At 70.7% G+C, this 54,368-nt stretch carries 60 protein-coding genes, 1 tRNA gene and 1 pseudogene (1 of these 62 running past the window's edge); 27 read left to right on the top strand and 35 right to left on the bottom strand.

What is annotated here, in order from left to right:
- Together ACIA5C_RS27260 and ACIA5C_RS27255 are read right to left on the bottom strand one after the other, a co-directional pair.
- Positions 1-1,043, bottom strand: partial view of a GAF domain-containing protein gene (locus ACIA5C_RS27260; RefSeq protein WP_396059404.1) — the 5' portion only. Its footprint begins 202 nt before the window's first position; only the first 1,043 of its 1,245 coding nucleotides appear in the window; it begins with the start codon at positions 1,041-1,043; its stop codon lies beyond the left edge, outside the window.
- Positions 1,044-1,161: 118 nt separating this feature from the next.
- Positions 1,162-3,639: a bifunctional polysaccharide deacetylase/glycosyltransferase family 2 protein gene (locus tag ACIA5C_RS27255; RefSeq protein ID WP_396059402.1), complete on the bottom strand. Its 2,478-nt coding sequence runs from the start codon at positions 3,637-3,639 to the stop codon at positions 1,162-1,164.
- Positions 3,640-3,666: 27 nt separating this feature from the next.
- Between ACIA5C_RS27255 and ACIA5C_RS27250 the strand changes: the two genes are divergently transcribed.
- Together ACIA5C_RS27250 and ACIA5C_RS27245 are read left to right on the top strand one after the other, a co-directional pair.
- Entirely contained in the window at positions 3,667-4,569 is a 903-nt protein-coding gene (locus tag ACIA5C_RS27250) for a hypothetical protein (protein WP_396059400.1), read from the top strand.
- A gap of 3 nt (positions 4,570-4,572) precedes the next feature.
- Complete coding sequence (locus ACIA5C_RS27245) at positions 4,573-4,746, top strand: hypothetical protein (protein ID WP_396059398.1); 174 nt, start codon at positions 4,573-4,575, stop codon at positions 4,744-4,746.
- 649 nt (positions 4,747-5,395) lie between these two features.
- Here ACIA5C_RS27245 and ACIA5C_RS27240 read toward each other — a convergent pair.
- Both ACIA5C_RS27240 and ACIA5C_RS27235 read right to left on the bottom strand, forming a co-directional pair.
- The gene (locus ACIA5C_RS27240) at positions 5,396-5,716 is read right to left on the bottom strand and encodes a hypothetical protein (RefSeq protein ID WP_396059396.1); all 321 of its coding nucleotides are present in this window, start codon (positions 5,714-5,716) and stop codon (positions 5,396-5,398) included.
- Between the two features lie 8 nt (positions 5,717-5,724).
- Complete coding sequence (locus tag ACIA5C_RS27235) at positions 5,725-6,051, bottom strand: hypothetical protein (RefSeq protein ID WP_396059394.1); 327 nt, start codon at positions 6,049-6,051, stop codon at positions 5,725-5,727.
- Between the two features lie 287 nt (positions 6,052-6,338).
- Between ACIA5C_RS27235 and ACIA5C_RS27230 the strand changes: the two genes are divergently transcribed.
- Complete coding sequence (locus ACIA5C_RS27230) at positions 6,339-6,494, top strand: hypothetical protein (protein ID WP_396059392.1); 156 nt, start codon at positions 6,339-6,341, stop codon at positions 6,492-6,494.
- A gap of 123 nt (positions 6,495-6,617) precedes the next feature.
- Here ACIA5C_RS27230 and ACIA5C_RS27225 read toward each other — a convergent pair.
- The 6 genes from ACIA5C_RS27225 to ACIA5C_RS27200 all read right to left on the bottom strand — a co-directional run bounded on the left by ACIA5C_RS27225 (position 6,618) and on the right by ACIA5C_RS27200 (position 12,538).
- A tRNA-Ala gene (locus ACIA5C_RS27225) sits at positions 6,618-6,691 on the bottom strand.
- A 57-nt stretch (positions 6,692-6,748) separates the two neighbouring features.
- The gene (locus ACIA5C_RS27220; protein WP_396059390.1) at positions 6,749-7,507 is read right to left on the bottom strand and encodes a hypothetical protein; all 759 of its coding nucleotides are present in this window, start codon (positions 7,505-7,507) and stop codon (positions 6,749-6,751) included.
- A 148-nt stretch (positions 7,508-7,655) separates the two neighbouring features.
- Complete coding sequence (locus ACIA5C_RS27215; protein ID WP_396059388.1) at positions 7,656-8,285, bottom strand: GNAT family N-acetyltransferase; 630 nt, start codon at positions 8,283-8,285, stop codon at positions 7,656-7,658.
- Positions 8,286-9,596 carry a gephyrin-like molybdotransferase Glp gene (gene glp, locus ACIA5C_RS27210; protein ID WP_396059386.1) on the bottom strand — a complete coding sequence of 437 codons (1,311 nt, stop codon included), beginning with the start codon at positions 9,594-9,596 and terminating at the stop codon, positions 8,286-8,288.
- Positions 9,593-10,507, bottom strand: a complete 915-nt coding sequence (locus ACIA5C_RS27205) for a UTP--glucose-1-phosphate uridylyltransferase (RefSeq protein ID WP_396059384.1) — start codon at positions 10,505-10,507, stop codon at positions 9,593-9,595. Before ACIA5C_RS27205 ends, glp begins: the two co-directional genes overlap by 4 nt.
- Before the next feature lie 48 nt (positions 10,508-10,555).
- Entirely contained in the window at positions 10,556-12,538 is a 1,983-nt protein-coding gene (locus ACIA5C_RS27200; RefSeq protein WP_396059382.1) for a diguanylate cyclase, read from the bottom strand.
- A gap of 81 nt (positions 12,539-12,619) precedes the next feature.
- On the opposite strand from ACIA5C_RS27200, the gene ACIA5C_RS27195 reads away from it, so the two are divergent.
- The 3 genes from ACIA5C_RS27195 to ACIA5C_RS27185 all read left to right on the top strand — a co-directional run bounded on the left by ACIA5C_RS27195 (position 12,620) and on the right by ACIA5C_RS27185 (position 14,675).
- On the top strand, positions 12,620-13,249 hold the full coding sequence (locus ACIA5C_RS27195; RefSeq protein WP_396059380.1) for a 5-formyltetrahydrofolate cyclo-ligase: 630 nt from the start codon (positions 12,620-12,622) through the stop codon (positions 13,247-13,249).
- 58 nt (positions 13,250-13,307) lie between these two features.
- Positions 13,308-13,673 (top strand): FmdB family zinc ribbon protein, encoded by a 366-nt coding sequence (locus ACIA5C_RS27190; protein WP_396059378.1) that lies wholly within the window; start codon positions 13,308-13,310, stop codon positions 13,671-13,673.
- Positions 13,674-14,420: 747 nt separating this feature from the next.
- Positions 14,421-14,675 carry a hypothetical protein gene (locus ACIA5C_RS27185; RefSeq protein ID WP_396059376.1) on the top strand — a complete coding sequence of 85 codons (255 nt, stop codon included), beginning with the start codon at positions 14,421-14,423 and terminating at the stop codon, positions 14,673-14,675.
- 25 nt (positions 14,676-14,700) lie between these two features.
- Here ACIA5C_RS27185 and ACIA5C_RS27180 read toward each other — a convergent pair whose 3' ends face one another.
- Positions 14,701-14,880: a hypothetical protein gene (locus tag ACIA5C_RS27180; RefSeq protein ID WP_396059374.1), complete on the bottom strand. Its 180-nt coding sequence runs from the start codon at positions 14,878-14,880 to the stop codon at positions 14,701-14,703.
- Between the two features lie 63 nt (positions 14,881-14,943).
- Here ACIA5C_RS27180 and ACIA5C_RS27175 point away from each other — a divergent pair, with 63 nt between their 5' ends.
- Complete coding sequence (locus ACIA5C_RS27175) at positions 14,944-15,270, top strand: translation initiation factor 2 (protein ID WP_396059372.1); 327 nt, start codon at positions 14,944-14,946, stop codon at positions 15,268-15,270.
- A 91-nt stretch (positions 15,271-15,361) separates the two neighbouring features.
- Here the strand turns inward: ACIA5C_RS27175 and ACIA5C_RS27170 are convergent, their stop codons facing one another.
- A complete protein-coding gene (locus ACIA5C_RS27170; RefSeq protein WP_396059370.1) occupies positions 15,362-15,829 on the bottom strand; it encodes a DUF2231 domain-containing protein in 468 nt (155 codons plus the stop codon).
- A 191-nt stretch (positions 15,830-16,020) separates the two neighbouring features.
- On the opposite strand from ACIA5C_RS27170, the gene ACIA5C_RS27165 reads away from it, so the two are divergent.
- Together ACIA5C_RS27165 and ACIA5C_RS27160 are read left to right on the top strand one after the other, a co-directional pair.
- Positions 16,021-16,446, top strand: coding sequence for a Fur family transcriptional regulator (locus ACIA5C_RS27165; protein WP_396059368.1), 426 nt, complete (start codon positions 16,021-16,023; stop codon positions 16,444-16,446).
- Between the two features lie 59 nt (positions 16,447-16,505).
- Positions 16,506-17,381, top strand: coding sequence for an oxygenase MpaB family protein (locus ACIA5C_RS27160; protein ID WP_396059366.1), 876 nt, complete (start codon positions 16,506-16,508; stop codon positions 17,379-17,381).
- Here ACIA5C_RS27160 and ACIA5C_RS27155 read toward each other — a convergent pair.
- The 7 genes from ACIA5C_RS27155 to ACIA5C_RS27125 form a co-directional block, all read right to left on the bottom strand.
- Positions 17,378-18,229 (bottom strand): RecB family exonuclease, encoded by an 852-nt coding sequence (locus ACIA5C_RS27155; protein ID WP_396059668.1) that lies wholly within the window; start codon positions 18,227-18,229, stop codon positions 17,378-17,380. The genes ACIA5C_RS27160 and ACIA5C_RS27155 overlap by 4 nt on opposite strands.
- Before the next feature lie 90 nt (positions 18,230-18,319).
- Positions 18,320-18,937, bottom strand: coding sequence for a MarC family protein (locus tag ACIA5C_RS27150; protein ID WP_396059364.1), 618 nt, complete (start codon positions 18,935-18,937; stop codon positions 18,320-18,322).
- A 51-nt stretch (positions 18,938-18,988) separates the two neighbouring features.
- The gene (locus ACIA5C_RS27145) at positions 18,989-19,849 is read right to left on the bottom strand and encodes a PHP domain-containing protein (protein WP_396059666.1); all 861 of its coding nucleotides are present in this window, start codon (positions 19,847-19,849) and stop codon (positions 18,989-18,991) included.
- 52 nt (positions 19,850-19,901) lie between these two features.
- Complete coding sequence (locus ACIA5C_RS27140; protein WP_396059362.1) at positions 19,902-20,735, bottom strand: PH domain-containing protein; 834 nt, start codon at positions 20,733-20,735, stop codon at positions 19,902-19,904.
- Positions 20,736-20,744: 9 nt separating this feature from the next.
- Positions 20,745-20,903 (bottom strand): hypothetical protein, encoded by a 159-nt coding sequence (locus ACIA5C_RS27135; protein WP_364097205.1) that lies wholly within the window; start codon positions 20,901-20,903, stop codon positions 20,745-20,747.
- Positions 20,904-21,031: 128 nt separating this feature from the next.
- Entirely contained in the window at positions 21,032-21,760 is a 729-nt protein-coding gene (locus ACIA5C_RS27130) for a DUF6758 family protein (protein ID WP_396059360.1), read from the bottom strand.
- 9 nt (positions 21,761-21,769) lie between these two features.
- Positions 21,770-22,402 (bottom strand): TrmH family RNA methyltransferase, encoded by a 633-nt coding sequence (locus ACIA5C_RS27125; RefSeq protein WP_396059358.1) that lies wholly within the window; start codon positions 22,400-22,402, stop codon positions 21,770-21,772.
- 433 nt (positions 22,403-22,835) lie between these two features.
- Between ACIA5C_RS27125 and trxA the strand changes: the two genes are divergently transcribed.
- The 4 genes from trxA (at position 22,836) to ACIA5C_RS27105 (ending at position 26,730) form a co-directional block, all read left to right on the top strand.
- A complete protein-coding gene (gene trxA / locus ACIA5C_RS27120; protein ID WP_396059356.1) occupies positions 22,836-23,198 on the top strand; it encodes a thioredoxin in 363 nt (120 codons plus the stop codon).
- Positions 23,199-23,337: 139 nt separating this feature from the next.
- Positions 23,338-25,254: an intein-containing Rv2578c family radical SAM protein gene (locus ACIA5C_RS27115; protein WP_396059354.1), complete on the top strand. Its 1,917-nt coding sequence runs from the start codon at positions 23,338-23,340 to the stop codon at positions 25,252-25,254.
- A gap of 48 nt (positions 25,255-25,302) precedes the next feature.
- Entirely contained in the window at positions 25,303-25,710 is a 408-nt protein-coding gene (locus tag ACIA5C_RS27110; RefSeq protein ID WP_396059352.1) for a CoA-binding protein, read from the top strand.
- A 66-nt stretch (positions 25,711-25,776) separates the two neighbouring features.
- Positions 25,777-26,730, top strand: coding sequence for a DUF4190 domain-containing protein (locus tag ACIA5C_RS27105; RefSeq protein WP_396059350.1), 954 nt, complete (start codon positions 25,777-25,779; stop codon positions 26,728-26,730).
- A 40-nt stretch (positions 26,731-26,770) separates the two neighbouring features.
- Here ACIA5C_RS27105 and ACIA5C_RS27100 read toward each other — a convergent pair whose 3' ends face one another.
- Positions 26,771-27,712: an SDR family NAD(P)-dependent oxidoreductase gene (locus tag ACIA5C_RS27100; RefSeq protein ID WP_396059348.1), complete on the bottom strand. Its 942-nt coding sequence runs from the start codon at positions 27,710-27,712 to the stop codon at positions 26,771-26,773.
- A gap of 619 nt (positions 27,713-28,331) precedes the next feature.
- On the opposite strand from ACIA5C_RS27100, the gene ACIA5C_RS27095 reads away from it, so the two are divergent.
- Complete coding sequence (locus ACIA5C_RS27095) at positions 28,332-28,712, top strand: DUF4190 domain-containing protein (RefSeq protein ID WP_396059346.1); 381 nt, start codon at positions 28,332-28,334, stop codon at positions 28,710-28,712.
- Here the strand turns inward: ACIA5C_RS27095 and ACIA5C_RS27090 are convergent.
- Both ACIA5C_RS27090 and ACIA5C_RS27085 read right to left on the bottom strand, forming a co-directional pair.
- Positions 28,709-29,305 carry a hypothetical protein gene (locus ACIA5C_RS27090; protein WP_396059344.1) on the bottom strand — a complete coding sequence of 199 codons (597 nt, stop codon included), beginning with the start codon at positions 29,303-29,305 and terminating at the stop codon, positions 28,709-28,711. The two genes, ACIA5C_RS27095 and ACIA5C_RS27090, sit on opposite strands and share 4 nt — an antisense overlap.
- A 33-nt stretch (positions 29,306-29,338) precedes the next feature.
- Positions 29,339-30,226, bottom strand: a complete 888-nt coding sequence (locus ACIA5C_RS27085; RefSeq protein ID WP_396059342.1) for a DMT family transporter — start codon at positions 30,224-30,226, stop codon at positions 29,339-29,341.
- A 135-nt stretch (positions 30,227-30,361) separates the two neighbouring features.
- Here ACIA5C_RS27085 and ACIA5C_RS27080 point away from each other — a divergent pair, with 135 nt between their 5' ends.
- Both ACIA5C_RS27080 and ACIA5C_RS27075 read left to right on the top strand, forming a co-directional pair.
- Positions 30,362-31,072, top strand: coding sequence for an HAD family hydrolase (locus ACIA5C_RS27080; RefSeq protein WP_396059340.1), 711 nt, complete (start codon positions 30,362-30,364; stop codon positions 31,070-31,072).
- A gap of 10 nt (positions 31,073-31,082) precedes the next feature.
- Positions 31,083-31,577 (top strand): hypothetical protein, encoded by a 495-nt coding sequence (locus ACIA5C_RS27075; RefSeq protein WP_396059338.1) that lies wholly within the window; start codon positions 31,083-31,085, stop codon positions 31,575-31,577.
- A 25-nt stretch (positions 31,578-31,602) separates the two neighbouring features.
- On the opposite strand, the gene ACIA5C_RS27070 is transcribed toward ACIA5C_RS27075, so the two are convergent.
- Positions 31,603-32,472, bottom strand: coding sequence for a PhzF family phenazine biosynthesis protein (locus ACIA5C_RS27070; protein ID WP_396059336.1), 870 nt, complete (start codon positions 32,470-32,472; stop codon positions 31,603-31,605).
- Between the two features lie 27 nt (positions 32,473-32,499).
- Here ACIA5C_RS27070 and ACIA5C_RS27065 point away from each other — a divergent pair, with 27 nt between their 5' ends.
- Genes ACIA5C_RS27065 through ACIA5C_RS27055 form a run of 3 tightly spaced genes read left to right on the top strand, consistent with a single transcriptional unit; the run spans position 32,500 to position 35,486 of the window.
- The gene (locus ACIA5C_RS27065; RefSeq protein WP_396059334.1) at positions 32,500-33,783 is read left to right on the top strand and encodes a magnesium transporter MgtE N-terminal domain-containing protein; all 1,284 of its coding nucleotides are present in this window, start codon (positions 32,500-32,502) and stop codon (positions 33,781-33,783) included.
- Complete coding sequence (locus tag ACIA5C_RS27060) at positions 33,780-34,313, top strand: DUF1003 domain-containing protein (RefSeq protein WP_396059332.1); 534 nt, start codon at positions 33,780-33,782, stop codon at positions 34,311-34,313. The genes ACIA5C_RS27065 and ACIA5C_RS27060 overlap by 4 nt, the downstream gene beginning before the upstream one ends.
- Before the next feature lie 21 nt (positions 34,314-34,334).
- Positions 34,335-35,486, top strand: a complete 1,152-nt coding sequence (locus tag ACIA5C_RS27055; RefSeq protein ID WP_396059330.1) for an Mrp/NBP35 family ATP-binding protein — start codon at positions 34,335-34,337, stop codon at positions 35,484-35,486.
- Between the two features lie 185 nt (positions 35,487-35,671).
- Here ACIA5C_RS27055 and ACIA5C_RS27050 read toward each other — a convergent pair whose 3' ends face one another.
- Both ACIA5C_RS27050 and ACIA5C_RS27045 read right to left on the bottom strand, forming a co-directional pair.
- The gene (locus tag ACIA5C_RS27050; RefSeq protein WP_396059328.1) at positions 35,672-36,097 is read right to left on the bottom strand and encodes a preprotein translocase subunit TatB; all 426 of its coding nucleotides are present in this window, start codon (positions 36,095-36,097) and stop codon (positions 35,672-35,674) included.
- Between the two features lie 69 nt (positions 36,098-36,166).
- Entirely contained in the window at positions 36,167-37,429 is a 1,263-nt protein-coding gene (locus tag ACIA5C_RS27045) for a S1C family serine protease (protein ID WP_396059326.1), read from the bottom strand.
- Between the two features lie 265 nt (positions 37,430-37,694).
- Here ACIA5C_RS27045 and ACIA5C_RS27040 point away from each other — a divergent pair, with 265 nt between their 5' ends.
- Complete coding sequence (locus tag ACIA5C_RS27040; RefSeq protein WP_396059664.1) at positions 37,695-38,303, top strand: O-methyltransferase; 609 nt, start codon at positions 37,695-37,697, stop codon at positions 38,301-38,303.
- Here ACIA5C_RS27040 and ACIA5C_RS27035 read toward each other — a convergent pair.
- Together ACIA5C_RS27035 and ACIA5C_RS27030 are read right to left on the bottom strand one after the other, a co-directional pair.
- Positions 38,280-39,704 (bottom strand): leucyl aminopeptidase family protein, encoded by a 1,425-nt coding sequence (locus tag ACIA5C_RS27035; protein WP_396059324.1) that lies wholly within the window; start codon positions 39,702-39,704, stop codon positions 38,280-38,282. The two genes, ACIA5C_RS27040 and ACIA5C_RS27035, sit on opposite strands and share 24 nt — an antisense overlap.
- A 77-nt stretch (positions 39,705-39,781) precedes the next feature.
- On the bottom strand, positions 39,782-39,949 hold the full coding sequence (locus ACIA5C_RS27030; protein WP_014447667.1) for a DUF3117 domain-containing protein: 168 nt from the start codon (positions 39,947-39,949) through the stop codon (positions 39,782-39,784).
- Between the two features lie 264 nt (positions 39,950-40,213).
- Here ACIA5C_RS27030 and ACIA5C_RS27025 point away from each other — a divergent pair, with 264 nt between their 5' ends.
- The 3 genes from ACIA5C_RS27025 (at position 40,214) to ACIA5C_RS27015 (ending at position 42,672) form a co-directional block, all read left to right on the top strand.
- On the top strand, positions 40,214-41,026 hold the full coding sequence (locus ACIA5C_RS27025) for a PaaX family transcriptional regulator C-terminal domain-containing protein (RefSeq protein WP_396059322.1): 813 nt from the start codon (positions 40,214-40,216) through the stop codon (positions 41,024-41,026).
- Entirely contained in the window at positions 41,023-41,811 is a 789-nt protein-coding gene (locus tag ACIA5C_RS27020) for an enoyl-CoA hydratase/isomerase family protein (protein WP_396059320.1), read from the top strand. Before ACIA5C_RS27025 ends, ACIA5C_RS27020 begins: the two co-directional genes overlap by 4 nt.
- An 81-nt stretch (positions 41,812-41,892) precedes the next feature.
- Complete coding sequence (locus tag ACIA5C_RS27015; RefSeq protein WP_396059318.1) at positions 41,893-42,672, top strand: S1 family peptidase; 780 nt, start codon at positions 41,893-41,895, stop codon at positions 42,670-42,672.
- A 9-nt stretch (positions 42,673-42,681) separates the two neighbouring features.
- On the opposite strand, the gene ACIA5C_RS27010 is transcribed toward ACIA5C_RS27015, so the two are convergent.
- The 5 genes from ACIA5C_RS27010 to ndhC form a co-directional block, all read right to left on the bottom strand.
- Complete coding sequence (locus tag ACIA5C_RS27010) at positions 42,682-43,224, bottom strand: hypothetical protein (RefSeq protein WP_396059316.1); 543 nt, start codon at positions 43,222-43,224, stop codon at positions 42,682-42,684.
- 1 nt (position 43,225) lies between these two features.
- Positions 43,226-43,828 (bottom strand): DNA-3-methyladenine glycosylase I, encoded by a 603-nt coding sequence (locus ACIA5C_RS27005; protein WP_396059314.1) that lies wholly within the window; start codon positions 43,826-43,828, stop codon positions 43,226-43,228.
- 33 nt (positions 43,829-43,861) lie between these two features.
- Positions 43,862-44,347 (bottom strand): SRPBCC family protein, encoded by a 486-nt coding sequence (locus ACIA5C_RS27000; RefSeq protein ID WP_396059312.1) that lies wholly within the window; start codon positions 44,345-44,347, stop codon positions 43,862-43,864.
- A complete protein-coding gene (locus tag ACIA5C_RS26995) occupies positions 44,344-44,910 on the bottom strand; it encodes a DivIVA domain-containing protein (protein WP_396059310.1) in 567 nt (188 codons plus the stop codon). Before ACIA5C_RS26995 ends, ACIA5C_RS27000 begins: the two co-directional genes overlap by 4 nt.
- A gap of 80 nt (positions 44,911-44,990) precedes the next feature.
- Positions 44,991-45,368 (bottom strand): NADH-quinone oxidoreductase subunit A, encoded by a 378-nt coding sequence (gene ndhC / locus ACIA5C_RS26990; protein ID WP_396059308.1) that lies wholly within the window; start codon positions 45,366-45,368, stop codon positions 44,991-44,993.
- A gap of 207 nt (positions 45,369-45,575) precedes the next feature.
- Here ndhC and ACIA5C_RS26985 point away from each other — a divergent pair, with 207 nt between their 5' ends.
- Together ACIA5C_RS26985 and ACIA5C_RS26980 are read left to right on the top strand one after the other, a co-directional pair.
- The gene (locus tag ACIA5C_RS26985) at positions 45,576-47,429 is read left to right on the top strand and encodes a 2-oxoacid:acceptor oxidoreductase subunit alpha (protein ID WP_396059306.1); all 1,854 of its coding nucleotides are present in this window, start codon (positions 45,576-45,578) and stop codon (positions 47,427-47,429) included.
- Positions 47,422-48,453, top strand: a complete 1,032-nt coding sequence (locus tag ACIA5C_RS26980; protein WP_396059304.1) for a 2-oxoacid:ferredoxin oxidoreductase subunit beta — start codon at positions 47,422-47,424, stop codon at positions 48,451-48,453. The genes ACIA5C_RS26985 and ACIA5C_RS26980 overlap by 8 nt, the downstream gene beginning before the upstream one ends.
- Here the strand turns inward: ACIA5C_RS26980 and ACIA5C_RS26975 are convergent.
- Positions 48,450-49,463: a potassium channel family protein gene (locus ACIA5C_RS26975; protein ID WP_396059302.1), complete on the bottom strand. Its 1,014-nt coding sequence runs from the start codon at positions 49,461-49,463 to the stop codon at positions 48,450-48,452. The genes ACIA5C_RS26980 and ACIA5C_RS26975 overlap by 4 nt on opposite strands.
- 165 nt (positions 49,464-49,628) lie before the next feature.
- Between ACIA5C_RS26975 and ACIA5C_RS26970 the strand changes: the two genes are divergently transcribed.
- Positions 49,629-50,147 carry a phospholipase gene (locus tag ACIA5C_RS26970; RefSeq protein ID WP_396059300.1) on the top strand — a complete coding sequence of 173 codons (519 nt, stop codon included), beginning with the start codon at positions 49,629-49,631 and terminating at the stop codon, positions 50,145-50,147.
- On the opposite strand, the gene ACIA5C_RS26965 is transcribed toward ACIA5C_RS26970, so the two are convergent.
- The gene (locus tag ACIA5C_RS26965; protein WP_396059298.1) at positions 50,116-53,052 is read right to left on the bottom strand and encodes an adenylate/guanylate cyclase domain-containing protein; all 2,937 of its coding nucleotides are present in this window, start codon (positions 53,050-53,052) and stop codon (positions 50,116-50,118) included. The genes ACIA5C_RS26970 and ACIA5C_RS26965 overlap by 32 nt on opposite strands.
- A 374-nt stretch (positions 53,053-53,426) precedes the next feature.
- Positions 53,427-53,633, bottom strand: a complete 207-nt coding sequence (locus ACIA5C_RS26960) for a zinc ribbon domain-containing protein (RefSeq protein WP_396059296.1) — start codon at positions 53,631-53,633, stop codon at positions 53,427-53,429.
- A gap of 125 nt (positions 53,634-53,758) precedes the next feature.
- Between ACIA5C_RS26960 and ACIA5C_RS26955 the strand changes: the two are divergent.
- Positions 53,759-54,368 (top strand): annotated as a pseudogene (locus tag ACIA5C_RS26955) (hypothetical protein); the annotation flags it as partial.

Here is a 54,368-nt window from a genome sequence, read left to right as displayed (position 1 = left end):
TGCGGGAAGAGTTCGGGGCGCAGCCCGTCGGGCATGTCCATGTCGTCGAGGCGGAGCGCGGGACCGGATTCGATCTCGGTGCCGACGCGTACCCGGCCGCCGGTCGGGGTGTATTTGACGGCGGCGAACAGCAGGTGGGTGAGCACCTGCTCGAGGCGTACGGGATCGGCGATGATCGGCAGGTTGGGGCCGCCGGCCTGGTTGAGGATCCAGATTTTCTTCGTGGCCGCGATCGGGCGCACCGACTCGACCGCCCGCTGGGTGATGCGGGTCAGGTCGATCTGCCGCATGTGCAGGCTTTCGCTGCCGAATCCGGCCTCGGCCATGGACGTGAGGTGCTGCATCAGGTCGAGGAAGCCCCGGATGTGCCCGGCGGTGGCCCGGCCGACCAGTTCCGCCGTCTCGGCGTCGTGGCAGCCGGTCCGGCCGAGTTTCTCGAGGTACGAGGACATCAGCCGCAGGGGCGCCCGCAGGTCCCCGCCGACGAGGTAGGCCAGGTCGTCCTTGCGGCGTTCCAGTTCCTGCAGCCGGGCCGTGGTGTTGGCCAGCGCGAGCGCGTGCCGCCGCAGTTCGATCTGTGAGGTGACCTGCCGGGCGAGCGCCCGCAGCGCCTGGAGCTGCTCGATGTCGAGCCGGCGCGGTTCGCGGTCGATGACGCAGAGGGTGCCCAGCGCGTACCCGTCGGTGGTGACCAGCGGCGCCCCGGCGTAGAACCGGACGCCGCCGTCCTGGTCGACCAGCGGGTTGTCGGCGAACCGGACGTCCTTGGTCGCGTCGGGCACGACGAGCAGGTCGCGGCCGAGCACGGCGTGGGCGCAGAACGAGATGTCCCGGTCGGTCTCGATGAGGTCGGTGCCGATCCGGGCCTTGAACCATTGCCGGTCCGAGTCGAGGAGGCTGACCAGCGACATCGGCGCCCCGCAGACGTTCGAGGCGAGTTTGACGATGTCGTCGAAGTCCTGTTCGGCCGGGCTGTCGAGGATGTCGAGCGCGTAGAGCGCGGCCAGCCGATCGGTCTCGTTGTCAGGCAGGGGTGCCTTCACGGCGTCACCTCCAAGGCTTACCCCAGGAGTATCACGCGAAAGTAGCCAAACAGACTTTTACCCGTAATCCCGGCCCGCGCCCGCCCGGCTGCAGTTCGGCCGGGCGCGGACCGGATCATCACCCGGTATAGGCCGGGCCGGAGCCGCCGGCCGGGGGCGAGCCGGCCGACGGGAGGTCGTCGTCGTCGAGGAACCGCGGCTGGGTGGGCACCGCCGGTCGGGCCGATGCCCGGCCCGCGGCCGGGTGCTGCACGGTCACCCGCACCTGGTCACGCGTGGGCGGCCAGGAGTCGATCGCGGGCGCGATCCCGGGCGACAGAGCTCTGGGTGCCGCGACCGGCGGCACGGCGGGTGGGTCTTCGACCGTACGCGGCGTCAGGCCGGCCCGATGCAGTTTGTGCCACCGCAGGCGCCCACCGGTCAGGGCCGTGGTCGCCGACTGCAGCAGCACCAGATACATCAACTGGCGGTAGGCGAACTGCTGCAGCGGCAACCGCCAGAGCGGCCGCAGCGACTCCCGGTCGAAGCGGAACGCCACCGCGGCGGCGAACAGCTGCAGAGCCAGCATGCCCAGCCACGCGATCACGGTCTCCTTGAGCTCCCAGAAGGCCAGCCCGTAGACGAGCAGGACGTCGACCGCCGGCGCGAGCATCGGCAGCCCGATCCCGAAGAGCGCCAGGAACGGCAGCCCGACCCGGCCGAACCGTCCCGACGGCCCCTTGTCGAACAGCGACCGGCGGTGCTTCCACATCGCCTGCATGGTGCCGTAGCTCCAGCGGTAACGCTGCTTGTAGAGCTGCTCGAGAGTGGCCGGCGCCTCGGTCCAGGCCTTGGCCCGCTCCTCGTAGACGACCTTCCAGCCCTCCCGGCAGATGGCCATGGTCACGTCGGTGTCCTCGGCCAGCGTCTCGTCGCTGATCCCGCCGACCTGGTCCAGGGCCTCCCGCCGGAACGCGCCGATCGCCCCGGGCACGGTCGGCATGCAGCCGAGCACCTCGTAGAGCCGGCGGTCCAGGTTGAAGCCGATCACGTACTCGATGTGCTGCCAGGCGGCGACCATCTTCTGCCGGTTGCCCACCTTGACGTTGCCGGCCACCGCACCGACCCGGGGGTCGGCGAACGGCTGCACCAGCATCCGGATCGAGTCCTTCTCGAAGATGGTGTCGCCGTCGACCGTGACGATCAGGTCGCTGCGGGCCAGTGCCACCCCGGTGTTGAGGGCGTTCGACTTGCCACCGTTCGGCACCCGGACGACCCGGACGTTCGGCAACGCCAAGGCCTCCACCAGGGCGGCCGTGCCGTCGGTCGAACCGTCGTCGACCACCACCACCTCGATGGCGGGGTAGTCGCCGCCGGCCAGCGACTGCACGGCCGCCTCGATGCCCTCCTTCTCGTTGTAGGCGGGCACGATCACCGAGACCGGTTCGGTGACGGGTGGACCCCAGGACCACGTCTTCCTACGCCTCTGCCGGGCGTGCCGGGTGGCGAGCAGCAACAGCAACGCCGTACGCCCGATGGTCAGCGCCCCGACGATCAGGAACATGCCGGCGACCGCCCAGACGAGCCAGTCGGCGACGCGTACGGTCCCGATGACCGCGGCCCCCCGCCAGACCGCGCCGGGTTCGGCGCGGGGGTTCTCGGGCAGCGGCGGCACCACCGGTGCCTTGACCTTGGCCGTCCTGTTCTGCTCGGCGATCTGCTGGTTGTGCAGGTCGATCCCGCGGTTGAGGCCGCCGGTGACCGTGGTGAAACGGTAGCCACGCGACTGCATCATCGGGATGTAGCGCCGCAGCGCGGCCACCGTCTCGGCGCGGTTACCGCCCGAGTCGTGGAAGAGCACGATGGCCGGGCTGTCGTGGAACGGCATCGCGTTGCGCAGGATCTGCGGCACGCCCGGGCGCTGCCAGTCCTCGCTGTCCACGTCGTTGACCACCATCAGGTAGCCCTGCCGGCCGACGTCCTCGACCATCTTCCAGTTGGTGTCGTCGATCGCCTCGGTCTTCGACGAGTAGGGGAAACGGACCAGGTTGGTGCGCACCCCGGTGGCCCGGGCGATCACGTTCTGCGTCTCGTTGATCTCGAGCGTCCGCCGCCACGGCGCGATGCGCTGCAGGTTGGGGTGGGTGAAGGTGTGCACTCCGAGCTCGTTGCCGGCGTCGGTGAGCTGCTTGACCAGCTTGGGGTGGCGGGCCACCTCGGAGCCGATCACGAAGAACGTGCCGACGACGTGGTTCTCCCGCAGCACCTTGAGGATCTGCGGCGTCCACGTCGGATCGGGCCCGTCGTCGAAGGTCAGCGCGATCGTCATGGGCGGCATCCGGCTGGTGCTCTGCTGGCCGCCGGTCGCGTTGAGCACCGGGCCGCCGCCGCGGATGGCGCCCGGCACCTCGCTCTGGTCACCGACCTCCGAGTCGAGGTGGTCGCTGGTGAACTCGGAGTTGATGTAGGCCTGGACGATCAGCACGCCGACGAAGAGCACCAGAAGCAGGACGGCGAGGGCGGCCCGCGGCCTCGGGATCAGCCGCAGAGGCTTGCGGGCGGCGGCCTTGACCACGGACGGAGGCGGGACCGGGGCGGTCGTTTCGGGGCTGCTCATGCGGCCTCCCGCGTGGTCGAGGCAGACTTGGCCGAGTTCAAGGCGACCACACTCTCGGTCGTAGGCGTGGTGCTCTTGGTAGTACTGGCGCTGACACTCTTAGCGCTGCCGCTGCCGCTGCTGGCGCTGCTGGCGCTCTTGGCGCTCTTGGCGCTGCTGGCGCTGGCGCTCTTGGCGCTGGCGCTGTTAGTGGTGGTGCCCCCGCTCGAGCTCGAGCCGCCATTCGAGCCCGAGCCGTTGCCAGCGCTGCCGGTGCCGCCACTGGCCGCCCCACCGGTGCTGCTGCCACCGCTGCCACCGCTGCTGCTGGTGCCGGTGCTGCCGCTGCCACCGCTGCTGCCGGTCCCGGTGCTGCCGCTGCCGCTGCTGCTGCCACCGCTGCTGCTGGTGCCGCTGCCACCGCTGCTGCTGGTGCCGCCGCCGCTGCTGCCGCTGCTGCCGGTGCTGCCGGTGCTGCCGGTGCTGCCGGTGTCGGAAACGACGGAGCCGCCGCCCTGCCCGCCGGTCCCAGTCCCGGTGCCGCCGGTCGGCGGGACCGGGGGGACGGGTGCCGGCGCCGAGGTGGTGGTACCGGTCGCCGGCGTCGACGAACTGGCCGACGGCGTCGGCGTGGTCGTCGACTCCACCGGGTGGGTGGTGGTCGCGCTCGGCGTGGGCTTCTTGGTCGGCGTCGCCTTGACCGTCGACTTCTTCGTGACGGTCGCCGACTCCACCCGGGACGACGTCGCCTGCCGGGTCGAGGCGCGCCGGGGCAGCGCCTCGGTGACGAACAGCGACTTGACCGGCGCGCTCGCGCTCGGGCTCGGCGAGGGACTGGGCCGGGCCGGGGGCCGGCTCTCCTTCGGGTCCAGGTCGAGGCCGGGCAACGGCAGGACGGCGCTCGATCGGACCGGGCCACCGGCCAGGCTGACCGCGATCAGCCCGCCGTAGAGCATGACGATCACGCCGAACGCGTACGCGAGCCGCCGCAGCAACCTGCTGCGCCGCCCGGTGGTGTCCACGAACACCGGTGCGGGCGCCGCAACGGCGATCACCTCGGTGTCGGGGATCTCGGTGTCGGCGGAGGTCGAGTTCTCAGGCTGCTGCGAAGTCACGCGGCGAGCTTAAGAACATCTTTTCCCAACGTGCAGGCACTCACTCTTGCGGATGACGGATGATCGCCGCAGCGAATTCAACCGAAATGATGAGCCCCAGCGTTTGACCAGATGGCAGGCATCTGCACCGCAGCGAAAGCCATCGCCCTGAGCTGCACAGAATTGACTGGCGCACAGAGGTTACGCCATTCCGGCGAATTGTTTGCTGTCGCATTCCCGACCGCTATCACCGCATTAAGGCGAACACATTTCACGCAGCTAAAAGTCTGTTGAATACCAATTGCCAGATAATGTCCACTTTATACCAGGTTGCATGATCCATGCGACAAACTGGGTGAGGTCACCCGTTGTGTCCGTCATCGGAGGTCGTTAAGCTTCATCTTGCGCGCCCCTATCGCCCGCTTCCCCCGTGGCTGGCGATCGGGGCGCGTCCTATTTCCGCAGGTAACCTGCGACTGCCCGCCCGACTTTCCGTCGGCCGCCGTCGATGCGTTGACTGGTTTTGCGGCTTTTCCGCTGGGCGCCAGCAAACCGTCACAATCCACCCGCGCTCCGCATCCAACATGGACAGGGCGTATCGGAAACGCGTGCGTGCCCACCTGGCCCCAGACGAACGTGCGGGCGCGACCAGATCGGTCACGCCCGCACGTCAGAACAAGCCGTTACTGGATGTTGATGCCGCCGTACTCGTAGGTGTCACCGGACTTCGGGCAGTACGCGTACGAAGCGCTGCGGCTGGCCACGCTCTTCCACGACCCGTAGCCGTCGACGAGGATCGCGCCCGCCCCGCTGTTGTGGCAGGTGATGTGGGCGCGGAAGTTGCCGCTCCCACCGTTGCAGATCGCCACGATCGAATTGGCGGTGTACCGCGCCCAGCTGCAGTCGTTGGCGGTGGCGAATGCCGGGCTGCCGGTCAGCGCGACGACACCTGTCGTCGCGGCAGCCAGTGTTACCGCCGCAGCGGCCAGTTTCCTTCGCATCATGGCCCCCGTCAGCTCAGCTCGATCGAGTCGGTGTAGTACGTCATGACTTTGCCGTCCCATCTCGGGCAGTACGCCGTCGAGTACGCGCCGCTCCCCGGCGTCTGGCGGGAACCGTAACCACTGTCGTAGTGCTTGGTGCCGCTGACCGTGATCACGCACTGGATGTGGGCGTAGTAGCTGCCCGTTCCGCTGGTGCAGTACGCGATCGACGAACCCGACGAGGCTTTGCCGTGGGTGCAATTCTGCGGCGTAGCCATCGCCGGGCTCCCGGTGGCCACCAGGCCGGCGCCGACCAGACCGAGGGCCGAAACAGCAAGCCCCGCAGATCTCTTCAATTTCATAGGATCCCCGTTCATCCAGGGCCAAGAGCAATATCACTCAGGACCATTGATCAATGAACATATATGGATCACCACAGCGCAACAACCACTAGATCAAACACCATTTTTCGGCTACCCTGCACGCGCCCAGTCCACAGTCGACAGCGCCGCCACCCAAGCCGCCCCGCTCACAAAGGCCCCCCAAGCGCACCCCGCCCGGCAACCGCAACGATCGCAACAGGCCCCGCAGGCCCAACACCCGCAACCCGCCCGACACCCGCAACCCGCCCGGCACCCGCAAGGTGCCCAGCGACCGCAACCCGCCCGGCAACCGCAAGGTGCCCAGCGACCGCAACCCGCCGGGCAACCGCAACCCGCCCGGCACCCGCAAGGTGCCCAGCGACCGCAACCCGCCGGGCAACCGCAACCCGCCCGGCACCCGCAAGGTGCCGCAGTGACCGCAACGTGCCCACTCACCGCAACCCCCGCAACGCGGGGTTTCCGGGGGCTCGGCCCCCGGAGCAGACATGACGAGGCGACCCGGTTCGCGCTTTCCGCGAACACAGGTCGCCTTCGACTCGTGGAGCTGAGGGGATTTGAACCCCTGACCCCCTCGATGCGAACGAGGTGCGCTACCAGTCTGCGCCACAGCCCCTTGGTGCCGTTAAAGGCTAACAGGTCGTGACCCGCGCCCGCGAACCGGCCCACCGGTTCACGCCGTGTGGTGCCGGCCGCCCGCCTCGTATGGCCGTCCGCGCAGGCCACCTCCGCGGCGCCGGTAGGACACCGAGCCGCCGTTGGCGACGGCCGGCAGGTCGGACGGGTCGCGGTCGAGGCCCATCGCGGCGCGGCGTACGGCTTCTTTCTGCGCCGCCAGGCGCCTTTGGGCTTCCCGGCGGGCCGCCGCCCGCCGGGCCTGTTCCCGCCGCACTTCGGCTTGCCGGGCGGCCAGCCAGGCGGCTTCGCGGGCTTCGATCCGGCGCCGGCGCCGGTCGGTCAGCGCCCGGTTGCGCAGGTGCACGAGGTACGCCCCGAGCAGTGACCCGGTCACCGCGAAGCTGATCCAGAAGCCGGGCCCGACCGCCAGCACACCGACCAGTTCGATGATGTTGAGCAGGAGGAGTGCGGCGAAGACGCGGCGGCGTCGGACGACCGCCGGGGTGTGCCGGCGCGGGGGTGGCCGGCGGACCGGTCGGCGCCCGGTGACGAGGCGCAGACGACGCTGGGGGCGCCCGGCGGCATCACCCGTTGGGGCGGGTACCGTAACCGTCACCTGGCGCCCGGGGTTGATCGGGCGGCGTCCGGGCACGGTGCGGCGACGGCGACGGCGCTGCAGCACCCGTGCCGTCGACGACGCCCGCTCCGCGGCGAGCCGCTCGGTGGCGTCGTACCGGCGCACGAGCGCTGGTGCGAGGGCGAGCAGACCGGCCGCGGCGAGGACGGCGAGGAGCACCGAGGTCGGCACCCTCACCCCTCCCGTCAGCTTCGGCGGCCCGCACTAGTGGTGTCGGACGCGAACCGCAAGACCCTGTTTCATCCCGAGGCTAAGGGCGGGAGCTGCGGAAATCGGCGCGGCGCGCCGGGCGCGACGGTACGACGATCATAAAAACGTGAGTGGGTCAAGCCCGGACGCGGCGCCAACGGGCCAGCAGACCGCCTTCGGCGGCCACCTCCTCGCTGGTCAGCGCGTAGCCCAGATGGTCGCGCCAGCTTCCGTCGATGTGCATGTAGCGCTGGTGGTAGGCCTCTTCGCGGAAGCCCAGCTTTTCGACGACCCGGCGGGACGGTTTGTTTTCCGGCCGGATGTTGACCTCGATGCGGTGCAGGCCACCCGGCCCGAACGCGTGGTCGACGGCGAGGGCCAGCGCGGTCGGGATGACACCCCGGCCCGCCACGCGATAGTCGACCCAGTAGCCGGCGTAGGCCGACGAGAACGCCCTCCGCACGATGTTGCCCAGGTTGATGTGTCCGACCAGGCGTTCGCTGCCGTCGTCTTCGCGCAGGCAGACTGCGAACGGCATGCTGTCACCGCGCCTTGCGGCGCGTTTCATGTCGGCATAGACGTACGCGTAGGCCCGTGTCGAGTTCATTTCGGCCCACGGCCCGGGTGGCGAGGACTCCCACGGCGCCAGCCACTGCTGGTTGGCGATGCGCACCTCGGACCACACTTTGGCGTCGCCACGCTTGTAGGGCCTCAGCACCACCGGCCCGTCCGCCAGGACGGCTGGCCAGCCCGGCGTGGACCCCATTCATCGCCTCCGGTCGAGGAGCAACACGTCCACGGTCGAGCCGGCTGCCGCCGTGGTGACCCGCTCGCCGAGCACCAGCAGTCCGTTGGCCTCGGCAAGGCCGGACAGAGTGTACGGCCCTCCGGCGAGGGGCTGCACCGTGTAACCCCCGCCGCGCCGTTCCGCGACGTGGGCCGGCCGGAATTCGCGCAGGCCGCCGGGCGAGGACACGGTTTCCAGCAGGTGCGCCTTGACGCTGGGGCGGAACACCGGTTCGGCCCCGGCGAGCAGTTGGATGACCGGCCGGGCCAGCACTTCGAAGCCGATCAGGGCGGCGCCGGGTTCGCCGGGGAGGGAGACGACCGGCACCTCTTCGGCGCCGACCGTGCCGAAGCCGAGGGTGGCGCCGGGGCAGAGGGCGACGTCGGTGAATTCGACCGCGCCCCGGCCGGGGTCGCGGCGGGACAGTACCCGGCGCAGCATGTCGCCGGGTCCGGTGCCGGTGCCGCCGGTCGTGATGATCAGGTCGGCGCGCAGGGTCTGGTCTTCGAGGAGGCCGCGCAGCCCTTCGGGGTCGTCGTCGCAGATGCCGATGCGGTAGGCGAGGGCGCCCGCTTCGACGGCGGCCGCGGTCAGCGCGTGCGAGTTGGCGTCGACCACCTGGCCGGGCTGGCTGGGGCGGCCGACGTCGACCAGTTCGTCGCCGGTGGCCACCACGACGACCCGCGGGCTGGGACGCACCACCACGTGGCCGATCCCGGAGGCGGCGAACGTCGCGACCATGGCCGGCGTGACGTACGTGCCGCCCGGCGCGAGCACCTGACCGACCGCGAGTTCGTCGCCGGCCCGGCGTACGCCCGAGCCGCGCTTGGGCGCGTGCAGGATCTCGACCGCAGCCATCCCCTGATCGGTCCAGTGCACCGGGACGACGACGTCGGCGCCGATCGGCAGCGGCGCGCCCGCGGCTACCGAGAAGCAGGTGCCCGCGGTGAGCCGCACCGGGCGCCAGCTGGCCGCCCCGAGGTCGCCGACCACGTTGAGGCGGACCGGCCGGGGCCCGCCTTCGAATTTGCCGAAGGACGGGTGCGAGCCGACCCGGCCGGCCGAGGCGAGGTCTTCCCACCGGGCCGCGTACCCGTCGATCGCCGCCTGGTCGAAGGCCGGGTACGGGTGGGGCGCGAGCACGTCCACAGCGAGCACGTTGCCGTGCGCCTGGGTCAGGTCGAGGTCGAGCGGAGGCAGCGCCCGCAACCTGCGCAGCACACTGCCCAGGTATTCGGCGAGAGGCATCAGCTCGTTGGCGGCCGCCTCGGCATCGGCCGTCGCCGTCATCCCTTCGCACCGCCGGCGACGAACTCGCCGAGCCAGCTCCGGAACTCTTCACCGAGGTCGGCGCGCCGCGCGGCGAGCGTCACGACGGCCTGCAGGTAGCCCAGCGGCATGCCGGTGTCGAACCGGTGGCCGCGGTAGATGATGCCGTGCACCGGCGTGCCCTCGGCCAGGAGCTGGGCCATCGCGTCGGTCAGCTGGATTTCGCCGCCGGAGCCGGGCTTGGTGTTGGCGATCGCGTCGAAGACGGTCGCCGGCAGGATGTAGCGGCCGAGCACGGCCAGGTTGCTCGGAGCATCTTCGGGCGAGGGCTTCTCGACGAGGCCGGTCACCTCGACGATGTCGTCGCCGTACGAGGAGGGTGACACCGACGCGATGCCGTAGCGCGCGGTCTCCTCGGGCTTGACCTCCATGAACGCCAGCACGATGCCGCCGGTGCGGGCCTGCAGGTCGAGCATGTCGGGCAGGAGCGGCTTGTCCTCCTCGACGAACTCGTCGCCGAGCAGCACCGCGAACGGGTTGTCGCCGACGTGCGACGCGGCGGTGCCGACCGCGTGCCCGAGGCCGAGCGGTTCGCCCTGCCGGCAGGTGTAGATGTCGGCGAGTTCGCTCGTCCGGCGTACGGCCGCGAGCCGTTCGAGGTCGCCCTTCTCCTCCAGGCGGGCCTCCACGTCGGGCCGCCGGTCGAAGTGGTCGACCATCGACGTCTTGCCCCGGCCGGTCACCAGCAGCACGTCGGTGATGCCGGCCGCCGCTGCCTCTTCGACGATGTATTGCAGCACCGGGCGGTCGACCACCGGCAGCAACTCCTTGGGCACCGCCTTGGTGGCGGGCAGGAAACGGGTCGCCAGACCGGCCGCGGGGATGACGGCCTTGACCGCTCGGCGGCCGGTCGCATTCGCGTTCGTGGTCATTGAGGTCTTCGCACCTTTCCTCGATTCGTGCCCGGACATGCCGCGAGACTATCGGCCGCGAGCCTGTCGCGGCGGTTGCGGCCCTCCGGAGGCCGACGAGGCGGGATCGAAATGCCCGTCCGGTACGGCTTGGGAAACCGACGACTTGATCACATTGCGGGTCTCGGCCAGCCGGTACGTGTCGCGTCCGGCCTTCTTGGCCACGTAGAGCGCGTCGTCGGCCGCGTCGACCACCTGCTGGGCCGTGCTTCCGTGCTCGGGGTAGACGGCGATCCCGATCGAGACGCTGATCGAGACTTCTTCGGCGCCCCGGTTCTCGATGCGTACGGGCTGGTCGCGCACCGCCGCCCCGAGCCGCTCGGCGACGGTGATCCCACCGTACGCGTCGGTCTCCGGCAGCAGCACCACGAACTCCTCCCCGCCCTGGCGGAACGCCACGTCGACCTCGCGGAGACCGATCCGGATCCGCCGGGCGAATTCGCCCAGCACCGTGTCGCCCGCGGCGTGGCCGTACGTGTCGTTCACCTCCTTGAAGTGGTCGAGGTCGAGAACCAGCACGGTGAGCGTCCGGCCGAACCGGCTCGCCCGCTCCACCTCCCGGCGCAACGACTCCCGCAGGTAACGGTAATTCCACAAGCCGGTCAGCGGGTCGGTCAGCGAAAGCCGCTGCGCCTCCTCGTGGATCCGGACGTTGTGCACGGCGATCCCGGCCTGCCCGGCGAAGGTGCGCAGGGTCTGCAGGTCGCCGTCGTCGAACGGCCCGCCGCCGACCCGGTCGTAGAGCGCCAGCACGCCGAGGGTGGCGGGCCGCGGGTGGTCCTCGGGCATCAGCGGGTCGTCGGCTCCGGGCGGGGCGCAGATCGGCACCGCGACGTACGTCCGGCAGGCCGGTTCGGCGGCCGCGATGGCCCCGGAGCCGCGCCGGGCTTCGCTGCCGGCCGCCACCGACCCGAGCACCCCCTCGCCGACCGGCAGCCGGCGGGTCCGCAGCTCGTCGTCGGAGAGATCCCAGGCTCCGGTCAGGCCGATACCGCACTGGGCGATCAGCTCGGTGCCGGTCGGGTCGGTCAGCAGCACCAGCCCGGCCCGGGCCCCGGTGGCGGCCAGCGCGGTGCGGAGGATCACCGGCAGGATCCGGTGCAGGTCGTGGGTGCTGGACAGGGTTTCGCCGAGGATCGCGAGATGGCCGCGCAGCTGGTCACGGCTGGCGGTCAACGCCTGCACGTAGGCCTGCAGCTCGCGGGTCATCCGGTTGAAGGTGCCGGCCAGGCGGCCCAGTTCGTCCGGCCGCAGGATCGGCACCCGGGTGTCCAGGTCGCCGTTGGCCACCCGGTCGGCCGCGCCGGCCAGGTCGCCGAGCGGACGGGTGGTCGAGTGGGCGAGCCAGCGGGCAACGAGCACCGAGGCGGCGGCCGCGGCCAGCACCAGGCCGGTGAGCAACGCGTACAGGAAGTTGGGTTTGCGCGGAGCGACGGTGAGCGTGAGCGGCAGCGGAGAGCCCGGCTCCGCGCTCAGCTTGCGGACTCGAGGCCCTTTGGCCTCGTTGCTTTCCGTGATGGTCACCTGAGTGCCGGCTGCGCTCGCCAGCCGCGCGAGAAAGCCCGAATCGACCCGCTGGGCCGCCGTAACCGTGAGATCGCCCGAGGTCGCGGCCGCGGCCACCGCCTGGGCGGCACCTCCCTGCGGTTCGGCGCAGTCCTGCCAGCCGGTGCCGCCGTCACCCAGCGTCTCGTCGCGGTGCGGACGGTCGGTGATGCGGATGCCGGTGGCGAGACCGCGCGTGACGAGCTGCGCGGCTACCGGTGAGCGGTCCTCGTCCGGCACCACGGCGACCGCGTCGGCAATGGCCTGCAACTGGCGGCAGACCGCACCGACCGTGGTCCGGACGGTGGACGTGGCTTGATCGAGTCGCTCGGCCGTCCGGTCCCGGCTCACCGTGGCGACCGTCAGCGCGACGAAGATGGACCCGAGCAGGACCGGACCGAGCACGACCACCAAAAAAGCGGTGGTCAGTCGGCCACGTAGCGTCACGCATCCTCCCGGAAGTGGCCCTCTTTGGAGCGATGCTGACATAGTGTGCGCCGTTTGCCGGTTTTCAAAAGGGGGTGTTGCATGTCGGATTTAGCCGGTGAAGCGGAAAGATCTCGGGCAGCTAAGTTGGCACTCCGCAGTCGCATGCTCACTGCCCGCCGTTCCCTTTCCCCGTCCGCCCGCCGCCTCGCCGCCGCCCAACTTCAAGATCAAACCCTTTCTTTCGTACGCCGTGAGCACCCGTCCACCGTGGCCGCCTACGTCCCGGTCGGCCCCGAGCCCGGCGGTCACGACCTCCCCGATCACCTGGCCTCGACGGGCGTCCGCGTCCTCCTGCCCGTCCTCCTGGAAGACAACGACCTCGACTGGGCCGAGTTCACCGGCGACCTGACCGCCGGCCCCCGCGGCCTGTCCGAGCCGACCGGCCCCCGCCTCGGCGTCGAGGCCCTGGCCGGAGCCGAACTGGTCCTCGCCCCCGCCCTGGCCGTCGACCTCTCCGGCCGGCGCATGGGCCGCGGCGGCGGCTCCTACGACCGGGCCCTCGCCCGGACCACCGGCCTCGTCGTGGCCCTCCTGAACGACGACGAGCTGATCGAGACCGTGCCCGCCGAGCCGCACGACCGCCCGGTCCACGGCGTGATCACACCCCGGCGTGGTTTCGTGGCGCTGCCCTCAGCCGGGGCGTGGAGTGGACGAAATGACCTCCGATGACGCACCATTGGCACTCGGACTTGGCGAGTGCCAGTTGCCGTAAAGATCCGGAGGAGCCGTGCCCACCTACCAGTACGCCTGCACCGAGTGCGGGCACCAGCTCGAGGCCGTTCAGTCCTTCTCCGACCCGGCCCTGACCGAGTGCCCCAACTGCAGCGGCAAGCTCCGCAAGGTCTTCAACTCGGTCGGCATCGTCTTCAAGGGGTCCGGCTTCTACCGCAACGACTCCCGCCCCGGCAACGGGGGCGCCGAGAAGCCGGCCGGTTCCGAGGCCGCGACCCCGAAGAAGTCCGAGACCACGCCCGCCTCGAGCGACTCGTCGTCCTCTTCGTCTTCGTCTTCGTCGTCCTCTTCCTCGACGTCGACCTCGTCTTCTTCCTCCACTTCCTCGTCGACCACCACGAAGGCGGCGGCCAGCTCCTGACCGCCGCCCTCCCCTCTCCCCGACGCGCCAGACCGCCCACGCGGCCTGGCGCGTTTCCGTTTCCGGCCGCCCTGTGGACGACGGGCCCAAAGTGTCAGACCCAGGTGCTCAAATCGTCCCCTCCCACCAGGGTGGGGGAGGTCTGGGCGACCCGCGCGCGTAGCAAGATCGCGCCACGCGACCTGCGGATATCCACAGAGGCGCGGTTGTCCACAGGCATGGAGCGAGCGATCTTCGAATCGGCCTAACGTCCGTCCCGGCGCCCGACCACGGCGCCGCGGCGACGGGAGGGCACCCACGATGGGCAGGAACGGTTACTCCCGCCGAGACACCGCCCAGCCGGCCACGCACGGGTCCACACGCCGCCCCCGCGGCGACGGGCGCCTGGATCCTGTGCGATGGCGCCGGCCGGGCCGCGGCACGCTGCTCCGCCTCGCGGCGGTCGCGGCCCTGCTGGCCACCGCCGCCGCGGTGCTGTGGTCACCCCCGAAACAGCCCTGCGGCACCGGCGCCGCAGCCACTCCGGCGGCCTCAGGCGCGGGAGGGGGGCCAAGGGCGTCGGGCACGACAGCAGGGCCGCTGGGCACAACCGGAGGGTCAGTGGGCGCGAGTGGAGGGCAACCCACGGCAGGCGCCGGAGGCCAGCTCCCGGAGGGCCCGACCGGAGGGCCGGCGCCGGCCGGTGCCAACGGCAGCCCGGCGGTCGCTACCGGCGGCGGGGCGGGGCCGGCCGTCCCGGACGGAAGCGTGGGCGTCCCCATCCGCCTGGCCGATCCCACGGCCTTGGGGCTGGTCCGTCCGGGCAATCGAGTCGACCTGCTACGACTCAACGACGCCGGCGGCCGGCCGACCCCGGTCGCGGGCTCGGCGCTGGTGTTAAGGGTGACCGGCATCGACGATCCCGCGGCCGGCGGGCTGCTACTGGCTCTGACCCCTCAAGAGGCCAGTCAGGCCGTAGCCACCTCCCGGCAGGGATTCGCGATCCTGATCCGCCCAGGCTGAGGGGTCGGCCGAGGGCTGCCCGAGATCAACCCCAGTGCGGCGGCCGGTCGTCGAGGAGGCGCTCGTCGTTGGAGACGTCGTGCTCACCCCAGCCACGCTCGGTGTCGTCGCGGGTCTGGTCGGGCAGCAGGGCCGCCTCTTCCGACTCGAAGTCGACCTCGCGCTCGGCGTCGTGGTCGCGCTCGGGTTCGTCCAGGATGTCCACGGCTAGAGGGTAAGCCAGCACCGTTGCGGCCGTCGTCCCCCTCCCGCTGTACCGTCGGTGAACGTGAGCTCCCCGAACGGCGTTCCGGGCGACGACGCCTACTGGCAGCGGCCGGATCCCGACTCCCCCGCCCCGGGCCCGGCGCCCAGGCCCCAGCCCGATCCGGCGTCGAGCTATCAGGGGCCGCCCCGGCAGGGTCCCCCGTCCCCGCAGTGGCGTCCCCCGATGGTCGCGCAGCCCCCTCCGCCGCGCGCGCTGCCGCCTCAGAACATGGACGCCCTCGACGACGCCGAGGGGTCGGCGCGGACCGTCACGTACGGGATCGGGATGGTCGCCGGAGCGATCGCGCTGATCCTGATGTGCCTGCTCTGCGCTCGCGTGATCTTCTAACGGCGAAAGCCGGCGGACCGGTAACGGCGAAAGCCGGCGGACCGGTAACGGCGAAAGCCGGCGGGCCGACCGGCCCGCCGGAGCGTCAGCCTTACGGGTTCCAGACCACCGTGGCGCCCGAGTCGCCGGTCCGATAGACGTAGTAGCCCGAGATCACCGCGAGAACGACCATGACGACCGACCCGGCGGCCGACGCGATCATCGGCAGCCTGCGGGATCCCCAGGTCAGCGCCAGCATGACCAGGGTGACGATGCCGAGCCCGAGCACCCACCAGAAGGTGTGGGTGCCGAAGTTCATGTGCTGGTTCAGCTCGTCGAGGGGCTTGCCCTTCATACCGCTCCCGACCAGCCGGTCGTACAGCTTCTCGCCGGACTCCCTCGTCACGAAGCAGGTGATCGGCGTGATCACCGCCAGGATGGCGACGGCCCAGCCGATGCGGGGCCGCAAGCGGGGCACGACCGCATAGACGATGGCCCCGAGGGCCAGCAGGGGGACGAAGATTACGGCCGCGTGCAGCACGAGTGCGTGCACGGGCAGGCCGTGAATCTGGTCGAACACGAGGCCTCCTCAGTTGCGGGACGAGTCGCCAGCTTAGAGTTGTCTGACGTTGCAAACATGTCCAGACCCGGATACACCTGACCAGCCGTTCCGGTTCACCGTTCTGGCTGATCTTGCGAAATTCTTCCCGGAACCGCCTACCGGGCCGCAAGACAGTTGGGGTTTGACGAAAACCGTGTTGTCATGGACCGATGCCTGCCGGTGAGGAACTCCTGCGTGAGCGTGGCCTGCGGGTCACCCGCCCGCGCCTCGCCGTGCTGGAAGCGCTCGCCGAGGGCGGCCATCTCGAGGTCGAGGACGTCGCGACCCGGGTGCGTTCCCGCCTCGACTCGATCTCGACCCAGGCGATCTACGACATCCTCGGCGCGCTGTCCCGGGCCGGCCTGGCCCGGCGCATCGAACCGGCCGGCAGCCCGGCCCGCTTCGAGTCCCGCGTCGGCGACAACCACCATCACATCGTGTGCCGGGGCTGCGGCGAGATCGCCGACGTCGACTGCGTGGTCGGCGAGCGTCCCTGTCTGACCCCGAACGACGGCCACGGTTTCGAGGTCGACGAGGCCGAGGTCACCTTCTGGGGCCTGTGCCCGTCGTGTCAGGCCCGGCGCGCCGCGGACTGATAACCCGGTCACACCTGAACAAGTTCAACTTCGGCCGGAACGCGTGGCACGCTGGGTGAATGAGCGCCGACGTGGGCTTTTTCGGACCGGACTCGGTCACCTGGAAACTGCACGCCGAACCGATCCTTTTCCTCGGCGGCATCCGCGCCCTCTACCTGCAGGCCCTGCACCCGCGAGCGGTCGCCGCCATCGCGCAGAACTCCGGCTATCGCACCGACCCGATGGGTCGCCTGATGCGCACCGCGACCTACGTCAGCACGGTCATCTACGGCACGACCGAAGAGGCAGAAACCGCCGGCAGCCGTCTGCGCAGGCTTCATTCCCGCCTCTCGGCGGTTGATTCCCGTACGGGCGAGCAGTTCCGCATCGACGAACCTGATCTTCTCCGCTGGGTCCACGTCGCCGAGATCGAATCGTTCCTGACCACCGCCACGCAGGCCGGTGTCTCCCTCACACTTCAGGAGGCCGACGCCTACTACGCCGAGCAGACCCGGGCCGCCGAACTGGTCGGGCTCGACCCGTCGACCGTCCCGGCGAGCGTCGCCGAGGTGGAGGCCTACTACCAGTCGATGCAGCCCGAACTCGAGCTGACCCGCGACGGCATCAACACGGCCGCGTTCCTGACCGTGCCGCCGATGCCGGACTTCTTCCACAACCGCGCGGTACGCCTGGGCATGACGGTCGGCCCGCCGCGCTGGGCCTACACCGGGGTGGCGGCGACCGCGATCGGCCTGCTCCCGCCCTGGGCCCGCCGCCTCTACGGCGGGCTCGGCTGGCCGGCCACCGACCTGACCGCGGCCCTGTCCGTGCGCAGCATGCGCCTGCTGCTCAACACCGTGCTGAGCCGCCTGCCCGGCCAATACCGCGTCTCACCCCTGCGCCAGGCCGCCCTGGACCGAGCAGCCTCGAGCCGAGCCTCCTCCGAGGCGGCCTAGCTCGTCTGGAGCGGGCCGCCGCTGTTGTGGCCGAGGTGCTCGACTGCGGCCCACGGCTCCTTCGCCTGGGAGTCGACGGCCGCCGGGCACACCCGCCGGAAGTCGCACCAGCCGCAGAGCGCGCCCGGCTGGGCCGGGAACGCCTCGTCGGGGTCGCCGCCGGCCGCGACCGCCTTCTCCGCGGTCATGATGTCTTGCGCCGTCTCCTCGGCCCGCCTCACCTGCCGGACCAGGGATTCCTCGGTGTGATCGTGCGCGGCCACCGTGCCGGTCGGCAGGTGGTGCAGTTCGACGCGGCGGCACGGCCGGCGGAACACCTTCTCCGCCGCGTACGCATAAAGCGCAAGTGCCTGCGAGCCGCGCGCATCGTCCTTGTCGAGGCCGGACCGGCCGGTCTTGTAATCGACGATGACGGCTTCGGGCCCCTCGGGCCCGGGCCGCGAGTCGATGCGGTCGGCGCGGCCGTTGAAGGCGAGCACCGAGGTCTTGGTCGCGACGACCCGCTCGACGCCGAGTGGCTCGTCGTCGGGGTCAAGGGTGGCCACGTAGGTGTCGAGCCAGTGCAGGGCCTGCCGGTAGGCGAGCCGCTCCTGCTCGACGTCGCGGTAGCCCTCACGCACCCAGGTGGCCTTGAGCAGCGTGGGCAGCGAGCCCGGCACCCGGCGCTCGAGCGGCAGCGCGAACCAGTTTTTCAGCGCCGTGTGCACGCTCGCACCGAGCGAGTTGTGCGCCCAGGGCGGCCCCTTGGGCGGGGTGGGGCGGTCGACGTACGAGAAGCGGTAGCGCCGGGGGCAGTCGATGTAGGTGCCCAGCTTACTCGGGGTGCAGACGAAGAGCCGCTCGGGCATGCCGGCGAAGCCGAGCTGCTCGGGCACGCCGGCGTTGCGGGGTCGGGTGAAGGCCACGCGACAATCCTGCCAGCACCCTCCGACAAGAATTCACGACGAGGCGGTGTAAAGCTCCACGAAGGCCGCCACCGCGTCGGCGATGAGCTGCACCGCGATGGCCGCCAGAAGCAGGCCGGCGATGCGGGTCAGCACCTCGATGCCGGCCGGGCGCAGCAGCGCCACGATCACGCCGGAGAAGCGGAGCACCAGCCAGACCGTGAACATGACCAGGAGAATCGCGACGCCGACGAGCACGTAGTCGGTGAAGCCGTCGGCCCGCCGGACGAAGAGCATGGTGGCGACGATCGCGCCCGGTCCGGCGAGCAGCGGCGTGCCGATCGGCACCAGCGCGACGTTGCTGGTGCCGCCCTGCTCCTCCGGTCCGTCGGTCTTACCGGTGAGCAGCTGCAGCGCGACGAGCACCAGCAGCAGACCGCCCGCGCCCTGCAGCGCCGGCAGCTTGACGTGCAGATAGTCGAGCAGCGTCTGCCCGGCGACCGCGAAGCCGACGATCACCCCTAGCGCGAGCAGCACCGCCTGGGTGCCGGCCTTGATCCGGGCCTTGGGCGGCATGGTCCCGGTCAACGCGAGGAACACCGGGACCATGCCGGGCGGATCGACGATGACCAGCAAGGTCACGTAGACCTCGCCGAAAAACTTGAGATTCACCCGGACAAGGTAGGCGCCGCGGCGGTCCGGCGCAGGTGCGTGCGTCGATCGTCACCCCAGAACGGGTACGCCGGTGGCCGCTGAAACGATCTTCTCGAAGGCTTCCGGGTCGGTCGTGAACTCTCCGAGCCTGACCGTCTTGTGCGTACCGTGGAAGTCGGAGGATCCGGTGACCACCAGCCCGAGGTCGCCGGCCAGCGCGCGTACGTGCTCCCGTTCGGACGGCGAATGGTCCTCGTGGTCGGCTTCCAGTCCGAAGAGGCCGGCGTCGGCCAGACCGGCGATGAGCTGGTCGGGCACCACTCGGCCGCGTACGGTCGCGCGTGGATGCGCGAAGACCGGCACGCCGCCCGCCGCGCGTACGGCCCGCACCGCCTCGAAGACGTCGAGGTCGGCCTTCGGCACGAAGTAGCGCGCGCCGAGCCACCGCGATGCGAACGCCTCGTTGGTGGTGCGCACGAGACCGGCCCGGATCAGGGCCTGAGCGATGTGGGGCCGCCCGACCGAGCCGCCGGCCGCGTAGCCGTGGACCTCGGCCCAGGTGATCGGAACGCCGTCGGCGCGCAGCTTGCCGACGATCTTTTCCGCGCGCTGCTCGCGGTCGAGACGGAGCCGGGCCAGGTCGGCGGCGAGCCGCGGCTCGCCGGGGTCGAAGAGGTACGCCAGCAGGTGCAGCGCGATCGGCCACTCCATGCCCGCGCCGCGCCACCGGCACGACAGCTCGGCCCCGCGTACGAGCCGGAGGCCGTCCGGGCGCGCGGCGGCGGCCGGAGCCCAGCCGCCGGTGGTGTCGTGATCGGTGATCGCCATGACGTCGAGACCCGCGGCCGCTCCGGCGCACACCAGCTCGGCAGGGGTCAAGGTGCCGTCGCTGGCGGTGGAGTGACAGTGCAGGTCGATTCGGGTCACCAGAAGACGCTACCCGCGGCGCGCTACCCACTCGGCCGTGATTCCGGACACCGGGTCAGGCGTCGTCGCCTTCGCCGTCCTTACCCAGCCTCGCCTCGACCGCCTGCGGCTCGTACATCTCTTCGACCACACGCAGGTAGAGCTCATTGGGGTTGGGCAGATGCTTGACCTCGCGCAGGGCCTGGTCCTGACCGGCCGACTCGAGCACGAACGTGCCGTAGCTCAGCATGCGGCCGAGCGCGGACTGCTCGTACTTCATGTCGGTGACCCGCAGCAGGGGCATCATGGCGACCCGGCGGGTGACTATGCCGTTGACCACCATGACTCGCTTGTTGGTCAGGATGAACCGGTCGAAGTACCAGTCGAAGACCTTCCAGGCGACCCAGCCGATGACACCCAGCCAGATCAGCACCGCCACGGTGACCAGGCCGCTGATGTTCTGCCGGGTCAGGAAGCCGGCCAGGTAGCCCAGCGCGATCGTGGCGCCGGCGCCGACCAGCAGCGGGGTGGACAGGTGGATCCAGTGCCGCTTCCACTCGCCGCGGTAGCGCTCGGTCGGGAAGAGGTAGCGGGCGACCAGAGTGGTCGGCTCGTCCTCGAGTGGGAGCACGCGGCGCGGGCCGGTGCCGCCCTCGGGTCCTAGGCCCTCGAGCTCTTCCTCGGTGAAGATGGGCGCTTCGTACTCGCCCTGCTCGGTGGCGTAACCGGCGTCGGGCGAGAAGCCCGCGTCCGGGTTGAAGCCGGGACCGTCCGAATAGGCGGAGCGACGCGGACGGACGAACTCACCGTCGTCGTCGAGCGCCGGATCGGCGAACACAAAACTGTCGTCGTCCTCCGGAGGGCGCCGGGCACCCTCGTCGTGCGGCTCGCGCGGCTCACCAGGACCCATGTGGTGATGCTAAGCGACGAGGTTGGTGAAGAACGTGCCGAAGCCCCGGGCAATATCGGCGATCGTGCCTCCGAGGGACGAGAACACGTCGGCCGCCGAGTTCGGGTTGAAGGCGATGAAAAAGATCAAGAACGCGATACCAAGCCAGGTGAGAACCTTCTTGATCATGGCGGGCCTTCTCCTGTGGGTGCGGGGTGACGGTCAGCACCGGTAGCACTGACGGTATCAGCTTCGTCGCTCCGTGTGAACAATGTGGCGGAAAAGCCGATTCCGTACCGCAGGTCAGTGCCCGCGGATCAGGCCCTGCCATGCAGATAAGGAGACGGCGCTCCGTACACCAGCTCGGGCGGCACCCCCTCGCTGAGGTCGTGCAGGACGACATGCTCGGCGAGAAAGTAACCCGCGCTTGCCGGCCACGCTACCGCATAGAGCCACATTCCTTTCGCCTCACTCACGTAAGCGCTTCGATCCTCCGGGGACTTGACGCACCACAGTGGAGTGGGGTGACCGGCCGCCTTGATCTTGGCATGCGGACCCGGATGTCCACTCGGGTCGGCCAACGCCTCGGCGATCAGGTATCCCGGGTCGATGCCGGGAATGCCGGCGAACCGGGTGCCCAGACCGACGCCCGGTTGCTCGGCGATCAGGACCACATCGGCCGGACCGCCGCCGAGCGGCTGCGGGCCGCTGCACGAGAGCGCGGTCGCGCGTACGCCGAGCCGGTCGTCGCCCGCCCACCCGACGCCGGTGACCATCCAGCCGGACGGCAGCGGCCACGGGCACCAGAGCGGGATGGGCTCGGGGGACGGCCGGCCGAGAACGCTCTCGACAATCTCCCCGCTGATGTGCTCGGCGACGTGGAACGGTGGGACGTCGCCGCAGTTGTCGCAGCGCCAGCCGGTGTGCATCAGATCCGGCTTCCGGACCTGCGCACCACACCTGGGGCAACTCACTGTGACACCCACATCCCTACCGTGCGGGTCCGGCGGGCGCCCGTCAAGCGAATCCGCAGAACCCGGCCGCATCCCGCGGATTCACTCGGGCGGGGGTCCCGCGTGCGCGCGGATCCAGGCGTGCATGGCGATGCCGCTGGCGACCCCGGCGTTGATCGACCGGGTCGAGCCGTACTGCGCGATCGAGAACAACTGCGAGCATGCGGCCCGCGCGGCGGTCGAGAGCCCGGGACCCTCCTGACCGAACAGCAGAATGCACCGCCGGGGCAGGACGGTCGTCTCCATCGGCTTCGATCCGGGCAGATTGTCGATGCCGATGACCGGCAGATCGTGCGCGGCGGCCCAGTCGACGAACTCACCGATTGTCGGGTGGTGCCGCACGTGTTGGTAACGATCAGTGACCATTGCACCCCGCCGGTTCCACCTCCGGAGGCCGACGATGTGCACCTCGGCGGCGAGGAACGCGTTGGCGTTGCGGACCACGGTGCCGATATTGAAGTCGTGCTGCCAGTTCTCGATCGCGACGTGGAAGTCGTGCCGGCGGGTGTCGAGATCGGCGACCACCGCCTCGCGCTTCCAGTAGCGGTAGCGATCGACCACGTTGCGGCGGTCGCCGCTCGTGAGCAGCTCGGGATCGAAATGATCGCCGACCGGCCAGTCGCCCCTCCAGGGACCGACGCCGACCTCGGTGGACTCGTCCTCACCAGCAATCATGGGCGGTTACGCTACCCACCTCGGGCGGTGCCACCTGACCCCGGACGCAATGAGCGGCGGGGCCCTCCCCGGCACCCGCCGCCCACGCTCTGTTGGGAAAGAGTTTGCCTTACCGTCCGTATCTATGTGAAGGGCTCTCATGTGTGACCCAAATCACATTTAACTTTGTTATCTATTTCCACAAGATCCGTCGCTCTCGACCTACCTGCAACTTGCACGTGCAGCGCCCGTTATGGCCGGATTGCCGGAAGCGCGAGGTCCGAAAAAGTGAGAGCGCTCTCCCTACTTAACGTTACGATGAGTTGCCCTGCGCCAACACCGAGTTCCGAAACCGTGCCGCAGACCACGCATCGAAGGGTCTCGTGGCGGGAATGGCGAGTGGGGACAATGGGTTTCACCGCACGAAAGCCAAATTCCCGTGGACGGAGACATCATGGCGACGGTTGCGTTGACCGCTGAGAACTTCGACGAGGTGACCGGCAAGGACGGAATCGTCCTGGTCGACTTCTGGGCCAGCTGGTGCGGGCCCTGTGTGCGCTTCGCCCCGACCTACGAGCGCTCCTCGGAGAAGCACGAGGAGATCACCTTCGGCAAGGTCGACACGGAGGCCCAGCAGACTCTGGCCGCCAAGTTCGACATCCGCTCGATCCCGACGATCATGGCCATCCGCGATGGCGTCATCGTCTTCTCCCAGCCCGGCGCGCTCCCCGAGTCGGCCCTGGAGAACCTGATCGAGCAGGTCGAGAAGCTCGACATGGACGACGTGCGGCAGCAGCTCGCCTCGCACTCGCACTGACCTTCAACGGCAGCAGGCCCGCGGTCCGATTTCCGGACCGCGGGCCTTTTGCTTGCGCTTTCGGGCGTACGCGTGGACGCCACTCCCATTTTCCGGGGTCGCTGGACACAGCCGTAGAACATGTGTTCGAATCTCCGCCATGCGATGGTCCAACCTGTCGGCTCCTCCCGACGGCGGCTCGCTCCTCGACAGGGCAGCGCCGGCGGCTCCACCCCTGCCGCTGGCGCTGCCCGGCGCTACCGTCCGCACGTTCGACACCCCCGGCTTCGCCGGCATGACGTTCTACGAGATCCGGGCCAAGAGCCTGATCAACCGGGTCCCGGGGCAGTCGCGGGTGCCTTTCAGCTGGACCATCAATCCCTACCGCGGTTGCTCACACGCCTGTGCCTACTGCCTGGCCGGTGACACCCCGATCCTGATGGCCGACGGCTCGACCCGGCCACTCGCCGACCTGCGGCCCGGCGACGCCGTCATGGGCACGATGAATGCCGGTGCCTGCCGGCGCTACGTGGCGACCACCGTCCTCGACCACTGGTCGACGTCGAAACCGGCCTACCGGGTCACCCTGGCCGACGGCACCCGGCTGGTATCCAGCGGCGACCACCGGTTCCTCACCGACCGCGGCTGGCGCTACGTCAGCCCGGCCGAGCCGCACCAGCCCGCCCTGTCGATCGGCGACGTGATGCTGGGCGTCGGCCGCTTCGCCGACCCGCCCAAGGAGTCCCACGACTACCAGGCCGGATTCCTCTGCGGACTCGTCCGTGGCGACGCCACCCTGGGCGAGGCGCCCGCACACGACGGCGACGCGTGGAACCGCGCGAATCGCTACGTCGAAGACATGCCCCTGCACGAGGCCCTGCGCTGGCCCGAAACGCCGACCACCGACTGGTTCCGTGGCTTCCTCGCCGGGGCGTTCGGCTCCATCGGCCGGTCCGACCGGCTGTCGATCACCTTCGCCAGCGGCGACCGCGGCTTCCTCAGCCGCATCGTCGAGGCGCTCACCCAGCTCGGGCTCCCCAGCCGCCGCCCGCCCCGTTCCAGTGTGGTCGAGATCGGGCACGACCTGTGGGCCGCCCTCCGCTTCCGGCACCTCACCGGCATCACCGACGCGCCGCTCGACGCGTCCGGGGTCGGCGTACGCGGCGGCCGTCCGCTGGCCGTGGCCGACATCGAAGACCTCGGGCTCACCCTGCCGCTGTTCGACATCTCGACCGGCACCGGCGACTTCATCGCCGACGGGGTGGTCAGCCACAACTGCTTCGCCCGGCACACTCACACCTATCTCGACCTCGACGCCGGCCACGACTTCGACACCAAGATCGTCGTCAAGGTCAACGCGGGTGAGCTGATCCGCCGCGAGCTCGCCGCTCCGAAGTGGTCCGGCGACCCGATCGCGATGGGCACCAACGTCGACGTCTACCAGCGCGCCGAGGGGCGTTACCGCCTGATGCCCGAGATCCTGGCCGCACTGCGCGACCACGCCAACCCGTTCTCGATCCTCACCAAGGGCACGCTGATCCTGCGCGACCTCGACCTGCTGGTCCAGGCGGCCCAGGTGACCCGGGTCGGGCTGGCATTCTCGGTCGGCTTCCTCGACGAGAAGACGTGGCGGGCGGTCGAGTCCGGCACCCCGAGCCCGCGCCGCCGGCTCGACGCGGTCCGCCGCCTCACCGACGCCGGCTTCGAGATCGGCGTCCTGCTGGCCCCGATCCTGCCCGGCCTGACCGACACCGACGAGTCGATCGACCGGACGGTCGCCGCGATCGCCGCAGCCGGCGCCACCAGCGTCACCCCGCTCCCGCTGCACCTGCGCCCCGGAGCCCGCGAGTGGTATGCGTCGTGGCTCACCCGCACCCATCCCGAACTGGCCGCCCGCTACCGCGAGCTCTACGGCAACGGCTCCTACTCGCCGGCGTCCTACCAGCAGGAGGTGACAGCCCGGGTCCGCATGGCCGCCCGCCGCCACGGCCTCCACCGGGCCGAGCCCACCCAGATCCGCGCCCTCGACGAGCCCTCCGAGCCCCCCGAGGAGGCGCAGCAGCTGACCCTCCTGTGACCAACGGATCTCAGCGTCGCGAGGGCCATCGTGACTACGCTCGATCACATGAGAAGTGCGCAGCAGATCCTGGCCGAGGCCAACGTGATCGCGGTGGTCGGAGCCTCGCGCGACCCGGGGAAGTCGGCCCACTCGGTGCCCCGCCAGATGATCCGGCACGGCTGGCGCATCATCCCGGTCAACCCGTTCGCGGACGAAGTCTTCGGGGTGAAGGCGTACAAGACCCTGGCCGACATCGACGAGCCGTTCGATCTGGTCGACATCTTCCGCCCGGCCCACGACGCAGTCGACATCGTCCGCCAGGCGGCCGCCATCAAGGCCCCCGCGGTCTGGCTCCAGAGCGGCATCGTCTCGGCCGAGGCCCGCCGCATCGCCGACGAGGCCGGCATGGACTACGTCGAAGACCATTGCCTCGCCGTCGAACGCGCGATCGGCCAGCTGACGAAGCTGACCTGACCTGGGTGGGGTCCGGTCGCGCGCAGCGTCGGGCTAGTACGGTTCGCGGGGAAACCTGGAGGACCCATGAGCTACCCCACGCCCGACGGCACGCCGGATCCACACCAGCCGCCGGCCGCAGCCTCCGCCCCGACGGCGCCCCACCCGCCGTCCCCGGCCGACGCCGACGCCACGGTGCAGCACCCGGCGTCCGGGCAGCCGGACCCGACCTTGGCCTATTCTGCGGCGGGAGAAGCCGGAGCGGACCCGACCGAGCGGCAGGCCTCCCCGGCGGACCCGGATGCGACGGTGCCGCACGGGCATCCCTCGGACCCCACGGTGACGAGCGCGGCGGTTCCGCCTACGCAGCCGTTCGCCCCTTCACCGCCCACGACGCCGTTCGGCCAGCCAGCGCCGACTACGCCGTTCGGGCAGCCAGCGCCGACTACGCCGTTCACGCCGCCGCCCACGACGCCGTTCGGGCGGTCGTCGCCTACGACGCCGTTTGAGCAGGGTGGGGCCGCCGCGCCGTACGGGCAGCCTTACGGACAGGGTGGCGCTGGGACGCCGTTTGGGCAGGGTGGGCCGGTGGGGGCCGGGGCCGATTCGCCGTATGCGCCGCCTGAGTCCTATGCGCCGCCGGGCTACCTGCCGCCGGTGGAGGCCTATCAGGCGCCTCCCGGCAGTTCGGCGGGGCCCTACGGGGCGGGGCCGGGGTATACCGGGTATCCGTCGGGGGCTTACGGGCCCTCCTATGCTCCGCCGCCGGCTTATGGGTACGGGGCCGGGCGGACGAACGGGCTGGCGATCGCGTCTTTGGTGTGCTCGCTCGGGGGGCTGGTCACGTGCATCAGCGCGCCGGTCGGGGTCGTGCTCGGGCACGTTGCCCGGCGGCAGGTCCGGGAGTCCGGGGAAGAGGGCGCCGGGCTGGCCACGGCCGGGCTGGTGATCGGCTACATCTTCACCGCGCTCGGTGTGCTGCTGCTGGCGTTCTATCTGCTGAGTGCGGTCCTGTTCGCCACCCACCTGCCCGACCAGTAGCCCGGCCGACGGGGCGGCCGGTCGGCCGCCCCGGAGCCGGTCAGCGGAACTCGGCCTCGCGGACGCTGTTGCCCCCGTCGACGACCAGCATCTGGCCGGTGATGTAGGAGGCGGCCGGCGAGCAGAGGAACGCGATCGCGGCGGCGACCTCATCGGGTGTGCCGGGGCGGCCGATCGGTGTGCCCAGGCCCTGCTTGATCTCGGTGACCGTCGACGCCGCCGTGTAGATGGTGCCGGGGGCCACGCAGTTGACGTTGACGCCGTCGGCGACCAGTTCCATCGCCAGGGCGCGGGTGAGGCCGACCACGCCGGCCTTGGCTGCGGCGTACGCGGCCTCGGTGGGCAGCGCGTTGACCGGGCCCGCGGTGGCAGCCAGGTTGACGATGCGGCCCCAGCCCTGCTCGGCCATGCCGCCCTGGAAGGCCCGGCTGCAGAGGAACGCCGTGCTCAGGTTGCGGTCGATCTCCGCTTTCCACTCGTCGTACGTCAGCTGGGCGACCGGGCGCAGCACCTCGGGCGAGGCCCGGCTCGCCAGACCGGCGTTGTTGACCAGCACCTCGACGTCGCCGAGCTGGTCGGAGACGGCGTCGGCCAGCGCGCCGACCTCGGCCTCGTCGGTGAGGTCGGCGACGAAGCCGGTGATGCCCAGTTCGGCGGCCCGATCGTGGATGCGCCGGGTGGTCGAGACGATCGCGACCCGGGCGCCCAGGTCGCGCAGCCGGCGGGCCGTCGCGTAGCCGATGCCGTCCGGGCTGCCCGCGCCGGTGACCAGGGCAACCTTGCCGTCGAGGCGGAGCGTGACCGGGGCGATCTCGCCCTCCGGCTCCGGGGTCGCGGCGTCCGGGGCCGCGGGGTCGGAGATCGCCGGGTCGGCTGCCTCGCCACCCGGGTCGGGCGCGGTCGAACGCGGCCGGCGGCCGGCGGGTCGGGTGGCGTCGCGCCGGGTGCGGCTGCCCCCGGTGGAGCGGGCGTCGAAGACCATGCGGCAGATCCTGCCCGGTCCCGCGATCCAGGGCAAACATCGCGGCCCTCGTGGCGTACGGCGCCCGGGCGCGACCCCGCGGCGGCCGGCGGCGAAACGGCCCGACGGCGGCGCAGGGAGATCGTTGTATCACGGTGGCGGCCGGGGAGATGAGGCATTGGGGACGGCCGGAAGCCCGGCGAAGCGAGCCGAACGGACGATCTTGAAGGGCGTCGGGGACGGCTTGCTCCACCTATGATGAACGGCCCGAACACCGCTGGCCGGAGGCCCGATGACCACCCCACCGCACGAGCCGCCGCCACCACCGGATCCGCAGCCCAGCCAGCCATATCCTCCTTTCCCGCCGCCGAGCGGGACAGGGCCGGCCGAAACAGGGCCGGGCGGAACAGGGCCCGGCGGAACGGCGCCAGGCGGGACAGGGCCGGGCTACGACACATCGACCGGATACGGGCCGGCACCGCAATACGGAACGGCACCGCAATACGGAACGGCGCCGGGATCCGGGGCACCGGGGTATGGAGCGGTGCCGACATCCGGGACGCCCGGCTATGGAACGCCGGCGCGACCCGGGGGACCAGGTTGGGGGGCGCCGCCTGGGTACGGGGCACCCGGGTACGGGATGCCCGCCTATGGAGCGCCGCCTCAGCCGGGCTTCGGGATGCCGCCCGCGTACGGGGAGGTGCCGCCCGGATACGGCGTGCCGCAGCCCTACCCTCCCTACCAGGTGCGGCAGCCTTACGAAGGGCTCGCGATCGCCTCGCTGGTGGTGTCGTGTGCCGGGGTTCTCGGGCTCTGCACCTACGGCATCGGCGGCCTGCTGGGCATTGTCGGAGCGATTCTCGGGCACGTTGCGCGGTCGCGGATCCGCCGCAACGGCCGGGAGGGCAACGGGATGGCGCTGGCCGGGATCATCGTCGGCTGGGTGCTGACCGGGGTTTCGGTCGTGCTCGGGGTGGTGCTGGTTCTGCTTATCGCCCATGGTTCGAGCGACACGATCTAGCTGAACGGCCGGACCGGGCCCTCGTCGAGTATCACCAGCGGGGCCCGGCTGCCGTAGCGGGCGGGCAGTTCGAGGCGGGCGCGGTCGCCGTCCTGGGTGCCGACCTCGACGCCGGTGCCGTCGTGGCGGGCGCCGATGGTGACGATGCGGATGCCCCGGGCGGTCCAGAATGACAGGTCGGCCACGACCCGGTCGTGCCAGACGCTCAGGTCGGCGGCCGAGTGCGGGGCGTTGCGCACGACTATGCAGGTGTTGCCGGCGGCCTGGCGGATGAAGTCGTCGAAGCGGGCGGAGGGAACCCGGTACAGCACCGCGCGTACGCGGTCCTGATCGACCTCGACCCCCGCATAGCTGTCCTTGAAGTCCTGGCGGCCGCCCTGGTCGATGCGGGCGATAGCCGCATCGAGCGCGGCGGGCGTCGTCGCCATGGTAAGGCCGCCGACCGTGATGCTCTCGGGCTGGCGGGCGATCTCGCAGCCCGCGGTGCTCCAGCCCGCGGACGGACCGGGGGTGAACGCCTCGTCGTCGGGCTCGCCACAGCCGCCGATCATCAGAATCGCCCCCAGCGCCAGACACTGAACGAGCCGAAGCATCGCATACCCCCTCTACCGAAGGGACTAACGCGATCAAGGAGCGGGGGTTACCTCGGCGCGGGAGCCGAGCACGACCACGGCCACGCCGAGCAGCAGGACGACCAGGCCGGGGAGGGCAGCCAGGCGCGGCTGCTGGCCGAGCCAGAGCCAGGCGATCAGGGTCGCTCCGGGCACCTCGAGCAGGGCGAGCACGCTGATGGTCGTGGCCGAGGCGCGGTGGAGCGCGTAGTTGAACATCGAATGCCCGAGCAGTTGGGCCCCGGCCACGATGGCCAGGATCGCGAGCCAGGTCTGCCGGTTGTAGCCGCCCAGCGACACGTGCCCGATCAGGCACACCGCGAGCAGCACGATCGCGCAGGTTCCGTAGCAGATCCAGGTGTAGGTCGTGGTGCTCAGTTCGGTGCGGGCCCGTTCGCCGAGCGCGGTGTAGACGGCGACGGCGACCGCCCCGAGCAGCGCCAGCACGTCGGACAGCACCGCGCGGCTGGAGACGCTGACGTCGACGCCGGTGGCCCACGCCGTACCCGCGACCGCCAGCGCAATGCCCAGCCAGCCGGCCGCCGAAGGCCGCCGGCCCTGTGCCGCGGCGATCAGGCCCTGCCAGACCGGCTGGGTCGCGACGAGCGCGGTGGCCGTGGCGACCGAACCGAGTTGGACGCTCGGCATCCAGGTGGCGAAGTGCGCGGCCAGGGCGAGCCCGGCGAGTACGCAGAGCCGGAGTGCGCGGCGCGGCCGCAGCTCACCGCGACGCGGGCCGAGGCTGATCGGGGTGAGGGCCACGGTCGCGAGGCCGTTGCGCCAGAACGCGATGGCCAGCGCCGGGGCGGCCGCGAAGGCGATCAGCGGCGCCGAGGAGGACACCGCCAGTACGGCTACCACCAGCGCGAGCACCGTCGCGGTGTGCGGTGAGCGCGTATTCATCCCCGGCCGTCGCTTCTTGCCTTGTGCACCACAGTTGACAGACGCCTATTGAACGCAAAGTGACGAGGTGGCTACAGTCACGCAGGTTGCCCCCGACCGATATAAACCCCCCAATGCCCTGGAGGCTGATTTACCGTGCCCGCATACCGTGCGGTGGTCTTTGACTTTTTTGGCACCCTGACCCGTTCGGTGCAGCGCGGCCCCCAGCACGCTGACATCGCCCGGGCCCTCGGCGCCGACCCGGAGGCCGTACGCGGTGTCCTCGACCGTACGTTCCGGGCCCGCGCGGTCGGCCGGTACGGCGACGCCGCGGCCACCCTCCGCTGGGTCATCGAGCAGGCCGGCGGCAAGCCGCGGCCGGCCCAGGTGCAGGCCGGGGTCCCGGCCCGGATCAGCGCCCTCAAGGCCGACACGCGCCTGCGAGGCGATGCGGTCAGCGCACTCTCGGCGATCCGCCGCCGGGGACTGCGTACGGCGGTGATCAGCGACTGCACTCACGAGCTGCCCGCCTTCCTGCCCGCGCTCCCGGTCGGCCCCCTGCTCGACGCCAAGATCTACTCCGTACGCCTGGGTGTCTGCAAGCCGGACCCGCGCATCTACCTGGCCGCGTGCCATGCGCTGGACGTTTCGCCGGACGAATGCCTGTACGTCGGCGACGGCGGCAGCCACGAGCTGTCCGGGGCGGCCGCGGTCGGCATGACACCGGTGCGGCTGGCCGCTTCGGACCTCGGCAACCACCTGGTCTTCGACGCCGACACCAACTTCGCCGGGTGCACGGTCCGCTCGCTGACCGAGGTCATCGGACTGGTCGACCACGCCCGCTTGGAGACAGCCACCGTCGTGTAAGGATGAGCGGGTGACGTCTGCGGTCCTCGATGAGGCGATCAAGAAGGCGGCGCTGGCCTGGGTCTCGGTCGGTGACGGGCCGGCGCTCGGCCTCTGGTGCATGCCGCTGGAGGGTGCGCTGATCGTGGTGACCGGGCCGGGCGAGCAGTTCGCGCCCGACCTGCCCGGTGCCTCGCGCGCGACGGTCCGGCTGCGAGGCGACAACGGCGGCCTGATCGTGGTCGCGGAGATGACGGTCGCCCGCATCCTGCCCGGCAGCGACGACTGGGAAGCGGCGGCGCCGCAGCTGGCGGGCAAGCGGCTGAACGCGCACGGGTCGGCCGACGAGGTGGTCACGCGGTGGGTCGAGACGGGATGCACGGTGGTGCGGCTGAGCCCGGTCGACGATGCGACGGTGGCCGCGCCCGACCTGCCGGCCGAGTCGGCCGCCGCCGAGCCGCGGGAGACGCCGGCCCGGGTCGAGGTGCGGCGCCCGTTCCGGCTGCACAAGGTGCGCCGGCGCTGAAATAGCGACCGCCGGACGACCTCGCTCAGCCGACGAACGGCGGGACGGCGATCTCACCCTTGGCGATGGGTACCACGTGGCCGGTGACCGTCGCTGACACGGCCGCACCGCCGGCCGCCGTCACGGTGCAGTCCAGCAAAGAGGGCCGCTTCATCTCGACACCTTGGTGAATCCGGTAGGACGAGGTGCCCTCCGCCGGGAGGGCGCCCGCGGCCACCAGCCACACGCCCAGGCCGAGGGCGGCCGAGCCGGTCGCCGCGTCTTCCCACACGGCATCCCCGGGGACGAACACCCGTGCGTGAGCGGTGTCGCCCTCCCACCCGAACACGCAGACACCGTCCGCCCCGCTCCGGGCGGCCGCGGCTGTGTCGAGCCGGGCGGCGGCGACTGCTTCCCGGCGTACGGGAAGAAACGCCCAGCTCAGGCCGCATCCGGCGGAACGTGGGGCAGCGAGATCGGCCAAGTCGGTCGAGCGGAGCGAGACCGCCGCGAGGAGCGGCTCCGAATCGAGCGGCGGGCCCAGCGTCGGCGGACCGCCGGTGAGCGTCGCCGTACCCGCCTCGGTCACCGTGATCGGCAGCAGGCCCGCGCCGCACTCCTGGACCACCTCGCCCGGGCCGAAAAGGCCACGCCGCATCGAGGTCACCGCGGCGCCCACGCTCGGGTGGCCGGCGAACGGGAGTTCCGACGAGCCGGTGAAGATGCGCGCCCGGTAGGTCGCCGAGGGGTCGGCCGGGTCGAGCACGAACACCGTCTCCGAGAGGTTGAACTCGCGGGCCAGCGTCTGCATCTGGTCATGCCCCAGATCGGCGGCGCCGTAGACCACGGCCAGCGGGTTCCCGGTGAAGGGCCGATCGGTGAACACGTCCACGATCTCGTAAGCCACGATGGACATGTCCGGACCCTAACCTAGGCTGGGTCCGTGACCATGGGGACGAGGGTATATCTGGCTCGGCTTGCCGGGTTGGGCGTGTTCGACCCCAACGGCGACCGGGTGGGCCGGGTGCGCGACAGCGTGGTGCGGCTGCGCACCACCAACCGGCCGCCGCAGGTGGTCGGGCTGGTCGCCGAGATGGCCCTGCGCCGGCGGATCTTCCTGCCGATCGGACGGGTCACCTCGATGGACAGCGACGCGGTCGTGCTCGGCACCGGCATGCTCAACCTGCGCCGGTTCGAGAAACGGCCCAACGAGCTGCTGGTGGTGGAGGACCTGCTCGACCGGCGGGTGACCGTGATGCCGGACGAGACGGCGACCCTGGAAGGGGGCACGCCGGGCACCGTCGTCGACATCGGCATGGAGCTCAACCGCAACACCGAGTGGCTGGTCACCCGGGTCGCGGTGCGGGAGCTGACCGGGCGGCTGGCCCGGCGCGGCCACGTCTACCAGGCCGAATACGGCCGGGTGCGGGGCCTGGTCGGGCCGACCGACACCCAGGGCACCGCCAACCTGCTGGCGCTGCTCGAGCAGATGCGGCCGGCCGACATGGCCAACGCGCTGCAGGACCTGCCGGACGCGCGGCGTAACGAGGTGGCGGCCGCGATGAGCGACCGCCGGCTGGCCGACGTGCTCGAGGAGCTGCCCGAGCACGATCAGGTCGAGATCATCGCCGGGCTGGCGCGGGAGCGGGCGGCCGACGTGCTCGAAAGGATGGATCCGGACGACGCCGCCGACCTGCTGGCCGAGCTGCCACAGGTCGAGCAGACGGTGCTGCTCGACCTGATGGAGCCCGAAGAGGCCGCCCCGGTACGCCAGCTCCTGAGCTACGACCCGGGCACGGCCGGCAGCATGATGACCTCCGAGCCGGTGATCCTCACGCCCGACACGACGGTCGCCGAGGCGCTGGCCCACATCCGGGAGCCGGAGCTGTCGCCGGCGATCGCCGCGCAGGTGTTCGTGGCCCGGGCGCCATCGGCCACCCCGACCGGCAAATACTTGGGCATGGTCTACTTCCAGCGGCTGCTGCGGGAGCCACCGGCGTCGATCCTCGGCGGCATCGTCGACAACGATCTGGAGCCGCTGCGGCCGGAGACCCCCCTGGTCGAGGTGACCAAGCGGATGGCGATGTACGACCTGGTCGCCCTGCCGGTGGTCGACTCGACCCGTCGGTTGCTCGGCGCGGTCACGGTCGACGACGTGCTCGACCATTCGCTGCCGCGCGACTGGCGCGACCGTGACCTCAACGATCCCGAGGAGGTCGAACAGTGACGGAGCCCCGCCGGGATCGCACCGACCGTCTCGACCAGCCGATCGAGACGGGCCGGGTGCGGCTGCCCCGGTTCAACCCGGAGGCGTTCGGCCGGATCTCCGAAAGCATCGCCCGCTACATGGGTACGGCCCAGTTCATCGTCTGGATGACGATCGTGATCGGGGCCTGGTTCGCCTGGAACACGCTGGCGCCCCGGTCGTGGCAGTTCGACCCGTACACCTTCACGTTCCTCACGCTGGTCCTGTCGTTGCAGGCCTCGTACGCCGCGCCGCTGATCCTGCTCGCGCAGAACCGGCAGACCGACCGGGACCGTCTGGCGTCCGAGGAGGACCGCCGCCGGGCGGCCGCGCAGAAAGCCGACACCGAATATCTGACCCGCGAGATCGCATCGCTGAGGATCGCTCTCGGCGAGGTCGCGACCCGCGACTTCCTGCGTAACGAACTGGCCCGGCTGGCCGACGAACTGGACGAGGCGGCGCTGCGGCGGGAGAAGCGAGCACGTATGGAGTGGGAGGATGACCGCTCCTGACCGCGACGTAGCATGGTCGCTATGTCCGCAGCACCTGCCGCAACGCTCGAGGACGCGATTCAGGCCGCCCTGGCGACCGTCGACGATCCCGAGATCCGCCGCCCGATCACCGACCTCGGCATGGTCAAGGGCTTCACCGTCGCCGATCGCCGGGTCACCGTCGAGCTCCTGCTGACCGTCAGCGGTTGCCCGCTGCGCGACAAGCTCAACAGCGACATCACCGCCGCCCTCACCAAGATCCCGGGGATCGAGGAGGTGCGCATCGATTTCGGCGTGATGACCGAGGAGCAGCGCAAAGCGCTGCAGGCCACGCTGCGCGGTGGCGAGGCTGCCGCGGAACCGGTCATTCCGTTCGCCCAGCCGGGCTCCCGGACGCGGGTGTACGCCGTAGCCAGCGGTAAAGGCGGTGTCGGCAAGTCGAGCGTGACCGTCAACCTGGCGGCGGCGCTCGCCCAGCGGGGCCTCTCGGTCGGCGTGATCGACGCCGACATCTACGGCCACTCGGTGCCGCGCATGCTCGGCGCCGACGGCCGGCCCACCCGCGTGGAAGACATGATCATGCCGCCGCAGTCGCACGGCGTGAAGGTGATCTCGATCGGCATGTTCACCGCCGGCAACGCCGCGGTGGTCTGGCGGGGTCCGATGCTGCACCGCGCACTGCAGCAGTTCCTGGCCGACGTCTACTGGGGCGACCTCGACGTGCTGCTGCTCGACCTGCCGCCGGGCACCGGCGACGTGGCGATCTCGCTGGCCCAGCTCCTACCGAACGCCGAGATCCTGGTCGTCACCACCCCGCAGATGGCGGCCGCCGAGGTGGCCGAGCGGGCCGGGGCGATCGCGATGCAGACCCACCAGCGGCTGGTCGGCGTGGTGGAAAACATGTCGTGGCTCGAGCTGCCGGACGGCTCCCGCATGGAGGTCTTCGGTTCCGGCGGCGGCCAGACGGTGGCCGACTCGCTGACCACGACCGTCGGCGCCTCGGTGCCGCTGCTCGGTCAGGTGCCGCTCGACACCCGGGTGCGTGAGGCAGGCGACTCCGGCACGCCGATCGTGCTGTCCGACCCGGAGGCTCCGGCGGCCAAGGCGCTGGCCGCGGTCGCCGACCGACTGGCGGTCCGGCGCGACTCGCTGGTCGGCAAGCCCCTCGGCCTGATGGTCACCACCAAGAGCTGAGCTCCAGGCACGGAAAAGGCCCGGCTTCGGCCGGGCCTTCTGCGTCACTCACGCCATTTTTTCTGTACGGTCCTCGCGCACTTGATCGTGCCGGTCGGCCCGCGTCTGAGCTAGGCGGCGTCAGGCCCTGCGCTAGTCGCGGGGGTGCGCCGACGTCGCGCGGGCGATCCGCCGCCGTCGCGGGATCAGGTCGCGTCGAGGTCGAAACGCTGGCCTAGTGCCTTCGGGGCCTCGGCCGGCGCGACCGCGCTCGACTCCGCCGCCGACTTGCGCGGGTCGGCCGCCGCGGCCACCGAGGCGATGTCGTCGCGGACCCCGGTGAGGTCCGACTTGACGTCCTCGAAGAGGCCCTGCAGCGGCTTGCGGATGGCCGCCTCGTCGTCCTCGCTGAGGATGTGCTTGCGGATGAACGCCTTCGGGTGCAGATCCTGCAGCTGGATGTCGGTGCCGAGCTCGCGGCTCAGGTCGGTGGTCGCGTTCTGCGCCATCGCGCGCAGGCCTCGCAGCATCTTCAGACCGTCGCCGATCACCTTGGGCAGGCGCTCACCGAAGATCAGCAGCGCCAGCAGGAGCAGCGCGCCGATCTCCCACCAGTTCAGGTTCTCGAACACGAGCGGGCCTCCCTAGAACGTCCCGCGCCAAGACTACGCACGGATCCGGCCGGGCGGGAGTCCGCGGTGTCAGTTCGCGTCGGCGACCAGGGTCACCGAGGTGGTCTTGGTGTCGGAGCCCCGGCGGTATTCGAGCGGGATCGTCGCGCCGGGCGCATAGCTGCGGACCAGGGCGATCAGGTCGGTACCGTCGTTGAGGACGTGCCCGTCGAGCTTGGTGATCGTGTCGCCGCCCTTGAGGCCGGCCGCCGCGGCGGGACCGGACGGCTCGACCGTACGCAGCTTGGCGCCGCCCGTGCCGGTGCCGGTCGCGCTGGTGGTGACCTCGGCGCCGATGACCGTGCGGCGGGCCTTGCCGTGGTCGATGATGTCGTTCGCCATCCGGCGGGCCTGGTTGATCGGGATCGCGAAGGCCAGCCCGATGTTGCCGGCCTCGGTCTCGGTGCCGCCGACCGAGCGGATCACCGAGTTCATGCCGATCACCCGGCCGGCGGCGTCGGCCAGCGGGCCGCCCGAGTTGCCCTGGTTGACCGCGGCGTCGGTCTGGATCGCCGCGTAGTAGCGCGTGGGGCCGCCCGGGTCGTTCGCCTCGATCGGCCGGTCGAGCGCGCTGATGATGCCCCCGGTGACGGTGTTTTCCAGGTCGAGCGGCGAACCGAACGCGAACACCGGGTCGCCGACCGCGATCGAGTCGGAGTTGCCGAACGTCACCGGGGTGAGGCCGGACTTTGCGACCTTGATCACGGCGATGTCGGACTCCTGGTCGTGGCCGACGAGCGTGGCCTGCGCGGTCGACCCGTCGACGAACGCCACCGTGATGGCCCCGTCGGCCCCTTCGACCACGTGGTCGTTGGTGATCACGTAACCATTGGCCGACGCCACGAAGCCCGACCCGATCGCGCCCGTGACCCGCACCGTGACGACGCTCGGCTGCACCTTCTTGACGATGCCGGCCTGCGAGTCGGGCGCCCGGTTGGCGGCCGCCGGGGCCTGGGTCGGCGTCGCCCCGAGGGCGTTGCCACCACCCCCGCCGACGCCGCTGCGCACCGCGAAGACGTAGCCCAGCGCACCGCCGAGCCCACCCGCCAGCAGGGCGGTGACCAGGCAGATCGCCATTACCGAGCCGAGACCGCGGCGGGGCGCGTCGGGATTGGCGACCCGCTCGGGGGCGGGCCCCGAGTTGGCCGGGGCGGCCGGGACGACGACCTGGGCCGGCGCGTACGGATCGCGCCAGGGGTCGCTCAGCGCATCGGACCACCAGGGCGACGGCCCGGAGGGTGAACCGGTGGCAGGCGGCGGCGTGACGGGTCGCGCATTCCAGCCGTCGGTCACAGCTCAGCCTCCCAGTCGCGATCCTGCAGGAGCACGGCTCCCCGTCCAGGATGACACGGATCAGGATGTCACGGATCCACGAGCCTGCCCCGGCGCGGGCCGTTCCGTGCCGATCCGGGACATCGACCGCCCGATGCGACGGCGGGCAGCATCGCTCTACTCTCTTATCCCATGTACGCCGGTTATCCGCGTGCATGCCCGTCGCCGCCCGGAGGTCGTCATCGTCCCGCCAGCCCGTCCGCTCGGTCCGTCGACGTCCCAGTCGCTGCAGTTCGCCGAGGCGTACGCCGCCGAGGACGCCGTGCTCCAGACCGCCCGCGGGCTCGCCGCCGAGCTGGGCCTGGAGGCCGTCAGCCCGGCCGCCGGCTCGGTGCTGCGGCTGCTGGCCGCCGCCGGCAGCGCCAAGGCGGTCGTCGAGATCGGCACCGGGGCCGGGGTGAGCGGGGTGTGGCTGCTGCGCGGCATGCGCCCGGACGGCGTTCTCACCACGATCGACGTCGACAACGAGCACCAGCGGATCGCCCGGCGGATCTTCGTCGCGGCCGGGTTCGCCACCTCGCGCACCCGGATCATCACCGGGCGGGCGCTCGACGTGCTGCCCCGGCTGGCCGACGGCGTCTACGACGTGGTCTTCGTCGACGCCGACCCGACCGAGATCGGCGCCTGCGCCGACGCCGCGCTGCGGCTGCTGCGGCCGGGCGGGACGCTGCTGGTCAACGGCGCGATGGCGGGTGGCCGCATCAACGACCCGTCGGCCCGCGACGTCGACACGCTGACGATCCGGGAGACCGTGCGGGCGGTCCGGGAGTCCGAGGAGTGGATTCCGGCGATCATCCCGTCCGGCGCGGGGTTACTGGCCGCCGTCAAACGCTGAGGCGCCGTCCACGGCGGCCAGGTAACGCAGCAGGGTGCGGGCGCCCCAGCCGGTCGCCCCCTTGGTCAGCTCGAGCTCGGTGCGGTCGGTCCAGGCCGGTCCGGCCATGTCGATGTGGGCCCAGCGGTCGGCGTGGTCGCCGAGGAAATCGCGCAGGAACAGCGCGGCCGCCCCACCGCCCTTGGCCGGCGAGCTGTGCCGGTCGGCGATCTCGCTGCGCAGGTATTCGCGGTATTCGTCGATCAGCGGCATCCGCCATATGCGCTCGCCGGCCGTCGCGCCGTGCGCGGTCAGCGCCGCGGCCAGGTCGTCGCTGCCGCTGTAGAGCGCGGCCATGGTCTCGCCCAGCGCGACCACCTGGGCGCCGGTCAGCGTGGCGATGTCGACGATCACGTCCGGCTCGAGTTCGGCCACCGCGTAGCCCAGGGCGTCGGCCAGCACCAGGCGGCCCTCGGCGTCGGAGTTGGTCGACTCGCTGGTCGAGCCGTCGTAGTGGGTGATCACGTCGCCGGGGCGGAAGGCGTCGGCGCCGATCGCGTTCTCCGCCATCGGGGCCAGCGCGGTGATGCGTACGCCCTCGAGGCCGAGGTCGGCCGCGGCGAGGGTGGCCGCCACGACGGCGGCCGCGCCGGCCATGTCGTCCTTCATGGTCTTCATGCCCGGGCGGGTCTTGATCGAGATGCCGCCGGTGTCGAACGTGATGCCCTTGCCGATCAGCACCACGTGGGTGCGGGCGGCGGCCGGGCGCCAGGTCACCTCGACGAGGCAGGGCTTGGACTTGGAGCCGCCGCCGACGGCCCGGATGCCGCCGAAGCGGGCCAGGTCGTCGCCGGAGCGGATGGTGACCTCGATGCCGGGGCGCCCGGCCGCGGAGCCGACGACCTCTTCGGCGAACCAGTCCGGGTTCTTGAGCGAGGAGGGCGCGTTGGTGAGGTCGCGGGCGAGCCAGGTCGCCTCGCTGCCGGCTTGCGCCTGGGTCAGGCTCACCGCGTACGCGTCGGATGCCGTCACGATCTGCACCTCGCCGGACCGGCGCTCCTCGCGGGCATCGCGATAGCGATAACCGCCGAGCCAGATGCCCTCGGCCAGACCGCGCACCGCGGCCGCGGTCTCGTCGCCGCCGAGCGCGACCTGGAACGGCTGGTCGTCGGGCAGCGCGCGGACCGCGGCGGCGCCGGCGGCCCGCCAGCCCGCCTCGTCGCCGTCACCCACCCCGACCAGGAGGACCTTGGCCGGACGCTGCAGGGGCCGGGGAAGAATGTTGACCGCGCCGGCCTCGCCGGCGTCGGTCAGTGAGGCCGCGAAGGCGGCGACATCGTCGGAGTGAGCCCGGGCGGCGCCGATCGGCACCACGCGGGTCTGGTCGTCGTCGAGTCGGTCGGTGAGGCGGATCGCAAACACGGGAGCATGACCTTTCTCGAAGACGTGGAAAGCCCGCCGGTACGGGCGGTACCGTACCGGCGGGCTCGCGTGAAACGTCAGCCGGCGATCGACTTCAACGCGTCGCCCAGCGCGTTGGCCTCGTCCGGAGTCATCTCAACGACGAGACGGCCACCACCTTCCAGCGGGACACGCATGACGATGCCCCGCCCCTCCTTGGTGACCTCCAGCGGACCATCGCCCGTCCGCGGCTTCATCGCCGCCATCTTGTCTCCCCTCAGACCTACATCAGGGTGTCGGTGGGTTGCCCCACACACAGCCACTTCTCAACGCCACGAGCTACGCCCCACGTGACGCGTGTACACCTTCGTTATCCGACCGGCGGCCGCAGGCCCTCGCTAGTGATGAAGCGACGTCCCACCGTGCCGATCAAACATTTTCCCTGATGAACACCGGCAAGCCCAAACTCAGCCCGGGCGGATGTGACAGCGTCTAGCATATCGTCTTTTGGGCTGTCACAATGTGCGGTCATGCAGGCGCGGTCGGCACTCTTCGACCTGTACGGCGACTACCTGCGCTCCCGTGGCGGCCGGGCGCCGGTTGCCGCCCTGGTCAGGCTGCTTGCGCCGCTCGGCATCGCGGCGCCGGCGGTACGCACCGCGGTGTCCCGGATGGTGCGCCAGGGCTGGCTCCACCCGATGCGTCTGGGCTCCGGACCGGGTTATCTGCTGACCCCGAAGGCGGCGCGCCGTCTCGACGAGGCGTCGGCCCGGATCTACCGCACCGGGCGTTCCGGGTGGGACGGACGGTTCGATCTCATTCTGCTGCATGCCCCGCTGCCGAAGCGGGAGGCCGGCCGCATGGCGTTCCTCGGGTACGGCTCGCTGGGCGACAACGCCTTCGTCGCGCCCCGGGCGGCCGAGGAGGTCGACGGCGTGCTCCAGGAGGCCGGCGTGGCCTACGAGCGGTTCAGCGCAAGCCACGCGGCCGGCACGCCGGGCGCGGCCGAAGTGGTCGAGCGGGCCTGGGACCTCGGCGAGCTGGGCCGGGCGTACGAGAGCTTCGTGACCGACCTGCGGCCGGTCGTCACCGCGGTGAACGGCCGCAGCACCGACGAAGAGGCGTACGCGGCCCGGTTCCTGCTCGTGCACGCCTGGCGGTCGTTCCTGTTCCGCGATCCGCAGCTGCCCGCCGCGCTGTTGCCCGCGCGCTGGCCGGGCGCCGGCGCGGCCGGTTTCTTCGACCGGCACTCGGCCCGGTTGCGGCCGGCCGCCGACCGGTACGTCGAGCGCTGCCTGCACACGACGGGCCGGGCCGGGCGTGTGGGACTCTCAGATACATGACTGACTCCTTGCTCTCCGACCGCGACGGCGCGGTAGTCACTCTCACCCTCAACCGGCCCGAGGCGATGAACGCGCTCGACGTCGACCTCAAGGAGGCGCTGCGCGACACGCTGGCGTCGCTGGAGAGCGACAAGTCGTGCCGGGCGATCGTGCTGGCCGGTGCGGGCGGGGCGTTCTGCGTCGGTCAGGACCTGCGGGAGCACGCCGCCCAGCTGGAGTCCGGCCACACCGACCTCGACACCGTGCGGCAGCACTACAACCCGATCGCCCAGCGGCTGGCCGGCATGCCGAAGCCGGTGGTCGCCGCGGTGCGCGGGATGGCGGCCGGGGCCGGTGCGTCGTTCGCCCTGCTGGCCGATTTCCGGATCGGCGGGCCGAAGACCCGGTTCCTGATGGCCTTCGCCAACGTGGGCCTGGCCGGCGACAGCGGCGTCTCGTGGTCGCTGCCGCGCATCGTCGGGCACGCCCGGGCGGTCGAGATGCTGCTGCTGGCCGAGCCGGTCAAGGCGCCCGAGGCGCTGGCCATGGGCCTGCTGTCCCGCCTGGTCGACGACGACGAGCAGGTGCTGACGGCGGCGCACGAGCTGGCCGCCCGGCTGGCCGCCGGGCCGACGGTGGCGTACGGCGCGATCAAGCGCGAGCTGTCGATCGGTGACGCCGGCACTCTCTCCGACGCGCTGGCCGCCGAGGCGCAGGCCCAGACCATCACCGGCGCGACGGCCGACCACAAGGCAGCGGTGAACGCCTTCGTGGCCAAGCAGAAGCCGGTGTTCGAGGGTCGGTGATATGACCCATTTGGGATAGCTGCAGTTACATGTATCTATTCATAGGGTTCTACCCAGGCATTCCGACCTGGGGAGGATCCGATGAAGCTTCTGGTACGCGCCGCCCTCGTGGCGGTCACCCTCGCGGCGTGGGGCGCCGCTGCGCCTCCGGCCAGTGCGGCCCCGGCAAGTCCGGCCGTCGTCGGCGGCACGCGGGCCGCGCAGGGCGAGTTCCCGTTCGTGGTGCGGCTGTCGATGGGCTGCGGCGGCGCGCTCTACAGCCCGACCATCGTGCTGACCGCCGCACACTGCGTCTCGCGCACCGGCACCAACACGTCGATCACCGCGACGCTCGGCTCGGTCGACCTGCAGTCGAGCAGCCGGATCACCGTCAAGTCGAACTACGTCTACCAGGCGCCCGGTTACAACGGGAACGGCAAGGACTGGGCGCTGATCCGCCTGGCCAGCCCGGTCACCGGCCTGGCCACGCTGCCGCTGGCCACGACCACGGCGTACGACTCGGGGACGTTCACGATCGTCGGCTGGGGCGCGGCCTCGGAGGGCGGCGCCCAACAGCGCTACCTGCTCAAGGCCACGGTTCCGTTCGTCAGCGACACGACCTGCAACTCGCGGACGATGTACAACGGCGAGGTGATCGCCAGCGACGAGATCTGCGCCGGCTACGCCTCCGGCGGCACCGACACGTGCCAGGGCGACTCGGGCGGCCCGATGTTCCGCCGGGACGCCAGTGACGCGTGGATCCAGGTCGGCATCGTGAGCTGGGGCGACGGGTGCGCGCGGCCCAACAAGCCGGGCGTGTATTCGCAGGTCAGCACGTTCGCCGCGAACATCAAGGCGGCCGCCGCGAGCCTCGGCGGCTAACGGCGGGTTTTAGTCTTCGTCGTCCTCTTCCTCCGGGTCCTGGTTGGCTTGTTCGCCGAGCACGTAAACCTGCATCGCCAGCTCGTCGCCGAGCGGCCAGACGTAGGTCGGCAGCTCGGCCGGCCCGAGCTCGGACACGTGCGACCAGAACTGCCGCACCGCCTCGGCCGGGTTCGCGGCCTCGATCGGCATCGTGACGCTGACCAACCAGCGCTTCTCGGTGCCGGGTCGAGCCCCGAGCCCGGCCGCGAGCCGCCGGAAGATCTCCGCATCGACCGGGGTCACGTCGCCGGTCAGCGCCAGGCCCTCGAGCAGCACCGGAGCGTCGAACGAGTGGCGCAGATAGGTCATCTCGCCGTCGGCCTTGCCGGCCCGGGCGAGCGCCACGACGTGGCCGTCGGCGATCAGCAGGACCTCGTCGTCGGCCGCCACGCCGGGCGCGCCGGCCGCGAGGGTCAGCGTGTCGTTGTGGAACAGCCGCTCGGTCGTCCACTGCTCCGCCGGGATGATCACCGCCCAGTGCGCCATGCGTTCCATCTCATCACGGTTCATTTCAACACCGTGCGGGCGGCACCCAGCAACCGGCCAGGTGGTCGTCGACCATCCCGGTCGCCTGCATCAGTGCGTAAGCGGTGGTGGGGCCCACGAACTTGAAGCCGCGTCTCTTGAGCTCCTTGGCCATCGCCTTGGACTCGGGCGTGGTCGCCGGCACCTCGGCGCCGCTGCGCGGGCGGGCCGGGCGCGGATCGGGCGCGAAACCCCAGAGCAGGGGCGTGAGACCGCCGGGGAGGTCGGCCGCGACCCGGGCGTTGTGGATGGCCGCGTCGACCTTCATCCGGTTGCGGACGATGCCGGGGTCGGCCATCAGCCGGGTCGCGTCGGCCTCGGAGAACGCCGCCACTTTGTCGATCTTGAAGCCGGCGAAGGCGCCTCGGAACGACTCCCGCTTGCGCAGGATCGTGATCCAGGACAGCCCCGACTGGAACGCCTCCAGGCACATGCGCTCGAACAGCGCGTCGTCGCCGCGCACCACGCGGCCCCACTCGTTGTCGTGGTAGGGCACGTAGTCGGGGGTGCTGCCGCCCCAGGAGCAGCGGGCTCGCCCGTCCGGCCCGACGACCAGGCCGCTGGTCTCAGGGAGCGTCGTTTCCGTCATGGCAGCCAACCTAGGGCCACCCTCCGACAAAAATCAGGGCAGGCGGCCCTGCTCGACCAGCCGGCCGAACTTCTTCAGCGCACCGGTGAAGCTCAGCTTCGAACCCGGCCAGAGCACCGGCCAGGCCAGCTTCCCGATCGGGCCGACCGGCAGGTGGAACCACTCGTGCAGGACGACCTGGGTGCGATCACCGGACATCGCCGTGCAGCGCACCGAACCGGGACCCCGAAGCACCTTGCCGCAGTGCACGACCTTCACCTCGTACGGCGGATTGACCTTGATCACCCGCAGTTCGTCGCGCAGCGACGCCGGGCCGATCGCCGTGATCGCCTCGACCAGGCTGCCCTCGCCGCCGTCGCCCTGCACCACCCGCACCTTGGTGAACGGGATCCACTCGGACTGCTTCTCCCAGTTGAGGAAGGCCGCGAACACGCGCTGGGCCGGCGCGTTGACGATGACCGTGGCCGTTACCTCGCCGGTGCCGGGGCGGGCGGGATCGTCGCCCAGCCCGTCGCTCACCGGCGCTCCGCCGCTTCGGACTCCTCGGCCTTTTCGTCGGCCTTCCCGAGGTCTTCGTCCTCGGCCGGCGCCTTCTCCCCGGCCGGCGCCTTCTCCGCAACGGGCGCCTTCTCCTCGACGGGCTCAGAGTCGGCGGCGATCTCGTCGGGCGGAATCACCGACAGCTCGATGACCGGGCCCTCGGCCGGGGCCGGGATCACCGGCGCCACCGCGGCCTCGCGGGCCTTGCGCAGCACGTCGGCGTCGGCCAGCCGGCCCTCGCGCAGCGCGGCCACCTCCGCCTCGAGCACGCCGATCAGCTCACCCTTGTAACCGATGTCGTAGGCGGCCCGCTGGAGCGCCTGGTCGACCTGGGCCATCCGGTAGCCGCGCCAGGCGACGTCGAACCTGGTCTGGCCCATGTCCTCCTCACCGAGCGGGCGGTCGGTGGGAAGCGGAACGGCATGGCCGTCCGCTTCGACAGGCGTCAATCCGGAATCGCCTCCGCCCAACATCACGGTCACGCCGAAGACGATTGCGGCGACCACGACCGCCACGACGATGAAGAGGAGAAGCTGACCCATGCGCAGAATGTTGGCACGAGCGCTTGCGCGTGGCGAGCCCGCCACCCCGACCAGCTCCGAGCGGCCAGGGTTTGTCCAGCTCAGGTCCAGGTGAGGATCTTCTTGCGCCAGGCGTAGACGATGCCCAGCGCGAGCACCGCGACGAAGATGCCCATCTCGGTCACGCTGGCCCCGCCGAAGCCCGGCCGATCGAAGATCACGGCCCAGGGAAAGAGGAAAACCGCCTCGACGGCGAAAAGCACATAGAGGTACGCGTAGACGTAGTAGCGGATCTGCGCCTGGGCCCAGTCACCACCGACCGGGTCGACACCGCTCTCGTACGAGATGCGCTTGCCCAGCGGCTCGGCCGGGTCGGCGGGCCGCAACAGCCGGTTGGCCCCGAACGCCCCCACGAAGACCAGCACGCCGGCGCCGATCACCAGCGCGAGCGTGGCGTACGAACCCAGGTAGCCGTCCACGATCGAAAGCCTACGGCCTACGTGACATGGATGACCCGCCGCATGGTGGACTCGGCTGGATCAGGGAAGCCTGCCCTAGCTACTGTGGTCAACGGTCTGCGACTGCCGTGTAAGGAGCGGCGACGTAGGCTGGAAGTGACTATTCAGCGGGCCGGCCCATCGACGCGTCCTCGTCCGCCGGCTTGCTCTCACGGGAGGTTGGTCAACGTGGCCGCTGTTTCGAAGCGGGTCGAACAGCTGGACCGGGTGGTCATCCGGTTCGCCGGCGACTCGGGCGACGGCATGCAGCTCACCGGGGACCGGTTCACATCCGAAACCGCGCAGCTGGGCAACGATATCTCGACGCTACCCAACTTCCCGGCCGAGATCCGCGCACCAGCAGGCACCCTCCCGGGTGTGTCGAGCTTCCAGGTGCACTTCGCCGACTACGACATCCTGACCCCGGGCGACGCTCCCAACGTCCTGGTCGCGATGAACCCGGCGGCGCTCAAGGCCAACCTGTCCGACCTGCCGCACGGCGCCGACCTGATCGTCAACACCGACGAGTTCACCAAGCGCAACCTGGCCAAGGTCGGTTACGCGGTGAGCCCGCTCGACGACGGCTCCCTGGACGCCTACGCCGTGCACCCGGTCGCCCTCACCTCGATGACGGTGGGCGCGCTGACCGATCACGGCGTCTCGAAGAAGGACGCCGAGCGCGCGAAGAACATGTTCGCGCTGGGCCTGCTCAGCTGGATGTACTCGCGGCCCTTCGAGTCGACCCTGCGGTTCCTGGAGCGCAAGTTCGCCAAGCGTCCCGACCTGGTCGCGGCCAACAAGGCGGCGTTCAACGCCGGGTGGAACTTCGGCGAGACGACCGAAGACTTCGCGGTGCGCTACGAGGTCAAGCCGGCCAAGATGCTCCCCGGCACCTACCGCAACATCACCGGCAACCAGGCGCTCGCGCTCGGGCTGGTGGCGGCCGGTGTGCGGGCCAAGCTGCCGGTGTTCCTCGGCGCCTACCCGATCACCCCGGCGTCCGACATCCTGCACGAGCTGAGCAAGCACAAGCGGTTCGGCGTCACCACGATGCAGGCCGAGGACGAGATCGCCGCGATCGGGGCGGCTCTGGGCGCGGCGTACGGCGGCGCGCTCGGCGTCACCACGACATCGGGCCCGGGTGTCGCGCTCAAGGGCGAGACGATCTCGCTGGCCATCGCGCTCGAGCTGCCGCTCGTGATCGTCGACGTGCAGCGGGCCGGGCCGTCGACCGGCATGCCCACCAAGACCGAGCAGGCCGACCTCAACATGGCGCTCTACGGCCGCCACGGCGAGGCGCCGCTGGCCGTGGTCGCACCCAAGTCGCCGTCCGACTGCTTCCACGCGGCGATCGAGGCGGCGCGGATCGCGCTGACCTACCGCACGCCGGTCATCCTGCTCTCCGACAACTACGTGGCCAACGGCTCCGAGCCGTGGCTGCTGCCCGAGGTCGCCGAGCTGCCCGACCTGACGGTGTCGTACGCGACCGAGCCCAACGGCGAGGACGGCCGCTTCCTGCCCTACCTGCGTGACCCGGAGACCATGGCCAGGCCGTGGGCGATCCCCGGCACCGCGGGCCTCGAGCACCGCATCGGCGGCCTGGAAAAGGCTGACAAGACCGGTGACATCTCGTACGACCCGGCCAACCACGAGTTCATGGTGCGCACCCGGGCCGCCCGCATCGAGGCGATCCCGGTGCCCGACGCCGAGATCGACGACCCGGACGACAACGCGACCGTGCTGGTGCTGGGCTGGGGTTCGACGTACGGCCCGATCGGCGCGGCGTGCCGCGCCCTGCGGCAGCGTGGTCTGCCGATCGCTCAGGCCCACCTGCGGCATCTCTCGCCGCTGCCGGCCAACCTCGGCGAGATCCTGAAGGCGTACGACAAGGTGGTCGTCCCCGAGATGAACCTGGGCCAGCTCGCTCACGTGGTCCGGGCGAAATACCTTGTCGACGCCATTCCGTTCAACCAGATCAGCGGCCTGCCCTTCACCGCCGCAACACTGGAAAGCATGCTCGAGGACGTGGTCAAGAATGGTTAGCACCTCCATCCCGTTGACTCCGGTCAAGCTGACCGCCAAGGACTTCAAGTCCGACCAGGAGGTTCGCTGGTGCCCGGGCTGCGGTGACTACTCGATCCTCGCCGCCATGCAGCGGTTCATGCCCGAGCTCGGCATTCCGCGGGAAAAGATCGTCTTCATCTCGGGCATCGGTTGTTCGTCGCGCTTCCCGTACTACATGAACACGTACGGGATGCACTCGATCCACGGCCGGGCCCCGGCGATCGCGACCGGCCTCTCGTCGTCGCGCCCGGACCTGAACGTCTGGGTCGTGACCGGCGACGGCGACGCGCTGTCGATCGGCGGCAACCACCTGATCCACGCCCTGCGGCGCAACGTCAACCTGAAGATCCTGCTGTTCAACAACCGGATCTACGGCCTGACCAAGGGTCAATACTCGCCGACCTCGGAGCTGGGCAAGATCACGAAGTCGACGCCGGCCGGTTCCGCCGACTCGCCGTTCAACCCGCTCTCGCTGGCGCTCGGCGCCGAGGCTTCGTTCGTGGCTCGCACGATCGACTCGGACGCCAAGCACCTGCAGTCGGTGCTGCGCCAGGCGGCCGAGCACCAGGGCTCGGCGTTCGTCGAGATCTACCAGAACTGCAACATCTTCAACGACGGCGCGTTCGAGCTGATCAAGGACGCGAGCACACGCGACGACCACCTGATCCGCCTCGAGCAGGGTCAGCCGATCACCTTCGGCCCGGACGGGAAGTTCTCGGTCGTGCACCCCGAGGGCAGCTTCGGGCTCAAGGTGCAAGAGGGCGGCACCGCGATCGTCCACGACGCCACGGTCGACGACCCGGCGTACGCGTTCGCCCTGTCCCGCCTCTCCGGCTCCGACCTGGCCACGACGCCGATCGGCGTCTTCCGCAACGTCACCCGCCCGACCTACGACGAGATCCTGCAGAAGCAGCTGATCGACGCGAAGGCTCAGGCCACCGGCAGCCCCGACGAGATGCTCGGCGAGCTGCTCACCGCGGCCGACACCTGGACCATCCTCTAGGAGGAAACCTCGACCGGGCTGTCCTGGTTGCGGATGTAGACGAGCATGTCGCCGGTCTCGATGGTCGGCGTCTGCTCGCCTCCGAGCGGCAGCACCTTGCCCCGGCGGATCAGCGCGACGACCAGCGTGGTCAGCCCGCGCGGGCTCTGGCCCACTTCGGAGCGATCGGCGCTGCGCATGGCCAGCGCCATGCCCTGGCCGGGGGTGAGCAGGTCTTCCACCACGTCGATGAGCGGCGGCGCGGTTGTGGTCAGCCCGAGCAGCCGGCCGGCGGTCGCCGAGGAGACGATCACGTGGTGGGCGCCGCTCTGCTTGAGCAGCGCCGCGTTTTCCTGCTCGCGGACCGCCGCGATGATGCGCACCTGGCCGGCCGTGAGCTGGCGGACGGTCAGCGTGATCAGCACCGACGCCTCGTCGCTGTCGGTGGCGATGATGACCGACTTGCAGTTCTTCACGTCGGCCTCGTTGAGCACCGAGGAGCGCGTCGCGTTGCCGGTGACCGCCGCGAGCCCGTTGGCCGTGGCCTGGCGCAGCGCGTCCTCCCGGTTCTCCACGATCACGATCTTCGACTTGTCGTAGCCGTTCTCCAGCAGGGCGCCGACCGCGGCGCGGCCCTTGGTGCCGTAGCCGCAGATGATCACGTGGTCCTTCAACTTGCGCCTCCACCGGCTGACCCGCAGCGTGTTGCGGTATTGGTCGGTCAGCACCTCGAGGGTCGTGCCGACCAGGATGATCAGGAAGAGCACGCGGGCCGGAGTGATCAGCAGGACGTTGACCAGCCGGGCGTCCGGGGTGACCGGGGTGATGTCGCCGTAACCGGTGGTGGAGAGCGAGACCACCGCGTAGTAAAAACAGTCGAGGAGGGTCAGGCCGTCGTTGTTGACGTCGCGGTAGCCACCCCGATCGGAATAGATGATCACGACGGTGGCCAGCACGAGGAGGACAGCGAACGCCATCCGGATGGAGAGCGCGCGAAGGGGCCCACGGCGGACCAACGGCAAACGGATCATGAGGTGTCCTGCACGCCCACACCTTAGCGGCCGCTGTCGGCCGGACCACTCAGGACATCACACTAACGCTCGTTAAGGAATACCCACCGGTAGCTTCCGCCACGATAAATCGATAGTTCATTGATCTTCTTGTATGCGTTAAGTATTTGATCCAACACTTTCCGTATGACGCGACGCATCCTTCTCGTCCTCGCACTCGTCCTCGCCGCGCTCATCCCTGCCGGCGCCGCCGCAGCGTCCACCCCCGCCGACAAACCCACCGTCCTGTCCAACTGGACGCAGCCCACCGCGGCCAGCACGGCCGCCTGGAACGCCGCCCGCGTCAACCAGGGAGCGTGGACCGCGTACAACTTCGACTGGTCGACCGACTACTGCTCGGACAGCCCGGACAACCCGCTCGGGTTCGCGTTCAGCACGTCCTGCTGGCACCACGACTTCGGCTACCGCAACTACAAGGCGGCCGGCCAGTTCCCGGCCAACAAGGACCGGATCGACAACATGTTCTACGCCGACCTCAAGCGGGTCTGCGCCACCTACAACAGCGCCGTCCAGCCCGCCTGCTACAGCCTGGCCTGGACGTACTACCAGGCCGTCCACGTGTTCGGTTCGATCTCCGCGGTCAACCAGGCCGACATCGACAAGGCGGCCCGCATCAGGTCGCAGTCCCTGCAAGCCGCCCACTGAGCGCACCGTCCTGAAGGTCCGGGTGCTCGACCGCCAGGGCCATCGCGACGATCCGGTCAAACCCCAGATCAACCCCATCGGCGTACGCGGCGTCGAACGTCGCGTCGCCGAGGGCTGATCGCAGCGCCGACTGCTGAGCCGACCAGAACTTGCCGAACATCTCCGTACGCCGAGCCCCCCGAGCCGCCTCGGCCCCGCCGAACAGCACGGCGGCCGTCGCCGGATCCCCGCCGATCGAGCAGCGCACCGCGATCGCGGCGACCGCGTCGGCCGCCGCGCCCCGGAACCCGTGCCGCAGCCGCGACCGCAGCGCCACCACCAGGTGGTCGTGCGCGGCGACCAGGTCACCCCGGCGCAGCGCGACCATCCCGAGCAGCCAGTCGACGGTTCGCCGGCCACGGTCCTCGGGCCGGCTCGCCTCCAGCTGACGAGCCCCGCCCAGCAGTTCGGCCGCCTCGTCCAGCGCATCCCGCCGCCACAGCAACTCGGCCAGAGCGACCACCGCCGGAAGAGCGGCCTCGGGCACACCGATCCGCTCGGCGCGCACGATCACGTCCTGGCAGAGCCGCTCGGCCTCCTCGTGCCGGCGCGCCTCGAGCAGATTGAGCCGGCGGGCGGCCAACGCCCGTACGAGCAGAACCGGATCGTCGGTCGCCCGCTCGGCCCGCTCGACGAACCGCTCCCGCTCGTCCTGATCGGCGACCAGTTCGGCATGCGCGAGGTAGGCCCGGGCCGCCTCGGCTCCGTCCACAGCATCCCGTTCCAGGCGGTGGTAGAGCCGGGACAGCAGGTCGCGGCCCTCCAGCACCCCGCCGTGCTCACGCCACCAGGGAACCAGCGCGTCGGCCAGACGCAGGCCGGCCCGCGCGCTGCCGTCGGTCGCGGCCCAGCGCAGCGCCTCCTGCCACTCCCCCACGAACGGCGCCAGGTCGGTCAGCGACACCGTGCGCGGCTGCCCGTCGGTGTCCACCGCGACACCGTCCAGCGTGTGCAGCGACCAGGCCACGTGCCGGTCGCGCACCTCATGCTCGTCGCCGGCCGTCGCGAGGTGCCGGTTCGCGTACGCCCGGACCTGCTCCGACATCCGGTAGCGCGGGCCCGGCACGACCTCGACCAGCGACTTGTCGACCAGTTCGGAGAGAGCGGCGAGCGCGTCCGGTCCGCACCACTCGACGGTGGAAAGCTCCACCGGACCGGCGAAGACGGCCAGGCGGCGCAGCAGCCCGGCCGCGGCACCGCTGAGCGTCCGATGCGACCAGTTCAGGCTGGCCGTGAGACTCGAATGACGGTCGGCATCGGCGTACTCGTCAAGCGCGGGAGGATCGAGAGCCGTCAGCGGATCACCCAGCCGGACCGCCAGCTGAGCCGCCGAAAGAAGCCGCAGCCGAGCCGCGGCAAACTCGATCGCCAGGGGCGAGCCCTCCAGGCGAGCCGCCACCGAGGACAGATCGGCCCGATCGTCGGCCGGACCGCACTGCTCACCCCGCGAGGCCGAGACCCGAGCATCGAGCAACTCGAACGCGTCAGCGGGTTGAAGCGGCGGAATCCGCCAGACCACCTCTCCCGGCACGCCGAGCGGCATCCGGCCGGTGACCAGCACGTCCACCCCCGGGCAGGCGGTGAGCAGCCGCCGCACCAGGGCCGCGCAGGCTCCGGGCACGACCTCGCAGGTCTCCAGCAGGAGCAGCATCCGGCGGGATGCGCACTGTTCGAGCAGGGTCTCGAGCACCGGACGACCGGGCTCGGTCCGAAGACCGAGAACCGCGGCCATGGCGGGCGCCAGGCCGGTCGAGGCGGCCGCGGCATCGACGGTCCACACGCCGTCGGGGTACGGGCTCTCGGGGTACGCGCCTTTCAGGTTCGAGCTCTCGGGGCTCTCGCCTTCGGGGTACGGGCCCTCGAGGTGCGCGCCCTCGAGGTACGCGCCTTTCAGGTTCGAGCTCTCGCGGCTCGCGCCTTCGTGGCTCGCGCCGTCAGCGTTCGCGCCCTCGCGGCTCGCGCCCTCGCGGCTTGCGCCCTCGGGGTACACGCCTTCGCGGCTCGCGCCCTCGCGGCTCGCGCCCTCGCGGCTCGCGCCCTCGCGGTACGCGCCTTCGCGGTACGCGCCTTCGCGGCTCGCGCCCGCAGTGTGCGCGCCTTCGGGGTTCGGGCTCAGCATGCTCTGGGCCACCGACAGCGCGAGCCTCGACTTGCCGGCGCCTCCGGGACCGGCCACCGTGACCAGTCGGTGCCGCCCGAGCAGGCCCGATAGTTCGGCGATCTCGGCCCGGCGACCGATCAGCGGGGTGAGCGGAGCGGGGAGATTGTGGATCGGCGCGGCCGGTGTGCGCGGCCGCGGGAACTCGCGGTCGAGCCCGGGGGCGAGCACCTGGAAGAGGCGCTCGTCGTCGTCGAAGCCGCGGAGCCGATGCGGTCCGAGATCAAGAAAGGCCAGCTCCTCGGCCTTGGCAATCGTCCTCGTCGTCGGCTTCGTGGTCGCCTTCGCCGTCGCCTCGGAACACAGAATCTGCCCGCCGTGAGCGGCCGCCGCGACGCGCGCCGCGCGGTGCACTTCTGTACTGGTGTATTCGTCGTTCTTCGGCTGGGCCCAGCCGGTGTGCAGACCGATTCGCACCTTGGGCCGGCAGTCCGGAGCCGGCCAGTCATGTGCGGAGAGTCGATGCTGCGCCGCCACACCGGCCGCGAGTGCTGACTCAGCGTTGCCAAAGGCGACGAAGAAACTGTCACCCTCAGTGAACATCTCGACACCGCCGAAGTCACTCAGCGCAGCGCGAACGGCAGTGCGATGGGCGCCGAGGACCGGCCCATAGGAATCGCCGAGCATCCGGGCCAGACGAGTCGAACCCTCGATGTCGGTGAACATAAAGGTCACCAGCCCACTCGGCAGCTCGGTTCGTCCCGACACGGTGAACCTCCGCCCCCTTTGGGAAGTCGCGTCTCATGCTGCCGTACCGCAGTTGTACCGCACATCGTAGAAACGGACGGTAACCATCCACACGCCAAGGCTGACCTCGTACGGAGGACACTCCGTAGAAGTCATCGACGTTCTCGTACGGCACTACGCGTGACGTAACGAAAAGGATGAAGCGCAGTTGCGCTGCAGTTGGTCATATCGCGTCGACCGTTCGGGTGTACCCGCAAGAGATCGCGGCGCGGCGGCGTCCGATGTGGGCTCGCCTGTGATCGTCCGAGGGATTTGCGTTCACGGCTCAGTAGCAGCGCGGCAACCTAGCGCTGCCGTCCGCTGTAACCCAGATCTCAAAGAAAAGTTGCGGCGGCTCAGCCGCAGCCGCAGCCGCCACCACAACAGCCGCCGCTCCGGGGCTGCGTATCGCCGCGCCCCCCACCCACCGAGACAGTGGACAGCAGCTTCACCGTGTCGTCGTGGCCCGCCGGACAGGACGCCGGCGCGGATGCCTCGCGCATCGGGCGATTGACCTCGAAGGTGTCGCCGCAGGCGCGGCAGCGAAACTCGTAGCGCGGCATTGCCACAGCGTAAGCCCAGGCGGCCGGAGGCCGGGAGCCCCAGTGTTCCAAGGTCACTCGCAGGTTATCCACAGGCTTCGAACGGGCCGGGGCCGGGCGTGCCGGGGTTGGGTAGTGTCGACCGCGTGGCAGAGCGGCAATCGACACCGGCTGAAAGCATCGAGCTGCGTGCGGCGGTGCCGCATCAGGCCGGGCCGCTCGGCAGCTCGGGCGCGGCCCCCGACGTCCGTCGGCCCGCGGGCGGCTCGAGCGTTCCCCAGCCACGGCAGTCACCCGACGAGTCCGGCGAGGCGGCTACCTCTTCGCCTTCCCCCGCGACGGGGTCGGGCCGCGACAATTCGGAAGGTTCGTCGACCACCCCCGGCTCCCCCGGCGAGGCAGCCGACTCGACGGATGAGGCGGCCCGCTCCGCCGCCACCAAGACCGTCGTCGGTGCGACAGGCCTGACGGGCGGCCCCGCGGTCGGTGCTTTTTCGGACGACGAGGCGGCGCCGGCCGGAGGCGTCAAGGCCACAGACGACGCACCTACTACTGCGACCATCCTGGCGCCCGAAGCGGGCACCTCCACCGCGACCGTCGCCACAACGCCGGCCGCAGTCGACTCGACAAGCCCGACCGAGACGCCCAGCACCACCCAACCGCCCAGCACCACCCAACCGCCCAGCACCACCCAACCGCCCAGCACCACCCAACCGCCCAGCACCACCCAACCGCCCAGCACCACCCAACCGCCCA

Origin of the sequence: Actinoplanes sp. NPDC051343 (assembly GCF_044455125.1) — a bacterium.
GTDB lineage: Bacteria > Actinomycetota > Actinomycetes > Mycobacteriales > Micromonosporaceae > Actinoplanes.
The sequence above is the reverse complement of the archived record's forward strand: the minus strand, read 5'-3'. Positions and strand labels throughout refer to the sequence as shown.

What these genes read in the sequence shown, in the direction of transcription:
- ACIA5C_RS27010 (WP_396059316.1), bottom strand. Translation starts at nt 43,224, where the DNA reads ATGAACCGTGATGAGATGGAACGCATGGCGCACTGGGCGGTGATCATC.
- ACIA5C_RS26980 (WP_396059304.1), top strand. Translation starts at nt 47,422, where the DNA reads ATGGTTAGCACCTCCATCCCGTTGACTCCGGTCAAGCTGACCGCCAAG.
- ACIA5C_RS27005 (WP_396059314.1), bottom strand. Translation starts at nt 43,828, where the DNA reads ATGACGGAAACGACGCTCCCTGAGACCAGCGGCCTGGTCGTCGGGCCG.
- ACIA5C_RS26995 (WP_396059310.1), bottom strand. Translation starts at nt 44,910, where the DNA reads ATGGGTCAGCTTCTCCTCTTCATCGTCGTGGCGGTCGTGGTCGCCGCA.
- ACIA5C_RS27105 (WP_396059350.1), top strand. Translation starts at nt 25,777, where the DNA reads ATGAGCTACCCCACGCCCGACGGCACGCCGGATCCACACCAGCCGCCG.
- ACIA5C_RS26975 (WP_396059302.1), bottom strand. Translation starts at nt 49,463, where the DNA reads ATGATCCGTTTGCCGTTGGTCCGCCGTGGGCCCCTTCGCGCGCTCTCC.
- trxA (WP_396059356.1), top strand. Translation starts at nt 22,836, where the DNA reads ATGGCGACGGTTGCGTTGACCGCTGAGAACTTCGACGAGGTGACCGGC.
- ACIA5C_RS27135 (WP_364097205.1), bottom strand. Translation starts at nt 20,903, where the DNA reads ATGATCAAGAAGGTTCTCACCTGGCTTGGTATCGCGTTCTTGATCTTT.
- ACIA5C_RS27160 (WP_396059366.1), top strand. Translation starts at nt 16,506, where the DNA reads ATGAGCGCCGACGTGGGCTTTTTCGGACCGGACTCGGTCACCTGGAAA.
- ACIA5C_RS27125 (WP_396059358.1), bottom strand. Translation starts at nt 22,402, where the DNA reads ATGATTGCTGGTGAGGACGAGTCCACCGAGGTCGGCGTCGGTCCCTGG.
- ACIA5C_RS27115 (WP_396059354.1), top strand. Translation starts at nt 23,338, where the DNA reads ATGCGATGGTCCAACCTGTCGGCTCCTCCCGACGGCGGCTCGCTCCTC.
- ACIA5C_RS27110 (WP_396059352.1), top strand. Translation starts at nt 25,303, where the DNA reads ATGAGAAGTGCGCAGCAGATCCTGGCCGAGGCCAACGTGATCGCGGTG.
- ACIA5C_RS26970 (WP_396059300.1), top strand. Translation starts at nt 49,629, where the DNA reads ATGACGCGACGCATCCTTCTCGTCCTCGCACTCGTCCTCGCCGCGCTC.
- ACIA5C_RS27100 (WP_396059348.1), bottom strand. Translation starts at nt 27,712, where the DNA reads ATGGTCTTCGACGCCCGCTCCACCGGGGGCAGCCGCACCCGGCGCGAC.
- ACIA5C_RS27095 (WP_396059346.1), top strand. Translation starts at nt 28,332, where the DNA reads ATGCCCGCCTATGGAGCGCCGCCTCAGCCGGGCTTCGGGATGCCGCCC.
- ACIA5C_RS27215 (WP_396059388.1), bottom strand. Translation starts at nt 8,285, where the DNA reads ATGGGGTCCACGCCGGGCTGGCCAGCCGTCCTGGCGGACGGGCCGGTG.
- ACIA5C_RS27030 (WP_014447667.1), bottom strand. Translation starts at nt 39,949, where the DNA reads ATGGCGGCGATGAAGCCGCGGACGGGCGATGGTCCGCTGGAGGTCACC.
- ACIA5C_RS27140 (WP_396059362.1), bottom strand. Translation starts at nt 20,735, where the DNA reads ATGGGTCCTGGTGAGCCGCGCGAGCCGCACGACGAGGGTGCCCGGCGC.
- ACIA5C_RS27195 (WP_396059380.1), top strand. Translation starts at nt 12,620, where the DNA reads ATGTCGGATTTAGCCGGTGAAGCGGAAAGATCTCGGGCAGCTAAGTTG.
- ACIA5C_RS27155 (WP_396059668.1), bottom strand. Translation starts at nt 18,229, where the DNA reads ATGCCCGAGCGGCTCTTCGTCTGCACCCCGAGTAAGCTGGGCACCTAC.
- ACIA5C_RS27020 (WP_396059320.1), top strand. Translation starts at nt 41,023, where the DNA reads ATGACTGACTCCTTGCTCTCCGACCGCGACGGCGCGGTAGTCACTCTC.
- ACIA5C_RS27165 (WP_396059368.1), top strand. Translation starts at nt 16,021, where the DNA reads ATGCCTGCCGGTGAGGAACTCCTGCGTGAGCGTGGCCTGCGGGTCACC.
- ACIA5C_RS27090 (WP_396059344.1), bottom strand. Translation starts at nt 29,305, where the DNA reads ATGCTTCGGCTCGTTCAGTGTCTGGCGCTGGGGGCGATTCTGATGATC.
- ACIA5C_RS26960 (WP_396059296.1), bottom strand. Translation starts at nt 53,633, where the DNA reads ATGCCGCGCTACGAGTTTCGCTGCCGCGCCTGCGGCGACACCTTCGAG.
- ACIA5C_RS27205 (WP_396059384.1), bottom strand. Translation starts at nt 10,507, where the DNA reads ATGACCACGAACGCGAATGCGACCGGCCGCCGAGCGGTCAAGGCCGTC.
- ACIA5C_RS27245 (WP_396059398.1), top strand. Translation starts at nt 4,573, where the DNA reads ATGACGATCACGCCGAACGCGTACGCGAGCCGCCGCAGCAACCTGCTG.
- ACIA5C_RS27130 (WP_396059360.1), bottom strand. Translation starts at nt 21,760, where the DNA reads ATGCGGCCGGGTTCTGCGGATTCGCTTGACGGGCGCCCGCCGGACCCG.
- ACIA5C_RS27070 (WP_396059336.1), bottom strand. Translation starts at nt 32,472, where the DNA reads ATGTCCATCGTGGCTTACGAGATCGTGGACGTGTTCACCGATCGGCCC.
- ACIA5C_RS27085 (WP_396059342.1), bottom strand. Translation starts at nt 30,226, where the DNA reads ATGAATACGCGCTCACCGCACACCGCGACGGTGCTCGCGCTGGTGGTA.
- glp (WP_396059386.1), bottom strand. Translation starts at nt 9,596, where the DNA reads ATGACGGCGACGGCCGATGCCGAGGCGGCCGCCAACGAGCTGATGCCT.
- ACIA5C_RS27025 (WP_396059322.1), top strand. Translation starts at nt 40,214, where the DNA reads ATGCAGGCGCGGTCGGCACTCTTCGACCTGTACGGCGACTACCTGCGC.
- ACIA5C_RS27240 (WP_396059396.1), bottom strand. Translation starts at nt 5,716, where the DNA reads ATGATGCGAAGGAAACTGGCCGCTGCGGCGGTAACACTGGCTGCCGCG.
- ACIA5C_RS27015 (WP_396059318.1), top strand. Translation starts at nt 41,893, where the DNA reads ATGAAGCTTCTGGTACGCGCCGCCCTCGTGGCGGTCACCCTCGCGGCG.
- ACIA5C_RS27255 (WP_396059402.1), bottom strand. Translation starts at nt 3,639, where the DNA reads ATGAGCAGCCCCGAAACGACCGCCCCGGTCCCGCCTCCGTCCGTGGTC.
- ACIA5C_RS27055 (WP_396059330.1), top strand. Translation starts at nt 34,335, where the DNA reads ATGTCCGCAGCACCTGCCGCAACGCTCGAGGACGCGATTCAGGCCGCC.